Genomic DNA, 54,635 nt, shown 5'->3' with positions numbered 1-54,635 from the left:
TGCCGTGGTCCGGGGCATGTCGGTATCGGAGTGGCACATCAGCGTCGCGGTCATGTAGCGGGCGCTGTTCTCGATATAGAGGCGGCTGGAGATCTCGATCTCCTGCATGTCCTCCCGGGTGGGGATCGCGATCCCGGACAGCTTCTCGACGGCCTTGTCCTCGGCTGCGGTCGGATTGACCAGATCGATCCACACCGCGTGCTCCGGTACCGCCGCGAGGTCATCGACAACGGCCTTCTTCAGGGAGGAGTCGGTCGGAACGAACACAGAAAACATCAACAACTCCAGCGAAGCCCTGCGACAGATTGACGGCGCTTAGCGCGATTCTGACAAGTTCATGATGACAAGCACATTAACGGAGCGTTTGCATTTGTGGCGCCGACGCGGCTCAACCGTGGCACGGAATCGACAATTCGGCATTTCCTGCCCAAAAACCGGCCCAAGGGCGCAAAACTTGCGGCAAAAAAGCCACAGGTTGGGTCTCGCAGCGCGAGAAAAGCCCCTAAACGCTGGAATTGTGGCAGATTTCAACGATAATGAAATCAACGGAGTCGAAGGCCTTGGGTACTACGCTCAGGACCTGCGCGGTATTGTTCGATTGGAACCAAACCATGTCGTCGCTGAGAGTTATGTTGGGAATTTTGGCTGCCGGCTTCATGCTATCGGGCTGCATGCAGGCCACGCATTTCGAAGCCACCAACACGCAGAATTTCAAGCCGAAGGACAAGGAACTCCTCGCCAAGATCCGGTACGAGAATACGCCGGTGGCAGAGCCGTTCCGTCGCGCCATCGTCGACTATCACCGCAAGGAGTCGCCGGGCTCGATCGTGGTCGATTCCGACAACCATTACCTCTATTACGTGATGGATGGCGGCAAGGCGATCCGCTACGGCATCACCGTCGGCGAAGAGGCCATGGCTTGGTCCGGCATCGCCAAGGTCGGCAGCATGACGGAATGGCCGGCCTGGCACCCGACGCCCGGCGAGATCTCGCGCCTTGGCGTACCGACCTTCGTCGCTCCGGGCCCGGACAATCCGATGGGCTCGCGCGCCATGTACCTCTACTCGGGTGGTAAGGACACGCTGTTCCGCATTCACGGCACCAACCAGCCTGAATATATCGGCGCTTCGATCTCGTCGGGCTGTATCCGCCTGACCAACGAGGACGCAATCGACCTCTACAGCCGCGTCAAGATCGGCACCATCGTCGTGGTGCTCGAGCCGAAGCACGGCGACTCGCCGTACAACTCGCGGCTCGCGCTCCAGGGCGGCGGTTATCAGACCAGCAACTAATTGATCTCCGCGTGATCTGAAGGTTTTGAAAAGCGCCAGTTTTACCGGCGCTTTTTCGTTGCCGGCTTGCTCTTGCCGGAGCCGGCTGCCGGCTTGTCCGGCGGCGCGGCAGGTTTCGCGCTCTCCTGATCGTCAGCCTCATCCTTCGCTCCGTCCTTTGCACCATCCTTGGTGGCTGCGACCTCGCGGGGCGGCGCCTCCTCTGGACGCTCGGCGGGCAGCTGGGGCGCGACCTGGGGCAAGGGGTCCCAGACGTTCCACTGGCAGATTCGGTAGTCGTTGCGCCGCTGCGTGAGATCGAGGTGGATGTGGTCCTCGTGGTACCAGTCCGAGCCCGGGCCGAGCACCGTGGAAAAGCGCGAGCAGACCGAATGCAGCACGCGCTCGCGCACGTCGCGCGACAGCGTGCGGTCGGTCAGGCCGATCGACTGGCCGTTGGCAAGCTTGAGCGAGCGCACGTCGAGCGCGTTGGCCTTGCCGTGCTCGGACAGCATAGCGCCGACGATGCGGTTGCGACCGCGGCACTCAAAACTGTCGAAATTGTCGAGGTCGGTGATGGTCGAGCCGAGGCTCGCGGCCAGCGGCACCATGTCGGCGCGGACCCAATCGGCGATCGCTGATGCCATGGTGCAGCGGAGGATTGCCGCCGGCTTGACTGCGACCTTGCGCTTGTCCGGCAGCACGATCGCTTCCAGCCGCACCAGATCCTCGCCGCCGCAGGCGCCGGGGCCATGGATATCGGGAATGGACGGCGCGACCGCGATCTCCTCGGTCAGCGCAATACGGCAGGCCGAGAGCTGCTTCTCGGGCGGCGGCGCGGCCTCGGCCGGTTTGCCCGGTTTATCCGGGGAAGGCTTGCCGTCGGCCTCCGGCGCGGCCTCGTCCGTCGCTTTGGGTGCCTCCGCGGGACGAGGCTTTGGTAGCGGTATCTTGGCGGAATGGACGCTCCGGCGCGGCCGAGGTGTACCAAAACCAAAGATATCGAGCGGCGCAGCATAGTTTCGCGCCTCCGCCCGATCCGCGAGCACAAGCGTTAGCCCGAGCGCGGCGGTAACCATTGCCGCGCGGGCGGACATATTGCCGCGACAAGACCATTTGCGGCGAAAGTCCGGCAGGCTAAAACTCATGACAATTCTTTGGCCCTGCGCTGAGAGCGAAAACGCGCCCAGCGACTTCTCGGAGGAACGCCTGAATGCTCGGCTTGATGCAAGATTGGCCCCTGCTCTGCCACCGGATCATCGAACACGCCGCCAGGATTCATGGCAAGCAGGAGGTCGTAACGCGATCGGTCGAGGGACCGATCCATCGCACCACCTACGCCGAAATCCACAAGCGCGCGCTCAAGGTCTCGCAGGTGCTGGAGCGCGACGGCATCAAGCTCGGCGACCGCGTCGCCACGATCGCCTGGAACACCTGGCGCCACCTCGAGGTCTGGTACGGCATCATGGGCATCGGCGCCATCTGCCATACCGTCAATCCCCGGCTTTTCCCCGAGCAGATCGCCTGGATCATCAACCATGCGCAGGATCGCATCGTGATGGTCGACCTCACCTTTGTGCCGGTCGTCGAGAAGCTCGCCGACAAGCTGCCGAGCGTCGAGCGCTACGTTATCCTCACCGACAAGGCGCATATGCCGCAGACCACGTTGAAGAACGTCGTGGCCTACGAGGACTGGATCGCCGAGGCCGACGGCAAATTCAAATGGAAGGACTTTGACGAGAACACGGCGGCCGCAATGTGTTACACGTCTGGCACGACCGGCGATCCGAAGGGCGTGCTGTATTCGCATCGTTCCAACGTGCTGCACGCGCTGATGGCCAACAATGTCGACGCGCTCGGCACCAGTGCCTCTGAGACGATGCTGCCGGTGGTTCCGCTGTTCCATGCCAACAGCTGGGGCATCGCCTTCTCCGCACCCTCGCAGGGCACCAAGCTGGTGATGCCCGGGCCCAAGCTCGACGGCGCCTCGGTCTACGAGCTGCTCTCCACCGAGAAGGTGACGCACACCGCCGGCGTGCCGACGGTGTGGCTGATGCTGCTCCAGCACATGACCGCCAATAATCTGAAGCTGCCGGACCTGAAGATGGTGATCTGCGGCGGCTCGGCGATGCCGCGCTCGATGATCAAGGCCTTCCTCGACATGGGCTCGAACGTCCGTCACGCCTGGGGCATGACCGAGATGAGCCCGATCGGCAGCGTCTCGGCGCTGAAGCCACCGTTCCACAACGCGATCGGCGATGCGCGGCTCGACGTGCTTCAGATGCAGGGCTATGCGCCCTTCGCGGTCGAAATGAAGATCACCGATGATGCCGGCAAGGAACTGCCTTGGGACGGCAAGACCTTTGGCCGCCTCAAAGTCTCGGGCCCGGCGGTGGCCAAGGCCTACTTCCGTCTCGATGCCAACATCCTCGACGAGGAAGGCTTCTTCGACACCGGCGACGTCGCGACCATCGACGAGGGCGGCTATATGCGGATCACCGACCGTTCCAAGGACGTGATCAAGTCCGGCGGCGAGTGGATCTCCTCGATCGACCTCGAGAACCTCGCGGTCGGCCACCCGGCCGTGGCGGAGGCTGCGGTGATCGGCGTCTTCCACCCCAAATGGGACGAGCGGCCGCTGCTGATCGTGCAGCTCAAGCAGGGCCAGCAGGCCACGCGTGACGACATCCTGAAGTACATGGACGGCAAGATCGCCAAATGGTGGATGCCGGACGACGTCGCGTTCGTCGACGGCATCCCGCATACCGCGACCGGCAAGATCCTGAAGACCGCGCTGCGCGACCAGTTCAAGGACTATCGCTTCCCGAACGCGGCGGCGTAAATCGCGATCACCGTCATGCCCGGGCTTTTCCCCGGGCGTCGACGTCCAGGCGGCAAGAAAGGCGTGGATGGTCGGGTCAAGCCCGGGCACGACCATGCAAGAGCCTGCGGAACTCTTGAATTTGCCACCGGGCCGTGGTCTCAACGGCTCGACGTCGCGCCAAATCGGCCGGCAAGCCCCAAGACCCCGGCAGAGCTCACCCGATGGCCCGCAGGTTTTCCGCTCCCTATCAGTCGGAGCCCGTGTCCAGCCTCGCGAGCTGGGCGCGCAATCTGGCCGTGTTCGCGGTGGTGACGGTGGTGGTGTCGACCATCATCGTCCGTTTCGACTTCCTGGAGATGAAGCCGGCGCTGGCCACGTTCTTCGGCGGCCTCGCGATTGCCGGGCTTTCCATCCTGTTCGGCCTCGCCGGCTTTGCCGCGATCTGGCAGAACGGCTCGCGCGGCATGGCGCGCATCCTGCTCGCCTTCCTGATCGACGGGGCGATCCTCGCCTATCCCGCGTATCAAGCTCTGCTGTACCGCAAGCTGCCGCCGATCCACGACATCACCACCGACCCGATCGACCCGCCGCGCTTCGACGCGCTGTCGCGCCTGCGCACCGGCGACGGCACCAACACCGCCGTTTATGCCGGTCTCTATTCGGCCGAGCAGCAGCGCCAGTTCTATCCCGACATCGAGCCGATCGAGCTCGAGATCCCCGTTGACCGCGCCTATGCGATCGCGCGCCAGCTCGTCATCAAGCGCAAATGGACCGTCATCGACGAACGCGAGCCGCAGCCACCGCGCCGCATGGGCCGCATCGAGGCGGTGGCGCGCACGCCGATCATGGGCTTTCGCGAGGACGTCTCGATCAGGGTCGTGCCTGACGGCGACGATTCACGCGTCGATATCCGCTCCGCCTCGCGCTATTTCGAGAGCGATCTCGGCAGCAACGCCGCGCGCGTGACGAAATTCATCGACGACCTCAACACCGCAGCCGACGCCGACGCGCTGAAGCCGGTGAAGAAGACCCCGGTCGTGCCGCCGAAGGCGCCCGCAAAGACGGTGAAGAAGTGAGATCGGCGAATGGGGAGTAGCGAATAGCGAATGGGACGGCTGCCTATTCGCTACTCGCTATTCGCTATTCGCCCTTAGGCCATCCGATACGTCCCGCCGATCACGGGATCGCCGTCCGTCGCGACAATGCCGCGTGCGACGAGGTCCTCCAGATGCGCCAGCACGGAATAGCCGGCGGCCGTCGTCAGCCGCGGATCGATGCCGATATAGATCGCGCGCACCATGGTCGGGATATCCGTCTCGCCCTTGGCGAGGCGGTGCAGGATCGAGGCCTCGCGCGCCTTGCGGTGGCGGATCAGGAAACGCACGTAGCGCTGGCCCTCCGGGATCTCCGGACCGTGGCCGGAGAAATACAGATCCTCCTCGCGCGCAGCGAGCCGGTCGAGCGACGCCATGTAGTCGATCATCGAGCCGTCGGGCGGCGCCACGATCGAAGTCGACCAGCCCATGACGTGATCGCCGACGAAGTTGAACTTTCGCTCGGGCCAGGCGAAGGCGAGATGGTTGGCCGTATGGCCGGGCGTCGCCACGGCCTCGAGCCGCCAGCCGGCGCCTTCGACGACGTCACCATGGGCGATCCTGATATCGGGGACGAAGTCGCGATCGGAGCCGGATTCCGGATTGTGCTTCTCGCTCTCGAAGCGCGGACGCGAGGCGCGGTGCGGGCCCTCGGCATAAACCGGCGCGCCGGTTGCCTGCTTGACGCGCGGTGTATTGGGCGAGTGGTCGCGGTGGGTGTGGGTGACGAAGATATGGCTCACCGTCTCGCCGCGCACGGCGTCGAGCAGCGCAGCCGCATGAGCCTCATCGTCGGGACCGGGATCAATGATCGCGACGTTGCCGGTGCCTACGATGTAGCTGACGGTACCGGTGAAGGTGAACGGGCTCGGATTGTTACAGAGCACCCGCCGCACGCCGGGGCGGACTTCCTCGACGACACCGGCTTTAAGCGGAAAGTTGCGGTTGAACGGAACATCGTCGTTGTCGGACATGGCATTTCCTGTACGTACCGCCATACTCTCGTCATACCCCGCGAAAGCGGGGTATCCAGTACGCCGCGGCGCCCGAGGCGAAGGCGAGGTCCCTGGGATACTGGATCGTCCGCTTTCGCGAACGATGACAGCGGAGCAAGGCAACCACCACGGAATACAGGGCGCTCAGAAAAACGCCTGAATGCCCGTGATCGCGCGGCCCAGGATCAGGGCGTGCACGTCGTGGGTGCCCTCGTAGGTGTTGACCGTCTCGAGGTTATGGACATGACGCATCACGTGGTATTCGGCCGAGATACCGTTGCCGCCGTGCATGTCGCGGGCGACGCGAGCGATGTCGAGAGCTTTGCCGCAATTGTTGCGCTTCATGATCGAGATCATCTCGGGCGCGAACTTGCCCTCGTCCATCAGGCGACCGACTCGCAACGAGCCCTGGAGGCCGAGCGCGATCTCAGTTTCCATGTCGGCGAGCTTCTTCTGCACCAGCTGGGTCGCGGCGAGCGGCTTGCCGAACTGCTTGCGGTCGAGCGTGTACTGGCGGGCGCGATGCATGCAGTCCTCCGCGGCGCCGAGCGCGCCCCAGGAGATGCCGTAGCGGGCGCGGTTGAGGCAGCCGAACGGACCCTTCAGGCCGGAGACGTTGGGCAGCAGCGCGCTTTCCGGCACCACGACGCCGTCCATCACGACCTCGCCGGTGATGGAAGCGCGCAAGCTGAGCTTGCTTCCGATCTTCGGCGCAGAGAGGCCCTTCATGCCCTTCTCCAGCACGAAGCCACGGATTTGGTTGTCGTGCTCGGCCGATTTGGCCCAGATCACGAACACGTCGGCGATCGGCGCGTTCGAAATCCACATCTTGCTGCCGGTCAGGCGATAGCCGTCGGAGACCTTCTCGGCGCGGGTCTTCATGCCGCCGGGGTCGGAGCCGGCATCGGGCTCGGTCAGGCCGAAGCAGCCGACCCACTCGCCGCTGGCGAGCTTCGGCAGGTACTTCTTGCGCTGGTTCTCGTCGCCATAGGCGTAGATCGGGTACATCACCAGGGAGGACTGCACCGAATTCATCGAACGATAGCCGGAATCGACCCGCTCGATCTCGCGCGCGACGAGGCCATAAGCCACGTAGCTCGCGTTGGCGCAGCCATATTCCTCCGGCAGCGTGATGCCGATCAGGCCGAGCTCGCCCATCTCGTTGAATATCTCGCGGTCGGTCGTCTCTTCCAGATAGGCCTTGGTGATGCGCGGCAGCAGCTTGTCCTGGGCGTAGGCGCGGGCGGTGTCACGCACCATGCGCTCGTCTTCGGTCAGCTGCTCATCGAGCAGGAACGGATCGTCCCACTGGAAGGAAGCCGCAGCCGGCTTGTCCTTGGTCTGAGGGCGCACGCTCATGAAACGTCCTTTCGGTCTGGTTCCGTCTAAAAATTGCCGGACAAACTAGTGCGCCGCGGCAACAAGTGCAATTGCGTTGCAGAAATACGGGTCTGCGTGAATCCCGGGGATGCGTGTCGCGCCTGTCGGAATGACAGCGCTAGCTTTCAAGCTGCTCGTTGGCGATGATCTCGATGCCGAAGCCCGAGAGGCCCTTGTAGTCATGCACCGACGAGGTGAGATGACGGATCGAGGTGACGCCGAGATCGCGCAGGATCTGCGCTCCGACGCCGACTTCGCGCCACTGGCGGTTGCGATCGGCCTCAGTCGCGCTCTCATCGGGTAGCGGGGCCACTGGGACGCCGGCCGCGCCGTCGCGCAGATAAACCAGCACGCCGCGGCCGGACTTCTTGAAGTGCTCGAGCACGGCCGCCATGCGCTTGTGGCCGGTAAAGGTGTCCTTGACGATGTTCGGCTTATGAAAGCGCGTCAGCACGTTCTTGCCATCGCCGACGCCATTGTAGACGAAGGCGACATGGGCGATGGAATCGAACGGCGAGCGGTAGGCATAGCCCTGGAGCGGCCCGATCGGGCTTTCGGTGGTGAAGGTCGAGACCCGTTCGATCAGCTTTTCGCGCGCCTGGCGATAGGCGATCATGTCGGCAATGGTGACGTGCTTCAGCTTGTGCTGGGCGGCGAAGCGGGCGACCTGTTCGCCCTTCATCACGCTGCCGTCGTCGTTCATCAATTCGCTGATGACGCCGACCGGCGGCAGGCCCGAGAGCTTGCAGAGATCGACCGCGGCCTCGGTATGGCCGGAGCGCAGCAGCACGCCACCATCCTTGGCGATCAGCGGGAAGATGTGGCCCGGACGAGCGAAGTCGTTGGCTCCGGCATTGGGATTGGACAGCGCACGACAGCAAGAGGCGCGCTCCTCGGCCGAGATGCCGGTGCCGCCGTCGGGCTTGTAGTCGATCGAGACCGTGAAGGCTGTGGTGTGGGCGGAATCGTTGTGAGCGACCATCGGATCGAGCCGCAGCCGCCGCGCGTCCTCGGTGGTGATTGGCGCGCAGACGATGCCGGAGGTGTGGCGGATGATGAAGGCCATTTTTTCCGCTGTGCAGAACGAGGCGGCGACGATCAGATCGCCCTCGCCCTCACGATCCTCGTCGTCGGTCACGACGACGAGCTCGCCCCGGGCAAAGGCCTGCAAAACTTCCTGAACGGTATCGGGCATGTCCCAATCTCTATCGGTTATGGGCCGGAGGCTTAGCCGGACGCCTTAGCTGGACTTGGGCCCAAGCGCTAGTGTCCTGGATGCAACCGCATATGTCCGGAGGCCAGCCTGCTAACGAGGCTTGCACCGAAGATACCAGGGATATAGGCGCGCCCGGCCCCGACGGAAGACGGGCGGACGCTGTCAGGGTAGCACTTCGCGCCGCTCGCCGAGCCGAGCATCGAGCTCGGCGCGCTTGTCGGCCAACAGGCCGGCCTGGGCCGCCTCGATCACCGTAAACAATTCATGAGCGTCGCTGAGCCGGGTCACGGTGACATAGCTGGCGCCAGCCGCATAGAGCTCGCCGACGTCGGACAGGAGATCGGCGGTGGCGACGATCAGGGCCTTGGGGTTGAGGGTGCGGACGTGGCGAACCAGCTTCTCGTTGCTGGCGCCCTTCAGCAGCGCGTCCGGCACGCTGAGGATAATCATCTCGGACTTGCCGATCCCGGCATGGAGCAGCGTGTCGGCGCTGCTGATGTCGCCATAGATCACGTGCAGGCCGCGCGAAAGCAGGGTCTGGTACACATTGGGGTTGAAGTCGATCACCGTGATCTGCTCCAGCAGCACCGGCGCCTGCCGTTCGATCTCGGCCAGCAGGGCGCTCGCGCTGCGGAAAAAGCCGAGAATGACGATGCGGCGCGCCTCGCCGTGGCCGCCTTCGCCCGCCTCCTCGGCGTGGCCGTTGCCGTGGTCGAGGTCGCGCAAGCCGATCCGCTTGAGCGGGCCGATGGCCCAGCGGGTGATCTCGTCGCTGCGGGTCATGACGAAGGTCGAGAGCACGGCCAGCACCACGAAGGCGAACGAGGCCGCATTCGCCGTCTCGGCTGCGATGTGATTGTCGCCGACGCCAGTCTGGATCACCACCAGCGAGAACTCGGAGATCTGCGCCAGATTGATCGCGGGCAGCAGGCTCGCGCGCAGACCCTGCTTCAGCAGATAGAGCGGCGTGAAGGTGGTGACGAGGCGGCTCACCACCGTGAACGCGGCAATCATCAAGGCCAGCCCGATCACCGAGAGGCCGGGCACGGGAATGGTCATGCCCAGCGCCACGAAGAACAGCGTGATGAAGAAGTCGCGGAGCGTCGTGACCTTGGCCGTGACGTCGAGCGCGTAAGGAAAGGTCGAGAGCGAGACGCCGGCGATCAGCGCGCCCATCTCGCGCGAAAGCGAGAGCTGCTCGGCGGTCTCGGCGACGAGAAAGCACCAGGCCAGGGCCCCGAGCAGGATCAGCTCGGGCCGGCGGGCGATCTGATGGAACAGGCGCGGCAGCACATAGCGGCTGACCAGCAGCGCGGCGGCGACCAGCACTGCGACGCGACCGATCGACAGCAGGATGACGCCGACTTGCAGGTTTGCGAGACTCGGCTGCACCGCCAGGAACAGGATGGCAAAGATATCCTGAAGCACCAGCACGCCAAGCGTGATGCGGCCGGGCAAGGTGTCGAGCTCCCGCTTCTCGTAGAGCACCTTGACGATGATGACGGTTGAGGAGAGCGCGCAGGCAATGCAGAGATAGAGCGCGTCGAAATGTCCGCCGCCGAGCGAGAGCCCGATGCCGGCAAAGAACAGGATGCCGAGCAGGCAGCCGCCGAGAAGCTGGCCGCCGGCCGCGAACAGGATCACCTTGCCCGCCCGCACGATCTTCTTCAGGTCGATCTCGAGCCCGATCATGAACAGCATGAAGATCAGGCCGAGCTCGGAGATGACGCTGATCGATTCCTGCGACTTGACCCAGCCGGCACCGAATGGACCTATGCAGAAGCCGGCGATAAGGTAAGCCAGGATCAGCGGTTGCCGGGAAAAATGGGCGAGCAGGCCCAGCATCCAGGCAAACAGGATACAGAGAGTGATGTCGCGAATGAGCTCGTGCATGCCAGATCGGTCCGTTTTGCCGCACCCTAGAGACCGGCTGCAGCGCGGCAAGCGAGCAATTCGTCACATGCGGGCCAGCCTTGCCACTGCAATGCTGCTATGCCCCCTCGCCTTCGCCGGCCCGGCGGCCGCGCAGCCCAAAGTGAACCTCGAACAGGCCTTCGCCGATTCGTTCACGGCGCTGCCAAAGGAGGAGCTCGCGGTCTCCGGCGGCTTCTACGTGCCGGCCTATTCCAGCGTGGCGATGAGCCAGGGCAAGCTGCGGGTCGATTTTTCGGTGACGCTGAGCGTCCACAACGCCTCCGAGACGCAAGCGCTGGTGGTCCGGCGCATCGCTTATTTCGACACCGCAGGAAAACAGGTCGAGAGCTATCTGAAGGCACCGGTCGCCGTGAAGCCGCTCGCCACCGTCTCGATCTTCATTCCGACCGACGATGTGCGCGGCGGGACCGGGGCCAATTTCATCGTCGACTGGGCCGCCACGGGCGAAATCGCCGAGCCGGTGGTCGAGGCCTTGATGGTTGGCGGCGTCGCCAATGCGCATTACGCTTTCATCAGCCAGGGCCGCCCGACCCGGACCGCCGGCAAGAAGTGAAGCTCGCATCGAGGGCGGCTACGGCCGCCGCTTCGAGTGAGTGCTGCAGATCGAAAAGTTCGAAAACAACCCCATGCACAGTAGCCGGATCTGCAAAATCAAGGGCTTATTGGTCCGCGCGACACATATGCGGATTTTACGAATTTTGTTTGACGCGTCGGGCAAAACACTGGCATGATGACATCATCGAAATCGCGGCGCCCGGTCGGCACCAGGCCAGCCGCCCAATAAAAATAACGAGGAACGCTCCCATGACGTCCAGCTTCGATTTCGCGCCCCTGTTCCCCGCAGGGCTGCCGGCGCCCTCTGCGCGCTGGACGGGCCTCGCCAAATACAGCTTTGTCGGCGGCAACAACGATTCCGAGCAGCTGCCGCTCGACGAGCTGATCGAGGCTGCCAATCAGACCCTGCGACGCGAAGGCCGGTCGCTCGCGACTTACGGGCTGGCGCACGGCCCGCAGGGTTACTTGCCCCTGCGCGAATTCCTGGTGACAAAGCTGAAGCGCGATGCCGGCATCAGCTGCACGGTCGACGATCTCATGATCGTCTCCGGCTCGCTCCAGGCGCTCGACCTCGTCAACAACACACTGCTGGCACGCGGCGACACCGTGATTGTCGAGCAGGAAACGTATCAGGGTGCGCTGAACCGCCTGACGCGGCTGGGCGTCAACACCATCGGCATTCCGCTCGACGACGACGGAATGCGCATGGACGCGCTGGCCTCGACGCTGGCCGACCTCAGGGGTCGCGGCATCCGGCCGAAATACATCTACACCATTCCGACCGTGCAGAATCCGACCGGCAGCATCATGCCGGAGACGCGCCGCATCGAGTTGCTGCGGTTGTCGACCGAATATGGCGTGCCTGTCTTCGAGGACGATTGCTATGCCGACCTGGTCTGGTCGGGCCAACGGCCGCCCGCGATCCACGCCTTGAGCAAAAATGGCGGCGTGATCCATATCGGCTCGTTCTCGAAGTCGATCGCGCCGGCATTGCGCGTCGGCTTCATCGTGGCGCCCTGGGATGTGATGTCGCGGATGCTGGCGCTGAAGACCGACGCCGGCTCCGGCGCGCTGGAGCAGATGGTGCTCGCCACCTATTGCCGACCGCATTTTTCGACCCATGTGCCGGCGCTGACGAAAGCGCTGCGCACCAAGCTCGACACGCTGATGGAAGCGCTCAACGAACAGTTCGGGACAGCCGCCGAATTCGAAGAGCCCAAGGGCGGCATCTTCCTGTGGGTGAAGCTGCCCGACCAGGTCGATACGCTCAAGCTCTCACAGGCTGCGCTTGCCGCCGGTGTCTCGATCAATCCGGGGCCGGAATGGTCGACCAACAAGAGCCACTCAGGCTCACGCCTGCGGCTGTGCTTCGCGAGCCCTTCGCATCAGCAGATCCGCGACGGCGTCGCCGTGCTGGCCGAGGTCTGCCGCAAGGAGTTCGGCGTACCGGCCCGCAGCGCCAATGTGGAGAAGCGCGCCTAAAAGATTCGCTCAGGCCGCCAGGCAAGACTGGCGCGCCGACGCCTCCACAACAGCGCTGCGATTAACGATCGTTCTGATCCTGAATATCCATTCAGAATTCTCTGCGTTCGAAAACCTAGCTTCGAAAACCTCGCCGATAAAACTAATCCCAAGCCGGTGCGAAGCCCGGATTGACGCAACGCCTGTCCTTCGGCAACGCTGCGATCTTCTTGCGGTCGGCATCATCCAGCTTGATCTTCAGCGCGTCCAGATTGGCCTGCTGGCTCTCGCGGCGTGACGCCTTCGGGATCGCGGCGACACCATCCTGGTCGAGCAGCCATTTCAGCGCCACTTGCGCAGCGCTCGCGTTGTGCTTCGCGCCAATCTCGGCGAGCACCGGGTCGGATGCAACGCGCCCCTGCGCGAGCGGGCAATAGGCGACCAGCGGGATCGACCTGGCGTCGAGATAGCACGCGTAGATGGGTTGAGCCCTTGCGAAACCCATCATGCTTCGTCAGCGGCGAACGGATTGACGGGTTTCGGTGGCGCTCTACCCATCCTACGGCTTTGCTGATAGGCTAGAAGCGGAAAGTCAGCGGCACACTTCTGCCGTTAGCCTCATTTTTGGCTGGCAACTGCGAGGTCCAACGTTACTTCTTCCGGACTTTTCAGCCGCATGGCGTTGTTCGAATCTGAAATTGAACGCATTTCCGAGATAGCCCATCAAGTCACTATCGCTGTCCGTGAATTTTGGATCGCGGACGCGCATCTTGTTATCCGCGCTGGACTTGGGGGACGCAGAGATCGCGTAAACCATCCCGCGCGTGCAATTGAATGAGCCGATGCTATCAGACTCGGGACCATCGCGGCAGAATAGGTCCGACTGGATATTCCAGTGCAAAACAGCTATCGACCATTTTCCGTCGCGACAAGCGAAGCGGATGACCTTGCCGTCCGGCGAATAGTACGTTCCCTCCTTCGGGCATGCATTCGCCGCCCGATCTTCCGAGAGATTTGTGACGTCATCGGACAGAAATGTGTTCCCTATCAACAACGAGACCGATCGTGGCCCAGAGATCGGGACTTCTTCGGCACCCGGGCCAACTTCATTGATTTCCTTCTCGAAATGTGCGCGGTCCAATTCGATCGGTTTGCTTCGAATAACATTATCGAATAGCGGGAAATCCGTCCGATTGCCTTTGACAATGTCATAGGCAAAATGATCGAACCAAAGATAGATACCGAGCTTGTCACCCTTTTTTGCGCGACCTAGCGAGAGCGGCGACTTCATAATCTTCGGACGCTCACCGCATGACCCAATTTCAAGGCATACTTGATCGTTTTGGAGGCCCCATGATTTAACATCGCAACCCGCCTCCTTGGCCACCCCACATTCGTACATAGTCTTATCGTTCACGAAGTAGTAAATCTTCTCGTTGATTTCGATGCCATTTCTTTTGTCGATTGGGCCTGAGTTTTGTACCAGCACGGAATTGCCGACCAGAAGATGGACAGCATCCTCACCGAACAACTCGACGTATCCGACCCTCCTCAGTTCTGCACTCCTATTCCAGGAAGATTGCTGCCGAGCGGCTGCTGTGCAGATCACCGTGGTGAGCAACGAAAGCGCCAGCGCCCAGCAACAGAAACAGGCCGCTGCAGCGAGCCAACGACCGATCTTCGTTCTTATGATCGACACCAATAGCACTCCACCAGCCTAGACACGCCTTCTCAAGGACTGTCGTTCTACACCAGATTGAGTAATTCAGGTTTATCAACCAGTCACGTTGAAAATTGCACGAATTTTAGCAATGCAAGAAGGTTTGCTTCGGGTCAAAAGCGATCGATGCAGACCGAGCGGGGCGACTTCCGCTTGGCCTCGGAGACTGACGTTTATGAGTACAAGCCCTAGTCCCAGGCCGGCGCGAAGCCGGGATTGACGCAGCGCTTGTCCTTCAGCAGCGCCGCGATCTTCTTGCGGTCGGCATCGTCGAGGGTGATCGTCAGCGCATCGAGATTGGCTTGCTGGCTCTCGCGGCGCGATGCCTTCGGGATCGCGGCGACACCATCCTGGTCGAGCAGCCATTTCAGCGCCACTTGCGCCGCGCTTGCGTTGTGTTTCGCGCCGATCTCGGCGAGCACCGGATCGGATGCAACGCGCCCCTGCGCGAGCGGGCAATAGGCGATAAGCGGTATCGACTTGGCGTTGAGATAGGCCAGCACCTTCGATTGATCCAGCATCGCGTGATATTCGATCTGGTTGCAGGCGATCGGCGCCTTGACGTCCTCGACCGCGACCTTGAGCAGCGCCGTGGTGAAATTGGCGACACCGATCGCTCGCGTGCGCCCCTCCTCCTTCAGCTTCATCAAGGTCTCGAACACCGCGCCCCAGTTCGCCGATTTCGACGGCCAGTGCACGAGATAGAGATCGACGTGGTCGAGCCTCAGTTTCTTCAGGCTGTCATCGAAGGCGCGGCGGATCGCGTCCGGCGCCAGGTTCTCGTGCCAGACTTTTGTCGTGATGTGCAGCTCGCCGCGCGGCACGGAGGCCGCAGCCAGCGCGGCGCCGATGGCTTCCTCGTTGGCATACATCTCGGCGGTGTCGATGTGGCGATAGCCGATCGACAGCGCGCTCTCGACCGCAGCGCGGCAGGCGTCGCCCTGCATGCGGAAGGTGCCGAGGCCGAGCTTGGGCATGCTGATGCCCTGTGTTTTCAGATTGTCCATTGAACAGGCTCCTGAGCATTTCAGCCCGCCGGATGCGCGCGGCGATGCCGCGTGAGCAGTCTCTTCGGTGATGGAAAAGAGGTGGCGGGAGTGGCCCACTGTAGCGCGCAAGGCGGGCGGCAGCCAATCAAGATCGGGTTAGGTGCTTCCTCACCGTCATGCCCGGGCTTGTCCCGGGCATCCACGTTCTTGACACCACAAGGGGAAGGCGTGGATGGCCGGGTCAAGCCCGGCCATGACGACGGTGAGAATGACCCGTCCCTTTACGAATGCTGCGCAACCATAGCCGGGCGCGCCTGCGGCTGCGGCACGAGGTCGACCGACCAGAGATCGCGGTTGTCGACGTCCTTCAAGGTGACAGTCATCACGCCGCTTGTGCCGTCAATGTCGACGCGGCCGAAGAACTGCAGGCCGAAGCAGGGCGCGAGGTTCTCGCCCTGGGTTTCGCTGCACCCGTTCCGGTACATCGCTACGGGGCCAAACGTGTTGTCGAGCTCGCCGGGGCCCCAGGTGCCTGCATGCAGGGGGCCGGAGACGAACTCCCAGAACGGCTCGAAATCGCTGAACTGGGCCTTGTTCGGATCGTAGTAGTGCGCGGCCGTGTAGTGCATGTCGGCGGTGAGCCAGACGATGTTGCGGACACAAGCGCGCTTGATGAATGCAAGCAGATCGGCGATTTCGTGCTCACGCCGGTCGGGCGGCCCGTCGCCGAGCGCGACGGCATCGAGGCTGATCAGCCCGATCGGCAAATCTGCCGCGATCACCTTCCAGGTCGCGCGCGAGGCAGCGAGCTCCCGCTTCAGCCAGGCGAGCTGCTCGGCGCCAAGAATCCAGCCGCGATGATCGTTGCCCTTGTTCCAGGTCTCGTCGCGATAGCTGCGCATGTCGATCATGAAGACGTCGAGCAGCGGGCCGTAGGCGATCTTGCGATAGACCCGGCCCTGGCGCGCGCCGATGTCCCGGATCGGCATGAAGTCGAAGAAGGCGCGGCGAGCACGCGCGACCAGGCGCGGCGTGCGGTCGTCCTCGTAGCCGGCTTCGTCATAGCTGCCGGTGGGCGACCAGTCGTTGGTGACCTCGTGATCGTCCCATTGCGCGAGCATCGGCACTTGCGCATGGAACGCGCGAAAATGCTCGTCGAGATGGTTGTATTTGTAGTTGCCGCGGAACTGCGCCAGCGTGTGCGCGACTTGCGCTTTGTCCTCGGTCACGACGTTGCGCCAGATCTCGCCATTCGGCAGCTTCTGCTCGGACGAAATCGTGCAGTCGGCATAGATGTGATCGCCGGAGTGGATGAAGAAGTCCGGGCGGTTGTCGAGCATGGTGCGATAGCTGCGATAGCCGCCTCGCGCGATATCGATGCCCCAGCCCTGCCCCGCGACATCGCCTGACCACAGGAACGAGATCGACTGCCCCTCGGCCGGCGCAGTGCGGAAATGGCCAACGCGGCTTTCGCCGGCAATGCCGCTCGCGATGTCGTCGAAGCGCACGCGATAGAAGACGTCCTGCCCGGGCGGCAGATCGTCGAGCTGCAGTTTTGCGGTGAAGTCTGCGTCGGGCAGAGCGTCGCGCGAAGCAGACGCGATGATGGTCTTGAAGCTCTCGACCGTCGAGCATTCCACCTGCATTCGAGCAGGCCGATCCGCGCGCGCCCAGATCACGGCAGAGCCGTCCGAGACGTCGCCGGACTGGATGCCGCCCGCGATCTGCGGGCGATCGGCGGCGCGGCTGATGCTCGGCTTTGCGAGCGAGGCGATGGCGAGGCTGGAGCTGGAGCGGACCAGGAACTGTCGCCGGGTCCATGCGCGTGAAGCGCGGAGCGTTGCCATTCAGGAAACCTTCGTCGAATCGCGACGGAAGGTGCCTGCGCTCCTTGACTCCTACCCTTACGGTTTCTTGACTCTGCGCCTACGATTTTACGACGCGGGGATGACGTTCTCGAACTGGTCAGCGCTTCCAGTTGCAGATGCCGCCGGAACGACACGGCCAGGTCTGGATACGCGTGTCCATCGCCTGTGCGTCCAGCGGATTGCCGTGACGATGCGCGAGCTTCGTGCGGGCTGCGCCGCGCGGCTGCGCGCTCTTCGCGTGCGCCACCTTCGGCTCGGAGACGTGCACGCGCTCCGCCGCAACCTTCTTAGGCACGTCGACCGGCTCGGCGCGAGCCTGCGCCTCGGTGCCACCCTTCGCCTCTAGCGCGACTGGAGCAAAATGCGTCTCGGGTCCGAGCCGCTTCGGTGACAGCACGGCCTTGGAGAGGTCAAGGCCAAGGTATTCATCAGGCTTGTAGTCGTCAGCGCGTGCGATGCTGCCCCATGCAAGCACGAGGGCAACGGCAACAGCGAAAGGAACGCTTTTCAGGACCACGGACGCCTCCTGAAATTGATTATTAAAGGAGTAATCTGCGTCTATCTAGGAGGCGCCGCGTGCAATTCCAGCGGTCAACTGCCGCCGTGGTTAAGAAGTTAGGCGATGTCAGGCGACCTTTCGCGTTGCACCCGTCCCGTCCAGGAACCCCATAAGCCGGCTGCGGATGATTTGTTCCGCGTCGGTCATGATGCGATCGACGAGTTCCTTGCAGGTAGGGATGTCGTGGATAAGGCCTGCGACCATGCCACAGCTCCAGGCGCCGGCATCCATCTGCCCGTCCAGCATGACCTTGGGATAGACACCCGCGACCTGGTCGTGGATGTCGTCGATGGTCAGCTTGGCGCCCTTCTCGCGCTCGACCTCGAGCAGGCGGTCGACATTCGCATTCTTCAGCACGCGCTCGGTGTTGCGCAGGGCCCGCATGATCAGGCGGGTGTCGAGCTCGGTCGCCGCGACCAGCGCGTTCTTCACGTTCTGATGGACAGGTGCTTCCTTGGTCGCGATGAAACGCGTGCCCATGTTCATGCCGGCAGCACCCAACGACAGCGCCGCGACGAGGCTGCGTCCATCGGCCATGCCGCCCGAGGCCACAAACGGGATCTTCAACTCCTCCGCCGCGCGCGGCAGCAGTATCATGTTGGGAATGTCGTCCTCGCCGGGATGGCCGCCGCACTCAAACCCGTCGACGCTGACGGCGTCGCAGCCGATCCGCTCGGCCTTCAGCGAGTGGCGCACCGACGTGCATTTGTGGATCACCTTGATGCCTGCCGCCTTCAGCGCCGGCATGTAGGCCTCCGGGCTGCGGCCCGCGGTCTCCACCGCCTTGACGCCGCCCTCGACGATGGCTGCGATGTATTCCGGATAAGGCGGCGCCGAGAAGGCCGGCAGGAAGGTGAGGTTCACGCCGAATGGCTTGTCGGTCATGTCGCGGCAACGCGCGATCTCCTTGGCGAGCAGCTCCGGTGTTTTCTGCGTGAGGCCGGTGATGATGCCGAGCCCGCCGGCATTGGAGACGGCGGCGGCAAGCTCCGCAAAGCCGACGAAATGCATGCCGCCCTGGATGATGGGGTGCTCGATGCCGAACAGTTCGGTGATCGCCGTCCTCACGTACATATCCTCCCGGAATTTTGCTTCAGCTCTGCTTGGGGACAGTCTAGCCGCACTTCTGCGCCGCGGTCACCATTTCTCTCCGAACGGGCGGATCTCCATCTCGAAGGTCCAGGCACTCTTGGGCTGCTGATAGAGCTGCCAATAGGAACCGGCGACCGCCGACGGCGGCATCAGCAGATCGGGATTATCAAGCGCATTCGGCCCGAGCGCCTCGAGCCGGCGCTGCCGCACCCATTCAGTGTCGACACCGGAATCGATGATGAGATGGGCGACGTGAATGTTCTTCGGCCCGAGCTCTCGCGCCATCGCCTGCGCCACCGCACGCAGTCCGAACTTGGCACTGGCAAACGCCGCAAAGCCGCTGCCGCCGCGCAAGGACGCCGTCGCACCGGTGAAGAAGATCTTGCCGCCGCCGCGCGGCAGCATCAGCCGCGCCGCCTCGCGCCCTGCGAGGAAGCCTGAATAGCAGGCCATCTCCCAGACCTTGCGAAACACGCGCTCGGAGGTGTCGAGGATCGGAAAATTGACGTTGGCGCCGACATTGAAGATGCAGACCTCCAGCGGCGCATGCTTGTCGGCATCGTCGAGGAAGGAGATGACCTCCTCCTCCTTGCGCGCATCCAGCGAGCGCGCGTGGATCTCGCCGCCGGCGGCCTCGATGTCCTTCACCAGCGGCGCGAGCTTGTCGCCGTTGCGGCGGCCCGCATAGATCGAAAAGCCTTCGGCGGCGAATTTCTTGGCAATCTCGGAGCCGATGAAATCGCCGGCCCCGATCACGGCCGCGGTCGCGTTTCGCTTGGGCAAGGTCGCCTCCTCCGGTGACAGCATGTGATTGGGCCGGGAGGCTATAGTTCTAAAATAGAACTGTCAAACTTTGACGTCGGATGCTAAGTTTCTCTAGAAATACCCCTGATCATTCAAGTCAGTTCTTTTTTTAGACTTATGGCGCCAAGGCCGGAGACGGGATCATGAAGTGGGATACGCTGGACGAGGAGCCCTGCTCGCTCTCCCGCACCGTCGCCGTGGTCGGCGACCGCTGGACGCTCTTGATCCTGCGCGAATGCTTCTTGCGCGTACGCCGCTTCGAGGCATTCCAGTCGTCGCTCCAGATCACGCGGCATCTTCTGTCGGAGCGACTGAAGAAGCTGGTCCGCTTCGGCATCCTGCGCCGCGTCCCCTATTCCGAGTCTCCCAAGCGCTACGAATACATCCTCACGCAGAAGGGGCTCGATCTCTATCCGATCATCATGGCGATGGTGCATTGGGGCGACACCCACATGGGTGACGAGCGCGGCCGCCCGCTGCTGCACGAGCACAAGACTTGCGGCAAGCTGTTCGATCCCGTGATGGTGTGCTCGGAATGCGGCGAGGCGCTGCATGCGAAGCAGGTGCACGTTCATGCGGGGCCGGGGCGGCGAGGAGCTGACGCTGCCTAGTGCCCTCGCGCCGGCGAGCGCAAATCGACCGGTCGGATGACCGCGGCAATCGGGATCAACAACGCCGCAATAATGGCAAGCGTCCAGAACACGTCGATATAAGCAAGAAGATCGATCTGCTGCTGGAGGGTCTGGCCGATCCAGGCGATCGCTTGCGAGGCAGCGTCCGTTGCGTTCGAGCCTTGGGCCTGGAAGAAGCGCGTCATTGCGTCGATGGTTTGCTGATAGCCGAGATCGGACGGCGCGGCGTGCTCGATCAGGCGACTCTGATGGAATTGCTGGCGTTGCGCCAAGAGCGTTTGCGCCAGCGCCACGCCCATCGAGCCACCGATGTTGCGGGCGACATTGATCAGGGCGGAGGCCTGGTTGGTCTTCTCGGGTGGCAAGCCGTCATAGGATGCCGTCGTCACCGGAAGGAATAGGAAGGGAAGAGCGACCGCGAGATAGATTCGCGCCAGCGCGGCGTAGCCGTAGCTGATGTCTCCGGTAAGCCCGGTAAGATGCCACATCGAAAGCGCGGCCGTCGCAGCGCCGAACATGATCAGATATTTCGGCTGCACCATCGTGACCAGTCGTCCCGCCACCGGCATCAACATCATCGTCACGACGCCGCTCGGCGACAGCACCAGTCCCGCGAGCATGGCGGTGTAGCCAAGCTCCGTCTGCAAGAGCTGCGGCAATAGCTGCGTCGTTGAGATCAGCACCGCAAATGTGCCAAGCATGACCAGGAAACAGGACCCGAACTGGCGCCTGCCGAGCAGGCGGATGTCGACGATCGGATCATCCCGCATCAACTCCCACGGGATCAATGCGAGCAGGCTGAAGGCGGCAAGCAGTGCAAAGGACAGGATCATGTTCGATCCGAACCAATCATTGCGCTGGCCTTCGTCAAGCACGAATTCGAGTGCACCGAGCCCGATCGCGACCAGCAGGAAGCCGATGTAGTCGACGCGCAGGCCTTTGCTCAGCAGCTCCGCCCTCTCCTCTTCCGCGCCCGACGGCTCCTTGACCAGCGTGCCGACCAGGAACAGCGAGATCAGACCCATCGGCACGTTGATCAGGAACACCCAGTGCCAGGAGTAGGTATCAGTAATCCAACCGCCGAGCGTCGGGCCAATCACTGGGGCGACCACGACTGCGACGCCATAGATCGCAAACGCCTGGCCGCGTTTTTGCGGCGGAAAAGAATCAGCGAGGATCGCCTGCTCGCTGGTCGCCATGCCACCACCGCCCAGCCCCTGCAGAATCCGGAACAACACAAGCGCCTGCAAGCTCCAGGCGAGGCCGCACAACAGCGAGGCCACCGAAAAGGTCGCCACGCAGATCATGTAGAAGCGCTTGCGGCCCATCACGGTCGACAGCCAGCCTGAGATCGACAGCACGATGGCATTGGCGACCAGATAGCTGGTGATGACGTAGGTGCTCTCGTCGATGCCGACCGCGAGCCCGCCTGCGATGTGGCGCAGCGCGACATTGGCGATGGTGGTGTCGAGCACCTCCATGAAAGTCGCGATCGAGACCACGAAAGCGATGAGATATGGATTATGGCCGCCGGCCGCCGAGCGTTCCGGCGACCAGCCGCCGGCAGATGCGCCGTCTTGCGTGGCGTCCGTCATCGCACCCTGGTCCAGGGCACGACCGACATGCCGGGACCAACAGGCAGATCGGCCGGCCAATTGTCGACCACGATTTTCACCGGCACGCGCTGCACCACCTTGACGTAGTTGCCGGTGGCGTTCTCCGCCGGCAGCAGGCTGAAGGCGGTGCCGGAGCCCGGCTGCACGGAATCGACATGGCCGGTCAGCTTCCGCCCGGGATAGGCATCGATGCGGATCTCCACCGGCTGGCCAGGCCGCATGTCGGCGAGCTGGGTCTCCTTGTAGTTGGCGACGATCCAGACATCATCGGGCACGAACATCATCAGGCTCTGGCCTGCGGTCACGAACGTACCCTTGGCGCCGGAGAGCTTGACGACGCGGCCGGACTGCGCGGCGACGACACTGGTATATTGCAGGTTTAGCTTCGCTTGATCGAGCTGAGCCTGGAACTGCTCGAGCTGCGCCTTGGCACCTTCGAGCTGGGCTTGCAGCGTCTTGATCCCGAGTTGCGCGGCTATCACCGCAGTCTTGGCGCGCTCGGTGTTGGCTTGCTGGGCCTGAAGATCGGAGCGGGTCTGCTGCTGGCGCTGTACGGTGCCGGCGCCCTTCTCGACCAGATTCTGGGCGCGCGCAAATTCCTCCTGCGAGAACTGAAGCTGGGCCTGCGCCTGCTCGAGCTGGGCCTGGGCCTGCTTGATCTGCTCCTGCTGGGAATCGATCTGCGCCTCGACATTGGCGATGTTGGCCTTGGAGACCTCGACCTGCGCCGCTGCCTGATCGACGGCGATGCGATAGTCGCGCTCGTCGATCTTGGCGAGGAGATCGCCGGCGTTGACATGCTGGTTGTCCGTGACCGGGATATCAGTCACGTAGCCGCCGACCTTCGAGGCCACGGAAAAGCTGCGCGCGGCGACAAAGGCGTCGTCGGTGGATTCGTAGTGGCGGACCTCGAGCCAATAGAGCAGACCGCCGGCCAGCGCTGCGATCAGCACGACGGCGCCAACGGTCGCGAGCAGCCAGTGCTCGCGGAGCCGCTCGCGCAGCGACGGGGTCTTGGCCGGCTTCCCGGACTGATCCCTGGTCTGGCGCTCGGGGTCCGGCGAATTCTTTGGAGCTTCCACCTTCTGCGGTTGCTCCGCGGACGGCCCGCGCTTCCGGGTTTGAGCATCCACTGCGAACACCTCGATCGAAACTATGCAGCGAACGGCTTTGCCATGCGTGCACACCGGGAGCCTAACCGTAGCCTTAAGGCATGGTTCCGGGTTGCGGGAGCACCGCTCTCATTCGTGAATGCATTGCGCAAAAAAGAAGCGCGGCACCATCTGTACCGCGCCCACAAATTTGCCTGCGCATTTGTTCAATGCGTCTTGTTCAGTGCGTCTTGGTCTCGTGCCATTTCTCCAGGTCCGGCCTTTTCTCGCCGGACCTCTGCTCCTTCTCCGGATTACCCTTCCAGGGCTTGTCCGTCTGGGCGTGCGATCCCCAGTCATTCTGCTGCCGGGGATCGTCGGTGGGCTTTTCCTGGCTCATCTGATCTCCCTCTGTCTCTCCGCCAACCGGTTAGGCGAAGGGAACACCGTAATAGGCGTTGATGCTGCGCGTCGCGGCGTCATCGCTCCAGTTCCAATCGCTGCGCGCGCCATACTTCGGCGCCCCTTCAAGGGCCTTCGCGGTGATTCCGGTGACATAGCCGCCGAGCTCGGTGTCGTATTTCAGCGACTGCCAGGGCAAGGGATAGTGATCGTTGCCGAGGCCCAGAAATCCACCAAAGCCGAGCACAGCGTAGGACACCTTGCCGCTGACCTTGTCGATCATCACGCGTTCGATCGAACCGATCCGGTTGCGATCCGCGCCGTAAACCGACGTTCCCTCGACCTTGTCGCTGCCGATCAGACGGCCCATCTCGGCGCGATCCAGTTCGCCTTGATTCAACATTTGGATCCTCCACTCAGCCAATGTGTGAATCAACTTGCGTGAAGGGGTGATCGTTCCAGAAGGCGCCTGCGGCCAACAGGAACATCGCCGGGAACGCGCTGTTCTTGATGTCAGATCAGGAAACCGGGAGCCGTCCACGATGTCCCAGACCATCTCCGACTTCATCGTCCAGCGTCTGCATCAGTGGGGCGTCCGCCATATCTTCGGTTACCCCGGCGACGGCATCAACGGCGTGTTCGGCGCCATGAACCGGGCCGAGGCCAAGATCGATTTCGTGCAGGCCAGGCACGAGGAGATGGCGGCGTTCATGGCCAGCGCCTATGCGAAATTTTCCGGCGAGCTTGGCGTCTGCATCGCGACATCGGGACCTGGTGCCTCACATCTGATCACGGGGCTCTACGATGCACTGCTGGATCACCAGCCGGTGCTGGCGATCGTCGGCCAGCAGGCGCGAAACGCGCTCGGCGGAAGCTATCAGCAGGAACTCGACCTCGTCTCGATGTTCAAGGACGTCGCCGGCGCGTATGTCGCGCAAGCGTCCTCACCCGCCCAGGTGCGGCACCTGATCGATCGCGCGGTGCGCATCGCGCTCGCACGCCGGGCTCCGACTGCAATCATCCTCCCCAACGATCTCCAGGAAGAGCCCTACGAAGGACCGCCCCGTGCCCACGGCACCCTGCATTCCGGTGTCGGCTACAGTGCCCCATGCGTGATCCCTCGCGAAGCCGAACTCGATCATGCCGCGGAGGTTCTCAACGCCGGCCACAAGGTCGCGATGCTGATCGGTGCCGGCGCGCTGCATGCCACCGACGAAGTGATCGCGGTCGCCGACCGCCTGTCCGCCGGCTGCGCCAAGGCGCTGCTCGGCAAGGCGGCGCTGCCGGACGACCTGCCGTGGGTGACGGGCTCGATCGGCCTGCTCGGCACCGAGCCCAGCTACAACATGATGATGGAATGCGACACGCTGCTGATGGTCGGCTCTGCATTCCCCTACGCAGAATTCCTTCCAAAGGAGGGCGCCGCGCGCGGCGTGCAGATCGACATCGATGCCGGCATGACGTCGATCCGCTTCCCCATGGAAGTCAGCCTCGTCGGCGATGCCGCGGAGACCTTGCGGAGCCTGCTGCCCCGGCTCGCGCCCAAGAGCGACGGCGCCTGGCGGAAGGGCATCGAGAACAACGTCGCCAAATGGTGGAAGACGCTGGACGACCGTGCGCATCAGCCCGCCGCGCCGATCAATCCGCAGCTCGTCGCCTGGAAGCTGTCGTCGCGCCTGCCAGAGCGCGCCATCATCACCAGCGATTCCGGCTCCTGCGCCAACTGGTTTGCGCGCGATCTCAAGATCCGGCGCGGCATGACGGCTTCGCTCTCCGGCGGCCTCGCCTCGATGGGCGCCGCGGTGCCCTACGCGCTCGCCGCGAAATATGCCCATCCGGACCGGCCTGTCATCGCGCTGGTCGGCGATGGCGCGATGCAGATGAACAACATGGCCGAGCTGATCACCGCCGCGAAATACTGGCGATCATGGCGCGATCCGCGCTTCGTCGTTTGCGTCTTCAACAACGAAGACCTCAACCAGGTGACCTGGGAGCAGCGCATCATCAATGGCGACCCCAAATTCGAGGCCTCGCAGCGCATCCCCGACGTGCCCTATTCGCGCTTTGCCGAGATGATCGGCCTCACCGGCATCTTCGTCGACCGCCCGCAACTGCTCGCCTCGGCCTGGGAACAGGCGCTGGCAAGCGAGATGCCCGTCGTGCTGGAGGTGAAGACCGATCCCGAAGTGCCGCCGCTGCCGCCGCACATCACCCTGCAGCAGGCGAAGAATTTCTCGCTCGCCTTGATGAAGGGCGATCCTGACGAGACCGGCGTGATCAAGGGAGCGGCCCGGCAAGTGCTGGAAAAGATCCTGCCCGGAAAGGAATGAGGTGAACCATGAGCGACTTCCGTGACATTCAGCATGGCGTCAACGATCCCGTCGACGGCGTCGACGTGAAGCGCCAGATCAACACCAACCAGACGCCGCATGAGCGGGCCCAGCGCCATGCCGATGTGCGGGCCGAGCCGTCGGCCTCGCCATCCGAGCCGTTCCTGCCGGAACGGCTGCGGCGCAAGCCGACCGACCCGATCAATCCCCGCACCGGCCGCCATCCAACGGATTAGGAACATCGGCCCCGGGGCCGTGTTGGTCGCCGCAAAGATCCGCGCGGCAAAGGCCGCGTGGCCAATCAGAGGGACCGGACCATGAAACGTACCGTCATCGCCTTTGCCTGCGTGCTGCTCGCAGGCCCTGCTCTCGCGCAGTCGCTAGGTGAGAAGACCGGCGTCAACTCGGCGTTGGGCGTCGCACCGACCACCGCCGATTTCGTCAAGGAGGTCGCCGTCAGCGACATGTTCGAGATCGAATCGAGCAAGCTCGCCGAGCAGAAGGGCAACGCGCAGGAGAAGAGCTTCGCGCAGCAGATGGTGACCGACCACACCAAGACCAGCGGCGAGCTGAAGGCCCTCGTCGGCGATGGCAAGGTGCAGGCGACCCTGCCGACTGGACTCGACAGCTCGCACCAGAGCAAGCTGGACAAGCTCAAGAGTGCCTCGGGCAAGGACTTCAGCTCGGACTATGATTCCTATCAGGTCAGCGCCCACGAGGACGCGACCTCGCTGTTCGATCGCTATGCCAAGGGCGGCGACAATGCCGCGCTGAAGGATTGGGCCAACAAGACGCTGCCAGCACTCCGGCATCATCTCGACATGGCCAAGGAGCTTGGCAGGGCGCCGAGCGTCGGACAGTCGAAGTAAGACTTGCGGCTTCGCTGGCATCTTCGAGGGCGAAAGGAAGCACTGATATGGCCGAGCACGACCTGATCGATCCCCTCACCCGCTATCCGAAGCCGCCGTTCAAGAAGCAGTCGCAGCCCTGGCCCGGCCTCGCCGGCAGGATGGAGCCGCGACCTGACCACGGCGAGGCCAGCTACAAGGGCTCCGGGCGGCTCGCCGGACGCAAGGCGCTGATCACCGGCGGCGATTCCGGCATGGGCCGCGCGGCCGCGATCGCGTACGCGCGCGAGGGCGCCGACGTCGCCATCAACTATCTCCCTGCGGAGGAGCCCGACGCGCAGGAGGTGATCGCATTGATCAAGAAGGAAGGCCGCACCGGCCTCGCAATCCCCGGCGACCTCAAGGAGGAAGCCTTCTGCAGGAAGCTGGTCGAGCAGGCCGTGCAGGGCCTCGGCGGGCTCGACATCATCGTCAACAACGCGGCGCGACAGCAAGCGCGCGCCTCCATCCTCGACGTCTCGCCAGAGGATTTTGATGCCACCATGAAGACCAACATCTATGCGCCGTTCTGGATCATCAAGGCGGCGCTGACGCATCTCAAGCCCGGATCCTGCATCGTCGCCACTACATCCGAGCAGGCTTACGATCCCTCGCCGGATCTCTACGATTACGCGCAGACCAAGGCGGCGACCATGAATTACGTGAAGTCATTGGCAAAGCAGCTCGCCTCCAGGGGCATTCGCGTCAACGGCGTTGCGCCGGGGCCGATCTGGACGCCGCTCCAGGTTTCGGGCGGCGCCACCATGGAGAAGCTCGAAAAGTTTGGCGGCATGACGCCACTCGGCCGCCCCGGTCAGCCCGCCGAACTCGCCTCGATCTACGTGCAGCTCGCAGCTGCCGATGCGAGTTATGCAACCGGCCAGGTCTACGGCTCCGCGGGCGGATCGGGACAGCCGTAACGCCTCGGCTCAGGAACAATCGTCGGTGTTCGGCTTTACAAAACTGTCATGGAGAACCTTTCGCCGACCTGGGATCAATGGCGCTCGTAGCAGTCAAACCCACACGGATCGATACCGCGATCGCGAATGAGATCGCAGGTCGCACCAACCCGGAGATCGAGGAGGCTGTCGAAGCGCTGACCTGGGGCGCGGATGAACATGTGCTGCTCGCTCTCGCCGCTGCGGGTTGGCTCTACACCAGGCATCGCTCTGCCGAAGAGCGCAATGCGGCCAACCACATCCTCGCGGTGTCGCTGGTGACGGCGATACTGCCCCACATCCTCAAATCCGCGTTCGATCAGGTCAGGCCGGACCGGCTCACGGTACGAGGCCATCGCCGCGGCATCCCGTTCTCCGGACGGGCGCGCGATGCCTTTCCGTCCGGCCATGCCGTGCATATGGGCGCGCTGGCATCCGCGGCCGGCCTGCTGCCGCCCGCCCGCCGACGTCTCGTGCGCTTCATCGCCGTGGGGCTTTCGCTAACGCGCGTCGCTTTGCTTGCGCATTGGGCCAGCGATGTGGTCGCAGGCTTCACCCTGGGCATCGTCATCGAGCGGATGATGAGGCCATGGACGCTCACGAATCGCAGCACGAAGCCCCCGGATCGGCGGGCCCGATCATGACCGAGTACGTTCTCCGCTTCATCGCCGGCGGCATGATCGTGTCCGCCTTCGCGATCCTCGGCGATATGTTGCGGCCCAAAAGCTTTGGCGGCCTGCTCGGTGCCGCGCCATCGGTGGCACTGGCGACGCTGTGCATCGCTGTCGTCCAACACGGCCCGCAATATGCTGCGGCGGAAAGCTGGACCATGATCTATGGCGCGGCAGCCCTCGCTTGCTACAGCCTCGCCGTCTGCCATCTCCTGATGAGGTTTCGACTAGCGGCGCTACCAGCCACCATCGTCGCTTCCGTCGTATGGCTTGCGGTTGCTTTTGCCCTGCTCGCGGGTTTCGGAGGCGCCGCCTGATGCTGGTCAAACTGTCATCGTCGTCCCTGAAGCAAACGCGCTGGTACGAGTACAGCGTTCGCTTCCTGCTCGGCGGACTGGCGACGGTTTTCGCAGGCGTCGTGAGCACACAGTATGGCGTCGCCGTCGGCGGGCTCTTCCTCGCGCTTCCTGCCATCTTCTGCGCCAGCGCGACGCTGATCGAAAGCCACGAGCGCCGGGCCAAAGAGAAGGCGGGCCTCTCGGGGCGGAGACGCGGGCAGCAGGCTGCAGCTCTCGATGCTGCGGGTGCCGGCCTTGGGAGCCTCGGTCTTGCGGCGTTCGCCGCGACCTTCTACGCCCTGGTTGCGGCTAACGTGACCGGGGCATTCGCAGCCGCCATCCTGGTATGGGCTGCTGTCTCGGTGTCAGCGTGGTGGTTGAGGCGGAAGCTTCGCATCACCACGCAAACCACGCCCGCTGAACGCTAAGGGCGATCAGCGAGAAGCCGCGGCGTCTTCCCGTAGCATCACAAACCCTACTTCCCCGACGGTCTACGCGTCGTCGGTCCTCGGGGGTTGCAGGCCCGGGCTGTTGGCCCAGCGCTCGACTTGCTCAATGACCTTCTGATGGCTCGGCCGCACCGGCTTTGGTGCTTCGGGTTCCTCGGAAAGCTTGCGGGGTAACCTGACCTTGTCCGTCATGGCGCGTCTCCCTTCGTCTTTAAAATGCGCCTGCAGGGAAAACGTTTCAAGACGCAAGCTATTGATTTTATTTGACTATCATTCTCAATTGACGCATTTTCGGACTCCTGCGGAACAGGTCATGCTCTCGCCGGAAGAGCTGTCTGCAGCTGATGATTTCCGATTCAAGCACAACGAAGCCGGAAGGCGACGCCGAGGATTGATTTCCAGCCTCTCACAAGCACGACGACCCCGGCACGGTGGGTGCCAGGGCCGTCCTTGGAGATTACTTCCGGCTCACCGGGGGCATGACAACCGGAAGCAATCAGTCGACTCATCGTGCGGGGATTCGTTCCTCGCTTAATTAGCCGCTCGGCGCAGCGCCAGAATCGTCCGGCGTCATGCCGGAGCCCGGCGTCTTGCTGTTATCGTTGAGCTTGGGATCGCGCGTCGCCTCGCGCGACGGCGAGTCCCTCCGGCCCGTCTTGTGCGCAGTTTGCGCGCGCTGCTTGTCGCGCGGCTGATCCTCCGCGCGCTTGTCCTTGACGATGCCGTGGTCGGAATGTGCCATGATTTCCTCTCGCGTGTTCCGATGCCTCGAAGCGCTTACGCTCCGGTGCGTCGAATGTTCCGAACATGCGAAAGGTGTGCGACGCTAGCTATGCGCCGCATGCACCGCCACGGATGCGTTCTCCTGATGCACCTGCCGGACCGTCGTCGCCGTCGCGAACGCGACCGAAACGCCAAAGGCGAGAATGAGTGAGAAAAGTGCCAGACGCGGAGCCATCGCAAAACCTCCTTCTGGAATCGGAAAAATCAGCGCGATCGACTATTCCCGGATGATGGTTGATTGGTGCCGCTCATTCCGTGAGCGGTCTCACACTGGGACTCACGGATGGGACTCACGGAAACGAGAGCGGTCAGGCACTCTGGCTTTGCAGGATGCTGACCTTAACGGGCGGGACTTCGCCATCGAGCCAGTCCTGCTCTTTTGCCAAGGCCATCCAGGCATCCGCCATGCGCGAATAGCGATTATAAGCGGGTTGCCCTTCCGAGCGCTCGGCCAATTGCAGGCAGTTCTCGGCGTTGTCCCTGAAGATGTCAGACTGTTTCATGGGTAAGACGTGGGCATGGAACCCGCGCCGTGCAACCGCCCTTACATGATCGTAACCTCTGCCGGAACTTCGCACGTTACAAGTCATTGGATCTTCATGCGGATATTTGTCGCGATCGTCCTGGCCTTCATAGGCACCGCAGCTCTTGCCGACAGCACCGGCGAGCAGGTGCGCGGTGATCGCGCGCCTGACGCGACGGACGTCATCAGCGGCCTCTACGCCTTCAGCCGCTTCCAGCAGGGCCTGCTGGAGAGCACCGACCTGAACGGCAATGCGGAGGTGAAGAACCTTGCCGCCTTGCGCGCCGAAGAGGCGGCCAAGCGCGACAAGGCGCTCAAGGAGATTCAGGACGCCATCGGCACCGAGCCGTGCGTGACAAAATCGGCCGGCATCAGTCTCGCCAAGCCCGATGATACGGATGGGCCGGCCTATGTCCGGAGTTTCTATGCCGCGCAGATTCCCGAATACGAATCCACGATCGCCCTGCTCGAGCGCTATCTGAGGACGCCTGATAATCCTGCGCTCGCCGCCTTCGCGCACGAGCACCTGCCGGTGCTGCGCGCACAGTTGAAGGACGCCGAACGCACCATGGCCGACAGGTAGAGCAGCCCTACTTGTCCTCCGGATGATGCTGCTGGCCCATCGGCCGGACGGTGCGGTCGCTGTCGGGCATCTTGTCCCGGCCGGCATCTCCATTGGCATCTTTCCCGCCCGAGGTCGAAGTGCCGCTGCCGCTGGGGTTTGACTTGGGGGCGGCCCCCGTGGTCTGCGAGCCCGCATGCGGGGTGGCGGAGCTTGCGGCGGGATCGCCGGTCACGGCTCCGCGCCCGCTTGGCGCACCGGCCTGCGCCAGCGCCGATCCGGCGGCTAATAATGCGGCGATGAAGACGGCCAATCCGGCTTTCATATGCTCTCTCCCTGGGTCTGCGGGCTAACTTGGGGGCTTGTGCCGGCGTTCCTAACGATGGCGGGCGGCTCCGGAATTTGGAACGCCCACCCTTTGGGTGAGAATTTTGGGTAATCGGATGGAACTCTCAACAGTCTTCGCCGTTGGTTTGGCCGGGCTGAGCACGGCAGGTTCCAATTCCTCGCGTCGCAACCTTGGCGCTTGATTTCGAATTTGGCTAACGCTCTATTTGACAGTTGCGTCACGCCTAAGATTCGGCCGACGCCCGCGGGGGAAATAGCATGAGCGACCTCGATCCCGGAACGGCATCACGCTCCGGTCGTCGCGTCCCAAAACCAAAACCCAACGGTATGTCGGAGCAGGATTCCCGGCCGGAATTGCTGCTTGCGCTCCAGGCCATGCGCAGCGGCGATTTTTCGGTGCGGATGAGCGGCGACTACCTCGGCATCGACGGCAAGATTGCCGACACCTTTAACGAAATCATCGCCGCCAACCAGCGCATGGCGCAGCAGCTCGAGCTGGTCGGCCAGGTGGTGGGACGCGAAGGCAAGACCCGCCAGCGCGTGAAATTCGGCCTCGCCTCCGGCTCCTGGGCCGACATGGAAGGCTCCGTCAACACGCTGATTGACGACCTGCTGTGGCCGACGCGCGAGGTGACCCGCGCGGTCGCAGCCGTGGCGCAGGGCGACCTGCTGCAAACCGTCAAGCTCGACGTCGAGGGCCGCCCGCTGGGCGGCGAATTCCTGCAATCGGCGACCATCGTCAACACGATGATCAAGCAGCTCGGCGTGTTCACCTCGGAAGTGACGCGTGTCGCGCGCGAGGTCGGCACCGAAGGCAAGCTCGGCGGCCAGGCCCAGGTGCCGGAGGTGACCGGCGTCTGGAAGGATCTGACCGAGAGCGTCAACTCGATGGCGAACAACCTGACCAACCAGGTTCGCAACATCGCCGAGGTGACGATCGCGGTGGCCAACGGCGACTTGTCCAAGAAGATCACCGTCGACGTCCGCGGCGAGATCCTTCAGCTCAAGGAAGCCATCAACACGATGGTGGACCAGCTGCGCTCCTTCGCCTCCGAAGTGACGCGCGTCGCCCGCGAGGTCGGCACCGACGGCAAGCTCGGCGGCCAGGCCATCGTGCCCGGCGTCGCCGGCACCTGGAAGGATTTGACCGACTCCGTGAACGCGATGTGCGGCAACCTCACCGCGCAAGTCCGCAACATCGCCAACGTAACCACCGCCGTGGCGCGCGGTGACTTGTCCCGCAAGATCACTGTGGACGTGCGCGGCGAAATTCTGGAGCTGAAGGACACCATCAACACCATGGTGGACCAGCTGAACTCCTTCGCCTCCGAAGTGACGCGCGTCGCGCGCGAGGTCGGCACCGAAGGCAAGCTCGGCGGCCAGGCCCAGGTGCCCGGCGTGGCCGGCACCTGGAAGGACCTCACCGACAATGTCAACTTCATGGCGTCGAACCTGACCGCGCAGGTCCGCAACATCGCCGACGTCGCCACTGCGATCGCAGGCGGCGACCTCTCCAAGAAAATTACGGTGAACGTCTCGGGCGAGATCCTTCAGCTGAAGGAAACGCTCAACACCATGGTCGACCAGCTCAATGCCTTCGCCGGCGAAGTGACGCGCGTCGCGCGCGAGGTCGGTACCGAAGGCCGGCTCGGCGGCCAGGCCAACGTGCTCGGCGTCGCCGGCACCTGGAAGGACCTCACGGAAAGCGTCAACTCGATGGCGTCGAACCTGACCGCGCAGGTTCGCAACATCGCCGAAGTGACGACGGCGGTCGCCGGCGGCGACCTATCGAAGAAGATCACGGTGGACGTCCGCGGCGAAATCCTTGAGCTGAAGGACACCATCAACACCATGGTGGACCAGCTCAACGCCTTCGCCGGCGAAGTCACCCGCGTCGCGCGCGAGGTCGGCACCGAGGGCAAGCTCGGCGGCCAGGCCCAGGTGCGCGGCGTGGCCGGCACCTGGAAGGATTTGACGGACAGCGTCAACTCGATGGCCTCGAACCTGACCGGTCAGGTCCGCAATATCGCCGAGGTCGCGACCGCGGTGGCCAAGGGCGACCTGTCCAAGAAGATCACGGTGAACGTCTCGGGCGAAATCCTTCAGCTGAAGGAAACGCTCAACACCATGGTCGACCAGCTCAACGCCTTCGCCGGCGAAGTCACGCGCGTGGCGCGCGAGGTCGGCACCGAGGGCAAGCTTGGTGGTCAGGCCCAGGTGACGGGCGTCGCCGGCACCTGGAAAGATCTCACCGACAACGTGAACTCGATGGCGGGTAACCTCACGGCCCAGGTCCGCAACATCGCCGAGGTCGCAACCGCCATCGCCGGTGGCGACCTGTCACGCAAGATTACGGTGGACGTCCGCGGCGAGATCCTTCAGCTCAAGGACACGCTGAACACGATGGTCGACCAGCTCAACCGCTTCGCGGGCGAGGTGACGCGCGTCGCGCGCGAGGTCGGCACCGAAGGACGCCTCGGCGGTCAGGCCAACGTGCCCGGCGTCGCCGGCACCTGGAAGGACTTGACGGACTCTGTGAACTCGATGGCGGGCAACCTCACGGCCCAGGTCCGCAACATCGCCGAAGTGACCACCGCAGTGGCGCGCGGCGACTTGTCACGCAAGATCACAGTGGACGTGAAGGGCGAAATCCTCGAGCTCAAAAACACCATCAACACCATGGTGGACCAGCTCAACGGTTTCGCAGGCGAAGTGACGCGCGTGGCGCGCGAGGTCGGCACCGAAGGCAAGCTCGGAGGCCAGGCTGAAGTGCCCGGTGTTGCCGGCACCTGGAAGGACCTCACCGACAACGTCAACTTCATGGCCTCGAACCTGACGGCCCAGGTCCGCAACATCGCCGAGGTCGCGACCGCGATCGCCGGCGGCGATTTGTCGAAGAAGATCACCGTGGACGTGCGCGGCGAAATCCTGCTGCTCAAGGATACCCTGAACACGATGGTCGAGCAGCTCCGCTCCTTCGCGGCGGAAGTGACGCGCGTGGCGCGCGAGGTCGGCACCGAAGGCCGGCTCGGCGGTCAGGCCGTCGTGCCCGGCGTCGGCGGCACCTGGAAGGACCTCACTGACAACGTAAACCTGCTCGCCGCGAACCTCACCACGCAGGTCCGCAACATCGCCGAAGTCACAACGGCCGTGGCGCGCGGCGACCTCTCGCGCAAGATCACCGTGGACGTGAAGGGCGAAATCCTCGAGCTCAAGAACACCATCAACACCATGGTGGACCAGCTCAACGCGTTTGCCGGCGAAGTCACCCGCGTTGCGCGCGAGGTCGGCACCGAAGGCGAGCTCGGCGGTCAGGCCCAGGTGCCCGGTGTGGCCGGCACCTGGAAGGATCTCACCGACACCGTCAACTTCATGGCGGCGAACCTGACAGAGCAGGTCCGCGGCATCGTCAAGGTGGTGACCGCGGTCGCCAACGGCGACCTCAAGCAGAACCTCACCGTGAAATCGAAGGGCGAGGTTGCAGCACTTGCCGACACCATCAACAACATGACGGAGACACTCGCGACGTTCGCCGACCAGGTGACGTCGGTGGCGCGCGAGGTCGGCGTCGAAGGCCGCCTGGGCGGTCAGGCCGACGTGCCCGGTGCTGCTGGCACCTGGAAGGACCTCACGGGCAACGTCAACCTGCTGGCGGCCAACCTCACCTCGCAGGTGCGCGCGATCGCCGAGGTGGCGACCGCCGTGACCAAGGGCGATTTGACGCGGTCGATTCAGGTCGATGCCCGCGGCGAAGTGGCCGAGCTGAAAGACAACATCAACACGATGATCACGAATCTCCGTCTGACGACGGACGTGAACACCGAACAGGACTGGCTTAAGACCAACCTCGCCAAGTTCACCAACATGCTTCAGGGCCAGCGCGATCTCACGACCGTCGGCCGGTTGCTGCTGACCGAGCTGTCGCCGCTGGTCAACGCGCATACCGGCGTGATCTACCAGGTGGAGAACGAGGACAATCCGCAGCTCCTGCTGCTGGCCTCCTATGCCGGCGACGGCGTCTATCCCTATCAGCGCGTGCTTCCGTTCGGCGACGGCCTGATCGGCCAGTGCGCGCTCGACAGGCGCCCGCGCATGGTCTCCGACATTCCCGCCGACGTGGTGCCGATCAACTCGGCGCTGCTCCGCGTCGCGCCGAAGAACCTCGTGGTGCTGCCGGTGCTGTTCGAGGGGCAGGTCAAGGCGGTGATCGAGCTCGCCTCGCTCACCTCGTTCACGACCTCGCAGATGACATTCCTGGAGCAGCTCACCGACTCCATCGGCATCGTGCTCAATTCGATCGAAGCGACGATGCAGACCGAAGGCCTGCTGAAGCAGTCACAACAGCTCGCCGGCGAGCTCCAGACCCAGCAGCGCGAGTTGCAGCAGACCAACGACCAGCTCGAGCAGAAGGCGCAGCAGCTCGCCGAGCGCAACGTCGAGGTCGAGCGCAAGAACCAGGAGATCGAGCAGGCCCGCCGCGCGCTCGAGGAAAAGGCGACCGAGCTCGCGCTGACCTCGAAGTACAAGTCCGAATTCCTGGCCAATATGAGCCACGAGCTGCGCACGCCGCTGAACTCGATCCTGATCCTCGGACAGCAGCTCACCGACAATCCGGACGGCAACCTCTCCGCCAAGCAGGTCGAATTCGCCCGCACCATCCACGGCGCCGGCACCGACCTCCTGAACCTCATCAGCGACATTCTCGATCTCTCCAAGATCGAGTCCGGCACGGTGACGGTTGACGCAGAGGAAATCCTCACCGCCAACCTGCTCGAGACGGTCGGACGGCCGTTCCGGCATGAGGCGGAGAACCGCAATCTGTCGTTCAAGATCGACGTCGATCCGAACCTCGCGCGCAGCATCGTCACTGACTCCAAGCGCCTGCAGCAGGTGCTGAAGAACCTGCTCTCCAACGCCTTCAAGTTCACTGGCGAGGGCGAAGTACGGCTGAAGGTCGCCGGCGCGCTCGGCGGTTGGGGCACGGATCATCCCGTGCTGAACTCCGCGCCGGCCGTGATCGCCTTCGAGGTCTCCGATACCGGTATCGGGATTCCCCTGGAGAAGCAGAAGCTGATCTTCGAGGCGTTCCAGCAGGCGGACGCCGGCACCAGCCGTAAATACGGCGGCACCGGCCTTGGCCTCGCCATCAGCCGCGAGCTCGCGAGCCTGCTCGGCGGCGAAATCCACCTGCGCAGCGCCCCGGGCAAGGGCTCGACCTTCACGCTGTATCTGCCGCTAAAATATTCCGGCCCGACGCTGGCGCCGCGCGCAGCACCAGCGCCGCAACAATACAACCAGCCGCCGGCACTCCAGGCCGCCGCACCGGAACAGCAACGCGTCATCGAGCAACTGCCCGACGACCGCCTCAATCTCGAGCCTGGTGACAGCATCCTTTTGATCGTCGAGGACGATCCGCATTATGCCCGCATCCTGGTCGACCTCGCACGCGACAAGGATTTCAAGGTCCTGGTCGCCGCACGCGGCGCCGAAGCGCTCGAACTCGCAAAGCAGTATCAGCCGCGCGCCGTTTCGCTCGATGTGTTCCTGCCCGACATGCTCGGCTGGACGGTGCTGAGCCAGCTCAAGCATAACCCGCTGACGCGCCACATCCCCGTGCAGATCATCACGCTCGACGAGGACCGCCAGCATGCGCTGGCCCGCGGCGCCTTCTCTTTCGTCAACAAGCCGACGACGACCGAAGGCGTTGCCGCCGCGCTGACGCAGATCAAGGAATACGCGCGACCGCGGCGCAAGCGGCTGCTGATCGTCGAGGACAACGAGGCCGAGCAGTTGTCGATCCGGGAGCTGCTGCATCACGACGACATCGAGATCGTGACCACCGACACTGGCGCCGGTGCCCTGTCGACACTGCGCGGGGCGCCCTGCGATTGCGTCGTGCTCGACCTCAGGCTGCCCGACATGAGCGGCTTCGAGGTGCTGGAGCAGATCCGTCGCGACGACACGCTGTCGAACGTTCCCGTGGTGGTGTTCACTGGCCGCGAGCTCTCCGCGGAAGAGGATGCGGAACTTCACACCATGGCGCGCAGCATCGTGGTCAAGGGCGTGGAATCGCCCGAACGCCTGCTCGACGAAACCGCCCTGTTCCTGCATCGCGTGATCACGGAGCTGCCGGTCGAGAAGCAGCGCATGCTGGAGAAGCTCAACAGTTCCGATGAGGATTTGATCGGCAAGACCGCGCTGCTCGTCGACGACGATGCGCGCAACATCTTCGCGCTGTCGAGCGTACTGGAACGACGCGGCATGAAGGTGCTGACAGCGACCACCGGCCGCGAAGCGGTGACGCTGGTCGAATCAAACCCGGAAATCGCCATCGTGCTGATGGACATCATGATGCCGCAGATGGATGGCTATCAGACCATCGGCGTGATCCGCGAGAATCCGGCCTTCCTGCGCCTGCCGATCATCGCGCTGACGGCGAAGGCGATGAAGGGCGATCGCGAAAAATGCCTGGAAGCCGGCGCGTCCGACTACCTCGCCAAACCCGTCAACACTGATCAATTGCTGCTTGCGATCCGCATGTGGCTGCATCGCTGAGTTGGATCCGAGAATGGACCACGAAAAGGTCAATATCCTCCTCGTCGACGACCAGCCGGCCAAGCTGCTCGCTTACGAGGTGATCCTAAAGGAACTCGGCGAGAACCTCGTGATCGCCTCGTCCGGCCGCGAGGCGCTGGAGGTCCTGCTCAAGACCGAGATCGCGGTGATCCTGGTCGATGTCTGCATGCCCGAGCTCGACGGCTTCGAGCTCGCGGCAATGATCCGCGAGCATCCGCGCTTCCAGAAGACCGCGATGATCTTCATTTCGGCGATCCAGGTCAGCGACATCGACCGGCTGCGCGGCTACGAGATGGGCGCCGTCGACTACGTGCCAGTTCCTGTCGTGCCGGAGGTGCTGCGAGCCAAGGTCAAGGTGTTTGCCGAGCTCTATCGCAAGACGCGCGAGCTCGAACGGCTGAATCAGGATCTCGAGGATCGTGTCCGTGCCCGCACCGCCGAGCTCGAGAACTCCACCGCAAAACTGCGCGAAAGCGAAGAGCGGCGCAGCATGGCAATCGCCGCCGGCAAGATGGGATCCTGGGACTGGGACTGGGTCAACGGCGACTGGATGTGGGACGAAGGCCAGTACCGCATCTTTGGCGTGACACCGGAGACGTTCAACGTCACCTCGGCCAACATCCAGGCGCTGCTGCACCCGGATGACGTGGACCAGTTCGGCCAGGCGATTGCCGCGTTCGATACCGGCGCGCACGCCTATGAAGGAGAGTTCCGCGTCTGCCGGCCCGATGGTGATGTGCGCTGGTGCGTCGGCACGGCCGCCGCGACTATGGATCCGGGCGGTCGAGTCGTGCGGGTGAGCGGCGTCACAGTCGATATCACCGAACGCAAGCGCGCCGAGGAACGGCAGAACCTGCTGGCGCGCGAAGTCGATCACCGCGCCAAGAATGCGCTGGCTCTGGCACAGTCGATCGTGCGCCTCACCCGCGCCGACGAGGTCAAGGCTTACGTCAATGCCGTCGAGGGGCGCATCAATGCGCTCGCGCGCGTGCACACCATCCTGTCGCTGTCGAGCTGGCAGGGCGCCGAGCTCTCCAAGCTCATCGAGGAAGAGCTTGCGCCCTATTCGCTCGGCGGACAGATCAAGCTCGGGGGTCCCGAGGTGCAGTTGCTGCCGGCGACCGCCCAGACACTGGCGCTGGCGCTGCACGAGCTCTTCACCAATTCGGCCAAGTATGGCGCGCTCTCGACCCGGTCGGGGCGGCTCGCGATCGGCTGGCAGGCCGAGAACGATCTCCTCACCTTGACGTGGGACGAGACCGGAGGGCCGTTGGTCAGGACGCCGAAGTCGCGTGGCTTTGGCACAAGAAGCCTGCTGGCCAGTGTCGAATCCCAGCTCGGCGGACAGGCGCAGTTCGACTGGCGTCCAGAGGGCTTGTTGTGCCGCCTTGATGTGCCATTGACGCGCAAGAGCGCGGCAACATCGGCGGTGCAGGACAAGTTCGAGCCCAGCACCTCTCCCGAACTTCAGCGCGCGTCGGGTTAGCGCGACGCAGCGACCTTCAGCCGTAACATCGGCTGCGGTTCATCGGCGACACGCCCTTCGAGCCAGGCTTCCGTTCGCGCGAGATCGCGCAACGCCGTCGCGTAGCGGCGGGCGGCGCTGCGCTCCGCACCGCGCGGCAGCTTGCGTGCTTTGCGCAACATGTCGGCCGCCGCGTTACGGTAGGCCAGCGAGCGATAGAGAAAGACCACCTTGCCCATATCGAATGTTCCCGTGTTGATGGCGTTCATCTTCGCAAAGTCGGCATGAACGTCGGATGAAGCGGCAGATGACAATTCCTTCATGCGCATTGGAACCCGCGATTGCGGCACGCGTTTGCATGACAGATCGATCGGCAGTTCCATGCGCGCAAAAAAGTCGCCAAATAGGTCGCCAAGCCTGATCTCTCCCACCGGCGTCATCAAATTAATGACGCATGCGATGATGGGCGCTGCACTCGGTCTGGCCTTCACGCTCGCGCTCATTCTGGTCAATCCTGCGGTCGCAGAATTGCTGAACCACGGCGGCCGTGCGGCAGCCTTGGTCTTTGTCGGCACGATGGTGACGACGTTTGCCATCGGTGCCGCCCTGACGGGCGTCGTGCTCATCCTCAACGAGGACAAGGAATCTTGAAGCGCGCGTGAGGCGCAATGCGACGTATTGTTCGGAACTCCCGCGGCAAATAGCGGTTGGGTGCCTGCGTCAATTCAACTCAGGGAGTTCCCGCGCATGAACACGACCAAGCTCGCTCTCGCCGTGATGTTGGCAACCGGCCTCGCCGCCGCGCCCTTCGCCGTACAGGCCAAGTCACACAAGGCCAAGCATGAATCATCGACCTCGTCCTCGCAAACGACAGGCGCCAACACGAAGTCCAAGGGCAGCGACACCTCCGGTCAGGGCGGCTCTGACCAGGGCGGCACCATGACGAACAACAAGAGCGCCCCGGGCAACACCAAGTAAGCTCGCCAGAGAACAGGCTTCGCGAGAGCGGGGCCTGTTCTTGGATGATCGAACATCCTCTCAGGGCCACATGGTCGGTGCGCGGGTCAAAGCATCCCGGCCGGCCCGCCTCAAATCAACACCTTGCCACCGCCAGCGGCCTTCCATTCGCCGATCAACAGATTGATTTTCCGGCGCAAATCCATCTGTGCCTGGGCCCGTTCGGTGCAGTCGCGATCGCGATTGACGAGATCGCGTACGGCCGCCTCGACATCGGCCATCTCCAGCCTCAAGGCACTGATTTTGCGTCGAATTTCATTAATTCTGTTGTCCATGACTTGTTAGAGGCTTGTTAGAACAAAATAAGAACATATAATCAAGCTACGGATTCAGAATGGAGAGCGGACATGCAGCTTCAGCGCAAATACGACGCCAAGGTTTTCCTCATGGAGCAGATGACCCGGGCGCAGGGGCTGCGACTGAAGCGGCTGAGTGAAGAGGCCTACCAACCCGCGCAATACGATCGCAGTCTGTCCTCTACCGAAGCGGCGCACCGCATCCAGGTGCTGGAAGCGGAGATCGAACTCGCGAACTCCTTCTAAGGCTCGCGGCCGGCGCCTTTGGAACGTTGGGTCAGCACTCCTGTTCTCTTCCGAGGCCAAGGGGAGGCCAAGGGAGAGAGTTGATGGCACGCAAGGCAAAGAAGCGCAGCTACTCACGCAGCGCCAGCAGTGATGTCGAGCGCCAGACGCGGCGTTACAAGAAGGGGACTGCGAAGAGCGGTCGCGGCGGACGCGTGAAGAGCCGCAAGCAGGCGATCGCGATCGGCCTCTCGGAAGCGCGCAAGAAGGGCAAGAAGGTCCCGAAGAAGGCTTCGAAACGGAAGACGTCCAAGAAGAAAAGCGCGAAGAAGAGTTCGAAGCGCAAATCCGCCAAGAGCAAATCCGCGAAGCGATGACGCCGATCGGCGTCAGATCATGGTGCCGGGCATGAAGCAGCGGATCGAAACGCCGAACGCCGTCTTGACCGGCCAGACCATGGTGCGGCCGGCGCGGTTCGGCTCGGTGATCACGGCTTCGTCGGGGACCTCGACCCATTCCCCATCAAGCCGGACTCGGTAGTGCCCATTGTGCGAGTCCCAGTCAGGATCGGCCACGGCAACGCCGTCCGCGTCCGAACAGCACGGACCGAGATGGCTGCGCAGGCTGTCGAACCAGGGTTTTAGCGGCGAATCGGTGAAGCGGCCATCATCGCGCCCCATGGCACTTCCGGTCGACAGCAATAGAGGCGCCGCGAGCAGCGCAAGCTTCAGCGAGAGCTTCAATCGATCCATGTCGGCACCGATCAAATGCGAACCACCGGCCGGTTCCACAAAGCGGCCGGAGGTCCGAAGTTCCACTCCTGCAATTTGCCTCGGCGCCGTCATTGCCGCCAAAGCACAACACGCGATCTCAAAGTCTGACGAGTGAACGCGGCTTTTTCGGACGAACCCGTCATCATTGCTGCCGTTAACGAGAATGTTATCGGCGGCCTGTGGGTATCTCGGAAGGCGCGCACGAAAAAGGCGGCCCGCAGGCCGCCTTTTGAATTTGCCGTCGAGACCAAGAGGCGTGATCAGATCAGGCGAGCGGCACCGCGATGAACCGGGTCGCCTCCGCATTCTTCACCTGCAGCAGCACGCTGTTCTTGCCGGACGATTTGGCCTGCGCCAGCTCCGAGCGGACGTCGCCGACAGTGGCGACTGCCTTGCCGCCGACATTGAGGATGACGTCGCCGGTCTGGATGCCGCGCTGCGCCGCCGGTCCCTGCGGGTCGACCTCCGTGACCACGACGCCCTTCTGACCTGCGCCCTGGACGTCGCCGGCGGGCGCCAGGCTGAGGCCGAGGCGCGGCGTGCCGGGGGCCTGCTGCGTCTTGCCGTCGTCAGCGTTGCCGCTTCCTTGGGCCTGCCGCTCGGTAGGCAGTTCGCCGAGCGCCAGCGTCACCGTCTTGGTGTCGCCCTTGTGGACGACATCGAGCTTCACGGACGTGCCCGGCGCCAGCGTGGCGATGGTGCGGGCGAGATCGCGGGAGTCCTTGATCGCGGTGCCGTTGACAGCGGTGATGACATCGCCCGCCTCGATGCCGGCCTTCGCCGCCGGGCTGCCATCCTGCGGGTTATCGACGATTGCGCCGCGCGCCGCCTTCAGGCCGAGGCTATCGGCGATCTCCGCGGTCACCGGCTGCACCTGCACACCGAGCCAGCCGCGGGTGACAGCACCCTTGTCCTTCAACTGCGCGACCACGAGCTTTGCAGTCGAGGACGGAATATCGAAGCCGATGCCGACTGAGCCGCCCGAGGGCGAGAAGATCGCGGTGTTCACGCCGATCACGTTGCCGTTCATGTCGAAGGCCGGACCGCCCGAGTTGCCCTTGTTGATGGGTGCATCGATCTGGATGAAGTCGTCATAGGGACCGTTGCCGATGTCGCGGCCGCTGGCCGAGACGATGCCGGCCGTCACGGTGCCGCCGAGGCCGAAGGGATTGCCAACAGCAACCACCCAGTCGCCGATCCGCGGCTTCTGGTCGGAGAATTTCACGAACGGAAAGTCCTTTTTGCCCTCGACCTTGATCAGCGCGAGATCGGTCTTCGGATCGGTGCCGACCACTTTCGCGGTGTAGATCGTGCCGTCGTCCGTCGTCACCTGCACCGACTGTGCATGGTCGACGACGTGGTTGTTGGTCACGGCATAGCCGTCGGCCGAGATGAAGAAGCCTGAGCCCTCGCCCGTGACCACCTGGTGACGTTGGCGCGGCATGCCGTTCATGCCGCCCGGAAAGCCGAACTGCCGCGAGAACTGGTCGAACGGAGAATCCTCATCCGAATCCATCCGGTTCTGTTGCAGCATCGCGCTCTTGTCGTTGTCCTGGTCGATCTTCACGCGCACCGAGATGACGGCGGGCTTGACCTTGCTGACGAGGTCGCCGAAGCCCGGCGGCGTCGCGGCGCTTTCAGCTGCCTGCGCAGGCGCAATCAGGGAGTTCACGCCGAACGGCGTCGAAGCGGGAGACGCAGCCAGCACGGCCACGCCAAGCGCGGCCACGGTGCCAAGCAGCGCAAGCCGGCGCGGCTTCAGAATTGTGCGGCTCTTGGTGGTGTCGGAATTGACGCGATCGATCATGTTGAAATGTCCATGTTGGGTAAGTCGCCTTGCACCCAACATGGACATCGCCACCTTACGGCGTCCCGTCCACGCGATTAAATCTTGGCAAAGAAAGTGCGGCCGGCGGCCGCAAGCCAGATTCTCGAAACGGACGTTGCGCTGCGCAATGAAAGCCCGGCGAGCAGTCCGTTGAGGAATTGCAGTTAGACCGCTCTAAGCCGCGGCGGGGCGCTCCCATGCCGCAGCTGCGATGGCGTCGTCTTCGCGTTGCGCATTGCACGCGTCGAAATGCGCCTTCAGCGCGATCTCGGCAAGATATTCGAAATGTTCGGCCTGGCCGAGCAGCTGCCAGTTCTGGAGCGGCCGATAGGCCGCCTGCTGGCGACAGAGGGACGCCAGCGCGCGGTAGCGACGTACGTTCTCCATGAGACCCTCCCTCGCATTCACACAGGCTTATTACCCTGATTTGCGTCAGGCCGATGGCGGTTATGCAAAACATTTCTTGCGCCCACGGCCCGCTTAACCTGGGTTAATTTTCAGAAAACCTGCAGACGCCCATTGGTTCCTATCGGGCGAACCGAGCCTGGAAGCTGCGATGGGTTCAAGGCGTAGCGGCGGCGTTCGACGTTGATGCCGATCAGATCGCAATACTGTTCGATCGGTTCGGGCCGCCCGATGAGATAGCCCTGCATCTCCCCGCAGCCCTCGTGTTCCAGGAAGGCACGCTGCGCCTCCGTCTCCACCCCTTCCGCGACCACCGGCGCGACACAGCGCGGAGGCGGCATTGGCGAGCAGCTTCCGCGGCGAGCCTCCGCAAAACCCCGGGAAAACGTCGCGGTTGCGCGCAGCGCCTCCGTAATCTACCGGATGCGCCCGCCTTCTCCTGCACGCATCGGCAGCGCGGAATGATCCTGCAGTTTCGGAACCCGGGCGGCTTCCGCGGCAACGCGAATGGCGGCGATATTGGCGGCATAATCGGCACTGCTCTTGCCGCGGAAAACCGCGGAACCCGCCACGAGCGTATCCGCGCCGGCCTCGGCAACCGCAGCGGCATTGTCCCGCGTGACGCCACCATCAACCTCGAGACGGATCGGCCGCTCGCCGATCATGCTTCGAATGCGCCTGATCTTCTCGAGCTGGGATTCGAGGAAAGACTGGCCGCCGAAGCCAGGGTTGACCGTCATCACCAGCACAAGATCTAGACGATCGAGCACATATTCGATCGCGCTCTCGGGCGTCGCCGGGCACAGGCTGACGCCTGCCTTCTTGCCGAGTGCGCGGATCGCCTGGAGCGAACGGTCGAGATGCGGGCCCGCCTCGGCATGGACGGTGATGACATCGGCCCCCGCCTTCGCGAACGCCTCCAGATAGGGATCGACAGGCGCGATCATCAGATGCACGTCAAAGACCTTCTTCGTCGCCGGACGGATCGCCTTGATGACATCTGCGCCAAAGCTGATATTCGGCACGAAGTGGCCGTCCATGATGTCGCAGTGGATCCAGTCGGCGCCGGCCGCATCGATCGCTGCGATCTCCTCGCCGAGGCGCGCGAAATCCGCCGCAAGGATCGAGGGGGCGATAATGATCTCCCTGGTCATGTCTTTGCACTCCGCGCATCTGCCCCGCCGCTGAAGACACGGCTCGCCAGGACGTCGATGGGATCGATCGTCTCGAGAGCGGCAACGTCGAGCATGCGGTCGAGATCCGACACCAGGCGATCGGCCTGCCGCAGACGAATGCGATCGACGGCGTTGCGGATCGAGCGCGCATTGGAGAAGAACGGCTGGGTCCGGCGCAACGCGATGTACTTCTCGAAGGCCTCGCGCGCAGCCACCGAGAGGCGGTAGCCGCGCTCCCTCAGCATCAGCTCGGCGATGACCAGCAGCTCGGCTTCCGCATAATCCGGAAATTCGATGTGATGGGCGATGCGCGAGCGGAAGCCGGGATTGGAGGCGAAGAAGCTCGTCATGCGCTCGCCGTAGCCGGCGAGGATCACCACGAGGTCTTCGCGCTGGTTCTCCATCACCTGGAGCAAGATCTCGATCGCCTCCTGGCCGTAGTCGCGTTCGTTGTCGGGCCGGTGCAAGTAATAGGCCTCGTCGATGAAGAGCACGCCGCCCATCGCCTTCTTCAGGATCTCCTTCGTCTTCGGCGCGGTGTGGCCGATATATTGCCCGACAAGATCGTCGCGCGTCACCGAGATCACCTGCCCGCGCCGCACGAAGCCGAGCCCGTGCAGGATCTTTGCCATGCGCAACGCCACTGTGGTCTTGCCGGTACCGGGATTGCCGGTGAACGACATGTGCAGTGTCGGTGGTGCCGATGCGAGGCCCGCACGCTGGCGGATCCGCTCGATCAGCAGCAGCGAGGCGATCTGGCGCACCCGGTTCTTGACCGGGCGGAGGCCGATCAGCTCCTGATCGAGCTGTTGCAGCGTGTCGGTGATCCCGGCCGCTTCGGCCTCCTTGCGGAGATCGAATTGGGTCTCACCGCCATCGGCGGCCGTTGCATGGGGAACGTCGAGCATGGGCACCTCGAAGAAAAGAGCTTCGCCGCGAGGGGAGCGGCGAAGCAGTGGTCCGCCAAGGATACGGAGCAGGGAGTGGTCCGCGCGGAAGGGAGTGGCTATTGCGAGGCGTGGGCAGCCGGCTTGCGTATGGTGCTGTACCGGATCGCGCGGCCGCCAACCTCCTGCCGCACCAGCTCGAATTCAGCCTCCTGCGGCGGGCGGTTGACCAGGAAAGATATGCGCACCGACTCCCATCCATGGCTGGAGTCAAAGCCACTGATGCGGATGTAACGGTCGCCATAGACCCTGCGGCACTCGGCGAGCTCCATCATCACACCGGCGGCGTCCTGGAGATCGAACATCGGCAGGCCCCACATCTCCCAATAGGTGTTGCGGGGATGCGGGTCGTCGGTGAACTCGATGTTCACCGCCCAGCCATTGGCGAGGCAGTACTGCACCTGCTTGGTGATCTGATCGTCGGTAAGATCGGGCAGGAATGAGAAGCAGCCCTGGGTGAGTTTCATGTTGCGTCTCCTCAAGCCGTTTCGAGCGCGGTCGGCACGAAGTCCGGCGTGTCTGTGGATTGATAGTTGAAGGTGACGTCCTTCCAGACCTCGAGTGCGGCCTTCAGCGGCGTACACGTCTCGGCGGCTCTGGCCAGGATCTCCGGACCTTCATGGACATAGTCGCGGCCCTCGTTGCGGGCGAGGATCATCGCCTCCAGCGCCACGCGGTTGGCGATCGCGCCCGCCGCAATGCCCATGGGATGGCCGATGGTGCCGCCGCCGAATTGCAGCACGACGTCCTCGCCGAGCAGATCGAGCAGCTGGTGCATCTGGCCGGCATGGATGCCGCCGGAGGCCACCGGCATCATCTTGTTCAGGCTCGCCCAGGACTGGTCGAAGAACAGGCCATGCTCGAGCCTGGTCGGGTTAAAATCCTCGCGGCAGACGTCGTAATAGCCGCGCGTGGTGTTGGGATCGCCTTCGAGCTTGCCGACCACGGTGCCGGCATGGATGTGGTCGACGCCGGCCAGCCGCATCCATTTGGCGATGACGCGGAACGACACGCCGTGGTTTTTCTGCCGCGTATAGGTCGAGTGACCGGCGCGGTGCAGATGCAGGATCATGTCGTTGCGGCGCGCCCATTTCGCCATGGACTGGATCGCGGTGTAGCCGATCACGAGGTCGATCATGACGATGCACGACCCGAGCTCCTTCGCGAACTCCGCGCGCTCGTACATGTCCTCCATCGTCCCGGCAGTGATGTTCAGATACGTGCCCTTGACCTCGCCGGAGGCCGCCTGCGCGCGGTTCACCGCCTCCATGCAATAGAGAAAACGGTCGCGCCAGTGCATGAAGGGCTGCGAGTTGATGTTCTCGTCGTCCTTGGTGAAGTCGAGCCCGCCTTTCAGCGCCTCGTAGACGACGCGGCCGTAGTTGCGGCCGGAGAGTCCGAGCTTCGGTTTGATTGTTGCGCCCAGCAGCGGTCGGCCGAACTTGTCGAGCCGCTCGCGCTCGACCACGATGCCGGTCGCCGGTCCCTGGAATGTCTTCACATAGGCGACCGGGAAGCGCATGTCCTCCAGGCGTAGCGCCTTGAGCGGCTTGAAGCCGAACACGTTGCCGATGATCGATGCCGACAGGTTGGCGATCGAACCCGGCTCGAACAGGTCGAGGTCATAGGCGATGTAGGCGAAATACGAGCCAGGCGTGCCGGGCACCGGATCGACGCGATAGCACTTTGCGCGATACTTCTCGGCAGCGGTCAGGCGGTCGGTCCACACCACCGTCCAGGTCGCGGTGGAGGATTCACCGGCAACGGCCGCCGAGGCCTCGATCGGGTCGACGCCGTCTTGCGGCGTGACGCGGAACAGCGCGATGACATCGGTGTCCTTTGGCACATAGTCGGGCTCCCAATAGCCCATGCGCGCGTATTCCATCGTGCCCGAGCGATAGCGCTCTTTGCCGCGGACGGTTCCTGCGTGTGCATTCATGGCTCTCTCCTGCTCTTCTCTCTGCATGATTAGGCTGCGACTGGCTCGCGGGCGCCGGCACTGGGGTCGAGCTCGCCGGTACGGTAGCGCCGCGCCATCTCGCTCAAGGGAACGACCTTGATCTTGCTGGCATGCCCCGCGGTGCCGAACTGCTCAAAACGATCGCGGCAAAGCTCGCGCATCGCATCCATCGCGGGTTTCAAGAATTTGCGCGGATCGAACTCGTTGCGATTCTGTGTGGCGACCTTGCGGAACACGGCGGTCATGGCGAGCCGGCAATCCGTGTCGATATTGACCTTGCGCACGCCGCTCTTGATGCCCCGGACAATCTCCTCGACCGGCACGCCCCAGGTCTGCGGCATCTCGCCGCCGAACTGGTTGAACATGTCCTGGAGCGGCTGCGGCACCGACGAGGAACCGTGCATCACGAGGTGCGTATTCGGCAGCCGGCGATGAATCTCCTCGACCACCCGCATCGCCAGAATGTCGCCATCCGGCTTGCGGCTGAACTTGTAGGCGCCGTGCGAAGTACCCATTGCAATGGCGAGCGCATCGACCTTGGTGGCACGAACAAAGTCGACGGCCTGGTCGGGATCGGTCAGCAGTTGGTCGTGGCTGATCTTGCCCTCGACGCCGTGGCCATCCTCCTGCTCACCACCACCATGCTCGAGCGAGCCGAGCACACCGAGCTCGCCTTCGACGGAGGCGCCGACCCAGTGCGCGAGATCGACGACGCGGCGGGTGATCGCGACGTTGTAGTCGTAGTCGGCCGCCGTCTTCGCGTCGGCCTTGAGCGAACCGTCCATCATCACCGAGGTGAAGCCATGTGCGATGGCGCTGGCACAGGTGGCCTCGTCGTTGCCGTGGTCCTGGTGCATGCAGAGCGGAATGTCCGGATAGGTTCGCTCCAGCGCGTCGATCATGTGCGAAAGCATGAGATCGCCGGCATAGCTACGGGCACCGCGCGAGGCCTGGATGATGACGGGCGCATCGACCTCGGCCGCCGCCTGCATGATCGCGATGCCCTGCTCCATGTTGTTGATGTTGAATGCCGGCACCGCGTAGCCGTGGCTGGCGGCATGATCGAGTAATTGGCGAAGGGTGATACGGGCCACGAAGGGTCCTCCTGTTATTGCTTGCGAGCGCGGGCGATCGCCCGCCGGGCAGCTTCGGCGACGCTTTGCGGCGTGATGCCGAATTCGCGGTAGAGCACTGGAGCCGGTGCCGAGGCACCGAAGCCGCGCATGCCGACGAACTCGCCCTCAGCGCCGATCCAGCGATGCCAATCGCCGGCGACGGCCGCCTCGATGCCGACACGCGGCGCCGTGCCAAGAACCGCGGCGCGATAATCGTCCGGTTGCTCCTCGAACAGGGCGAAGCACGGCGCCGACACGACGGCGGCGCGGACATGCTCGGTCGCGAGCAGGCGAGCCGCTTCCAGCGCGATCGGGACTTCCGAGCCGGTCGCCACCAGTGTCACGTCGCGTCCGCCATCGGGCGAGACAATCACATAGGCGCCGCGCGCGACCCGGTTCCTGCCGCGGACATCGCTGCGGAAGGTCGGCAACGCTTGGCGCGACAGGCACAGCACGGACGGACGATCCTCCGATTCGAGCGCGCAGTCCCAGGCTTCCAGCGTCTCCACCGCATCGGCGGGACGGAACACGAGCAGGTTCGGAATGACGCGGAGAGCGGCGAGATGCTCGACCGGCTGATGCGTCGGACCATCCTCGCCGAGGCCGATGGAGTCGTGCGTCATCACATGGATGACACGCAGCCGCATCAAGGCCGCAAGGCGGATCGCCGGCCGGCTGTAGTCGGAGAAGGCGAGAAACGTGCCGCCATAGGGAATGAAGCCGCCATGGACCGCGAGCCCGTTCATGGCAGCCGCCATGCCGTGCTCGCGAATGCCGTAATGGATGTAATCGCCGGCGAACGCGTCACGTCGGACAGGCGCCTGCACCTTGGCCTGCGTCAGGTTCGAATGTGTCAGGTCCGCGGAGCCGCCGACTAATCCGGGGATCGTTCCCGCGATGCCGTCGAGCACCTGTTGCGAGGCCTGCCGCGTCGCAAGCTTGGGACGCTCGGTGGCAAAGCGCTCGCGCAATTTCGCCGAGGCCTGGGCATAGGCGATCGGCAGGGCAACCGACTTGCCCTCGATGAACAGGTCACGCTGCTCGGGCGTCGCGCGTTCGTAACGATCGAGCCAAGCGAGGCGATCCACTTGCCCACGCTGCCCAATCATCCGCCACGCCTTCAGGATCAGGATCGGCACCACGAACGGCTGATAGTCCCAGCCAAGCGTCCGCCGCGCCGCCGCGGTCTGCTCGGTGCCGAGCGGCGCGCCATGCGCCTTCTCAGTACCTTGTCGGTCCGGCGCGCCATAACCGATGATGGTGCGGCAGGCGATCAGCGACGGTCTTGCGCTCTCACGTTCCTCTGCGATCGCCTGAGCAACAGCCTCGGGATCGTGCCCATCGACGCGGCGCACCGACCAGCCGGATGCAGCGAAGCGCGCCAGCTGGTCGTCCGAGGTCGCAAGCGATGTCGGTCCGTCGATCGAGATGCCGTTGTCGTCGAACAGCACGATCAGGCGGCCAAGCTGGAGGTGACCTGCAAGCGAGATCGCCTCCTGGCTGATCCCTTCCATCAGGCACCCATCGCCTGATATCACATAGGTGAAGTGATCGACGAGGCCGTCGCCATGCCGCGCATTGGCCATACGCTCGGCGAGCGCCATACCCACGGCCGTCGCGATGCCCTGCCCCAGCGGCCCGGTCGTAGTCTCGACGCCCGGGGTGTGACCATATTCGGGATGGCCCGGCGTCTTCGAGCCCCATTGCCGGAACGCCTTGATGTCGTCGAGGCTAACATCGCCACCGGTCAGATGCAGCAGCGCATAGAGCAGCATCGAGCCGTGCCCGGCCGAGAGCACGAAGCGGTCTCGATCCGGCCAATTGGGATGGGCCGAGTCGAACTTCAGGAAGCGCGAGAACAGCACCGTCGCAACATCGGCCATGCCCATCGGCAGGCCGGGATGGCCCGACTGCGAGGCCTCGATGGCGTCGACCGCGAGGAAGCGGACGGCATTGGCGAGATCGGAGTGCGCGACCGCGGTGAGGTCGGCGTCGGCGTGGACGGAGATGTTCATTGGATCCTCCCCTGGTTTACTTCAGGTTTCGCTTGCGCTCGATGAGCTGCATGATCAGCGGCGTCAGGATCAGCTGCATCGCCAGGTCCAACTTCGCCCCCGGACACACAATCGAATTCGCGCGCGACATAAAGCTGTGCGGCAGCATCGAGAGCAGATAGGGAAAGTCGATGCCGCGCGGATTCTTGAAGCGGATCACGACCATCGATTCATCAGGCGTCGGGATCCAGCGCGCGATGAACGGATTGGACGTGTCCACCGTCGGCACGCGCTGGAAGTTGATGTCGGTGTCGGTGAATTGCGGACAGATGTAGTGGATGTAATCCGGCATCCGCCGCAGAATCGTGTCGGTGACGGCCTCGGTCGAATAGCCGCGCGCGCTGCGGTCACGGTGCAGCTTCTGGATCCACTCGAGATTGATCACGGGCACGACGCCGATCTTGAGGTCGGCATAGCGCGCGACATTGACCTTGTCGGTAACCACGGCGCCGTGCAGGCCCTCGTAGAACAGCAGGTCCGAGTTCTCCGGCAGCCGCGCCCATTCGGTGAAAGTACCGGGCGCGACGCCGTGCAGCGCGGATTCCTCGGCGTCGTGCACGTAGTGCCGCGTCACCGCGGTGCCGGTCTCGCCATAGTCGCGGAACGCGCGCTCCAGCTCCTCGAACAGATTGGTCTCCGGGCTGAAATGGCTGAAATGCTTGTTGCCGCGCTCGGCCTCCGTGGCCATCTGCGTGCGCATCTCGGTGCGGTCGTAGCGATGGAAGGCGTCGCCTTCGATGTAGACGGCGTTGACCTTCTCGCGGAAGAAGATCTGCTCAAAGGTCTTCTTGACCGAGGTCGTTCCTGCGCCAGACGAGCCGGTGATGGAGATGATCGGATGCTTCCTGGACATTCGTTGCCTCCCATCACAACCGGAAGAAGCCGCGCCGCGCGAACAGCGGCGCCGAGACGCTGGCAACGAGCAGCGGATCGCAGTGAAGCTCGGCGACGCGCCGCACCTCGTTACTCGACCCCATGACCAGCGGCACGCGCTGGTGCAGGCTGTCCGCCGCGAGGTCGAGGACGCGCTCGCGCCCGGTCGAAGCGGAGCCGCCGGCCTGCTCGATAATCATCGCCATCGGATGGGCTTCGTAGGTCAAACGCAGGCGGCCGTCGCCATAGCCGGGACGCGCGTCAGAGGGATAGAGGAAGATGCCGCCGCGGGTGAGGATGCGATAGGCCTCCGCGACCAGCGAGCCGATCCAGCGCATATTGAAATTATGGTTGGCGGGTCCGTCGACACCGGCGAGGCATTCGTCGATGAAGGCACGCATCGGCGGGTCCCAATGCCGGCGGTTGGACGCATTGATCGCGAACTCGTCGCACGCCTCGGAGATCTGCACGCTGCTGCGCGCGAGCCGGAAACAGCCGGCCTTGCGGTCGAGGGTGAATATGTCGACACCGTCGCCGAGCGTCAGCACCAGCGAAGTCTGCGGGCCGTAGGTCACGAAGCCCGCGGCGAGCTGCGCCGAGCCGCGCTGATGGAAAGCGAGCGATAGGTCGTCCGTCGCGGGCAGAATCGAGAAGATCGTGCCGACGGTCATGTTGAGATCGATGTTGGAGGAGCCGTCGAGCGGATCGATTGCGACGCAGATCTTTGCTTCGCGGTCTCCGATCTGCGGCTCGCGCATCTCCTCCGATGCGAGCGCCGCGACCGGCACCTTGCCGAGGCAGCGGCGCAGGATCGCATCCGCCTGGATGTCGAGATCGCGCTGGAGATCGCCGTCGCTGTTGCGGCCCGTGGTCAGGCCCGAGGCGTCCGCGAGATCGCCGGTGCTGATGAGGTCGGCGATCTCGGTCGCGGCCGCCGCGATGGCATCGACTGCGGCCGCCACTGCCAGCGCGTGCGGTGCCGTCTCGGAATACCGTTGAAGGTGGTCGTCCAGCCTGAGTTGCCCGGTCATGCGTCCATCCCTTCTGGGCGCCGCATCCAGTTCCCTCCCCGGCGGAGGTCGGTGCGGTCGGTCCCGGCATAAGGAGATTGACAGGGGCAGCTTAATAAGGAAAATTTCTAATTATAATGAGCGCCAAAGAATTTTCTTATAGTGGTCCCGGCCATGCAGCGGCCCAGCTCCGGCATCTGACGATCCGGCAGTTGCGCTCGCTTGCGGCGCTTTCAGCCAAGGGCAGCGTCACCGCGGCCTCGACCCAACTCGGGCTGACCCAGCCGGCCGTAACCCAGCAGCTGAGGCAGCTTCAGGACCTCGCCGGCCTGCCGCTGGTGCAGCGGACCGGCGACGGCATGCTGCTGACGGAGGCAGGCCGCGAGGTTCTGGCGCTCGCCGAGCGCGTCGAGGCCGCGATCACGGACTGTCAGGGCGCGCTCGACCTGCTCGCCGGAAGAACCGCCGGCACGGTGCATCTCGGCGCGGTCTCGACCGCGAAATATTTCGTGCCGCACGCAATCGCGGCATTCTCCAAGCGCTCACCGAAGATCGAGATCAAGCTGACTATCGGCAACCGCGAGGAGATCCGCGAGGCCATCCACGGCTACGAGCTCGATTTCGCGGTGATGGGTCGGCCACCGGCCGACGTCAGCGTCGACGTACGCCAACTCGGGCGCAATCCGCACATCATCGTCGCGCGCAAGGGGCATTGGCTGGAGAAGGATTCGGGCCTCAGCCTGACCGATCTCGTGCACGAGACCTTCCTCACCCGCGAGCCGGGATCGGGCACACGCACGCTGATGGAGGGAATGTTCCAGAAGTCCGATCTCGAACCGATCATCGGCATGGAGATGAGCAGCAACGAGACCATCAAGCAGGCGGTGATCGCCGGACTCGGCATCGCCTTCATCTCGGCGCATACGGTGGCGCATGAGCTCGCCGAAGGCCGACTGATCGTGCTCGACGTCGCGGGCCTGCCGATTGTCCGGCAATGGTACGTGATCCGCCGCAGCGACAAGGTGCTGTTGCCGCCGGCGCAGGCGATGTTCGATTTTTTGGGATCGGAAGGCGCGAATTATCTGCCCGAGGTGCCCGATTTCGGCGGGCGATAGCGCCGCCCGCGCTTACCCATCAGCTTCATTGCGATCGTCGCCGCCAGAATGACGATGATCTGGAGGAGGCCCTTCGCTGACGTTCGCGTCGGATGGTTACAATCAGGCAGCGAGCGGCGTGGCGTAATCGGCGCGCGCGGCGAAATAGGCTTCCAGCTCCGACAGCGCGCGGGCTTCCCACTCGCTGGCCTGCTCCAGCAGCGACCAGCGCTGGCCCGGCCGAAACGCCGCGGTCTGGCGATAGAGCGATGCGATGCCGCGGTAGCGGCGCACGTTCTCGAAAATGGCGTGTCCGTTGATTTGGCCGTTCATGTCGAAAAAACTCCCTCGTATTCCCACGGAGGAAATTGCGGCCAAATCTTTTTCGAAAAGTTAGAGCGTTAGCCCATCTGACTGAATCGTTGGGGATTCACAAATCAGCGTTTTGGTGATTCAAGCTACCCGCCGGGACGGGAGGCCGGCGGGCAT

Annotated in this window: 56 protein-coding genes and 2 pseudogenes (1 of these 58 running past the window's edge); 21 read left to right on the top strand and 37 right to left on the bottom strand. The window is 63.7% G+C overall.

Annotation, left to right across the window (positions count from 1 at the left end; all coding sequences use genetic code 11):
- On the bottom strand, positions 1-276 hold the start of the coding sequence (locus ABIC09_RS11740; RefSeq protein WP_148752597.1) for a magnesium transporter CorA family protein. The gene continues 702 nt to the left of window position 1, outside the view; the window shows 276 of its 978 coding nt (coding positions 1-276); the start codon lies at positions 274-276; its stop codon lies beyond the left edge, outside the window.
- A 335-nt stretch (positions 277-611) separates the two neighbouring features.
- On the opposite strand from ABIC09_RS11740, the gene ABIC09_RS11735 reads away from it, so the two are divergent.
- Positions 612-1,292, top strand: a complete 681-nt coding sequence (locus ABIC09_RS11735) for a L,D-transpeptidase (protein ID WP_148752598.1) — start codon at positions 612-614, stop codon at positions 1,290-1,292.
- 41 nt (positions 1,293-1,333) lie between these two features.
- On the opposite strand, the gene ABIC09_RS11730 is transcribed toward ABIC09_RS11735, so the two are convergent.
- The gene (locus ABIC09_RS11730; RefSeq protein WP_354109349.1) at positions 1,334-2,419 is read right to left on the bottom strand and encodes an extensin family protein; all 1,086 of its coding nucleotides are present in this window, start codon (positions 2,417-2,419) and stop codon (positions 1,334-1,336) included.
- A 65-nt stretch (positions 2,420-2,484) separates the two neighbouring features.
- On the opposite strand from ABIC09_RS11730, the gene ABIC09_RS11725 reads away from it, so the two are divergent.
- Together ABIC09_RS11725 and ABIC09_RS11720 are read left to right on the top strand one after the other, a co-directional pair.
- A complete protein-coding gene (locus tag ABIC09_RS11725; RefSeq protein WP_148752600.1) occupies positions 2,485-4,113 on the top strand; it encodes a fatty-acid--CoA ligase in 1,629 nt (542 codons plus the stop codon).
- Between the two features lie 203 nt (positions 4,114-4,316).
- A complete protein-coding gene (locus tag ABIC09_RS11720) occupies positions 4,317-5,171 on the top strand; it encodes a DUF1499 domain-containing protein (protein WP_354109348.1) in 855 nt (284 codons plus the stop codon).
- Between the two features lie 74 nt (positions 5,172-5,245).
- Here the strand turns inward: ABIC09_RS11720 and ABIC09_RS11715 are convergent, their stop codons facing one another.
- The 4 genes from ABIC09_RS11715 to ABIC09_RS11700 form a co-directional block, all read right to left on the bottom strand.
- On the bottom strand, positions 5,246-6,163 hold the full coding sequence (locus ABIC09_RS11715; protein ID WP_354086238.1) for an MBL fold metallo-hydrolase: 918 nt from the start codon (positions 6,161-6,163) through the stop codon (positions 5,246-5,248).
- A gap of 165 nt (positions 6,164-6,328) precedes the next feature.
- Positions 6,329-7,543 carry an acyl-CoA dehydrogenase gene (locus ABIC09_RS11710; RefSeq protein WP_148752603.1) on the bottom strand — a complete coding sequence of 405 codons (1,215 nt, stop codon included), beginning with the start codon at positions 7,541-7,543 and terminating at the stop codon, positions 6,329-6,331.
- A gap of 139 nt (positions 7,544-7,682) precedes the next feature.
- Positions 7,683-8,759, bottom strand: a complete 1,077-nt coding sequence (gene ribB, locus ABIC09_RS11705) for a 3,4-dihydroxy-2-butanone-4-phosphate synthase (protein WP_354109347.1) — start codon at positions 8,757-8,759, stop codon at positions 7,683-7,685.
- A gap of 183 nt (positions 8,760-8,942) precedes the next feature.
- On the bottom strand, positions 8,943-10,673 hold the full coding sequence (locus tag ABIC09_RS11700) for a cation:proton antiporter domain-containing protein (protein WP_354109346.1): 1,731 nt from the start codon (positions 10,671-10,673) through the stop codon (positions 8,943-8,945).
- 67 nt (positions 10,674-10,740) lie between these two features.
- Here ABIC09_RS11700 and ABIC09_RS11695 point away from each other — a divergent pair, with 67 nt between their 5' ends.
- Complete coding sequence (locus tag ABIC09_RS11695) at positions 10,741-11,268, top strand: DUF3124 domain-containing protein (protein WP_354109345.1); 528 nt, start codon at positions 10,741-10,743, stop codon at positions 11,266-11,268.
- A gap of 251 nt (positions 11,269-11,519) precedes the next feature.
- Positions 11,520-12,752, top strand: coding sequence for an aminotransferase-like domain-containing protein (locus ABIC09_RS11690; protein WP_354109344.1), 1,233 nt, complete (start codon positions 11,520-11,522; stop codon positions 12,750-12,752).
- Between the two features lie 142 nt (positions 12,753-12,894).
- On the opposite strand, the pseudogene ABIC09_RS11685 reads toward ABIC09_RS11690, so the two are convergent.
- The 7 genes and pseudogenes from ABIC09_RS11685 to ABIC09_RS11655 form a co-directional block, all read right to left on the bottom strand.
- Positions 12,895-13,200, bottom strand: a pseudogene (locus ABIC09_RS11685) (aldo/keto reductase); the annotation flags it as partial.
- 123 nt (positions 13,201-13,323) lie between these two features.
- Positions 13,324-14,430 carry a hypothetical protein gene (locus tag ABIC09_RS11680; RefSeq protein WP_148752608.1) on the bottom strand — a complete coding sequence of 369 codons (1,107 nt, stop codon included), beginning with the start codon at positions 14,428-14,430 and terminating at the stop codon, positions 13,324-13,326.
- Positions 14,431-14,639: 209 nt separating this feature from the next.
- Entirely contained in the window at positions 14,640-15,458 is an 819-nt protein-coding gene (locus ABIC09_RS11675) for an aldo/keto reductase (protein WP_354109343.1), read from the bottom strand.
- 263 nt (positions 15,459-15,721) lie between these two features.
- Complete coding sequence (locus tag ABIC09_RS11670; RefSeq protein ID WP_354109342.1) at positions 15,722-17,287, bottom strand: alkaline phosphatase D family protein; 1,566 nt, start codon at positions 17,285-17,287, stop codon at positions 15,722-15,724.
- Positions 17,288-17,405: 118 nt separating this feature from the next.
- Positions 17,406-17,825: a hypothetical protein gene (locus ABIC09_RS11665; protein WP_148754567.1), complete on the bottom strand. Its 420-nt coding sequence runs from the start codon at positions 17,823-17,825 to the stop codon at positions 17,406-17,408.
- Positions 17,826-17,933: 108 nt separating this feature from the next.
- Positions 17,934-18,935 (bottom strand): NAD(P)H-dependent flavin oxidoreductase, encoded by a 1,002-nt coding sequence (locus ABIC09_RS11660; protein ID WP_354109341.1) that lies wholly within the window; start codon positions 18,933-18,935, stop codon positions 17,934-17,936.
- A 69-nt stretch (positions 18,936-19,004) separates the two neighbouring features.
- Positions 19,005-19,742 (bottom strand): SDR family oxidoreductase, encoded by a 738-nt coding sequence (locus ABIC09_RS11655; protein ID WP_354109340.1) that lies wholly within the window; start codon positions 19,740-19,742, stop codon positions 19,005-19,007.
- A gap of 164 nt (positions 19,743-19,906) precedes the next feature.
- Between ABIC09_RS11655 and ABIC09_RS11650 the strand changes: the two genes are divergently transcribed.
- The gene (locus ABIC09_RS11650) at positions 19,907-20,374 is read left to right on the top strand and encodes a winged helix-turn-helix transcriptional regulator (protein ID WP_354109339.1); all 468 of its coding nucleotides are present in this window, start codon (positions 19,907-19,909) and stop codon (positions 20,372-20,374) included.
- On the opposite strand, the gene ABIC09_RS11645 is transcribed toward ABIC09_RS11650, so the two are convergent.
- The 4 genes from ABIC09_RS11645 to ABIC09_RS11630 all read right to left on the bottom strand — a co-directional run bounded on the left by ABIC09_RS11645 (position 20,371) and on the right by ABIC09_RS11630 (position 23,907).
- Positions 20,371-21,990, bottom strand: a complete 1,620-nt coding sequence (locus tag ABIC09_RS11645; protein WP_354086223.1) for a DHA2 family efflux MFS transporter permease subunit — start codon at positions 21,988-21,990, stop codon at positions 20,371-20,373. The two genes, ABIC09_RS11650 and ABIC09_RS11645, sit on opposite strands and share 4 nt — an antisense overlap.
- Positions 21,987-23,144 (bottom strand): HlyD family secretion protein, encoded by a 1,158-nt coding sequence (locus tag ABIC09_RS11640; RefSeq protein WP_354109338.1) that lies wholly within the window; start codon positions 23,142-23,144, stop codon positions 21,987-21,989. Before ABIC09_RS11640 ends, ABIC09_RS11645 begins: the two co-directional genes overlap by 4 nt.
- 199 nt (positions 23,145-23,343) lie before the next feature.
- On the bottom strand, positions 23,344-23,502 hold the full coding sequence (locus ABIC09_RS11635; protein WP_187435241.1) for a hypothetical protein: 159 nt from the start codon (positions 23,500-23,502) through the stop codon (positions 23,344-23,346).
- 30 nt (positions 23,503-23,532) lie between these two features.
- Positions 23,533-23,907, bottom strand: coding sequence for a PRC-barrel domain-containing protein (locus ABIC09_RS11630; RefSeq protein ID WP_354109337.1), 375 nt, complete (start codon positions 23,905-23,907; stop codon positions 23,533-23,535).
- Positions 23,908-24,046: 139 nt separating this feature from the next.
- Between ABIC09_RS11630 and ABIC09_RS11625 the strand changes: the two genes are divergently transcribed.
- From ABIC09_RS11625 to ABIC09_RS11595, 7 genes are all read left to right on the top strand, one after another.
- Entirely contained in the window at positions 24,047-25,834 is a 1,788-nt protein-coding gene (locus ABIC09_RS11625; RefSeq protein WP_354109336.1) for a thiamine pyrophosphate-requiring protein, read from the top strand.
- An 8-nt stretch (positions 25,835-25,842) separates the two neighbouring features.
- Positions 25,843-26,070 (top strand): hypothetical protein, encoded by a 228-nt coding sequence (locus ABIC09_RS11620; protein ID WP_128953211.1) that lies wholly within the window; start codon positions 25,843-25,845, stop codon positions 26,068-26,070.
- Positions 26,071-26,151: 81 nt separating this feature from the next.
- A complete protein-coding gene (locus ABIC09_RS11615; protein WP_354109335.1) occupies positions 26,152-26,703 on the top strand; it encodes a DUF4142 domain-containing protein in 552 nt (183 codons plus the stop codon).
- Positions 26,704-26,750: 47 nt separating this feature from the next.
- Complete coding sequence (locus ABIC09_RS11610; RefSeq protein ID WP_354035127.1) at positions 26,751-27,641, top strand: SDR family oxidoreductase; 891 nt, start codon at positions 26,751-26,753, stop codon at positions 27,639-27,641.
- A 77-nt stretch (positions 27,642-27,718) separates the two neighbouring features.
- A complete protein-coding gene (locus tag ABIC09_RS11605; protein WP_148754577.1) occupies positions 27,719-28,303 on the top strand; it encodes a phosphatase PAP2 family protein in 585 nt (194 codons plus the stop codon).
- Complete coding sequence (locus ABIC09_RS11600) at positions 28,300-28,647, top strand: DUF3147 family protein (RefSeq protein ID WP_354109334.1); 348 nt, start codon at positions 28,300-28,302, stop codon at positions 28,645-28,647. Before ABIC09_RS11605 ends, ABIC09_RS11600 begins: the two co-directional genes overlap by 4 nt.
- Positions 28,647-29,096, top strand: a complete 450-nt coding sequence (locus ABIC09_RS11595) for a DUF3147 family protein (RefSeq protein WP_354086218.1) — start codon at positions 28,647-28,649, stop codon at positions 29,094-29,096. Before ABIC09_RS11600 ends, ABIC09_RS11595 begins: the two co-directional genes overlap by 1 nt.
- Positions 29,097-29,159: 63 nt before the next feature.
- Here the strand turns inward: ABIC09_RS11595 and ABIC09_RS11590 are convergent, their stop codons facing one another.
- The 4 genes from ABIC09_RS11590 to ABIC09_RS11575 all read right to left on the bottom strand — a co-directional run bounded on the left by ABIC09_RS11590 (position 29,160) and on the right by ABIC09_RS11575 (position 30,403).
- Positions 29,160-29,309: a hypothetical protein gene (locus ABIC09_RS11590; RefSeq protein WP_187435242.1), complete on the bottom strand. Its 150-nt coding sequence runs from the start codon at positions 29,307-29,309 to the stop codon at positions 29,160-29,162.
- Between the two features lie 343 nt (positions 29,310-29,652).
- Positions 29,653-29,859, bottom strand: a complete 207-nt coding sequence (locus tag ABIC09_RS11585) for a hypothetical protein (RefSeq protein ID WP_148754580.1) — start codon at positions 29,857-29,859, stop codon at positions 29,653-29,655.
- 84 nt (positions 29,860-29,943) lie between these two features.
- The gene (locus ABIC09_RS11580; RefSeq protein ID WP_283812778.1) at positions 29,944-30,075 is read right to left on the bottom strand and encodes a hypothetical protein; all 132 of its coding nucleotides are present in this window, start codon (positions 30,073-30,075) and stop codon (positions 29,944-29,946) included.
- A 133-nt stretch (positions 30,076-30,208) separates the two neighbouring features.
- On the bottom strand, positions 30,209-30,403 hold the full coding sequence (locus tag ABIC09_RS11575) for a hypothetical protein (RefSeq protein WP_148754581.1): 195 nt from the start codon (positions 30,401-30,403) through the stop codon (positions 30,209-30,211).
- A gap of 96 nt (positions 30,404-30,499) precedes the next feature.
- Between ABIC09_RS11575 and ABIC09_RS11570 the strand changes: the two genes are divergently transcribed.
- Complete coding sequence (locus ABIC09_RS11570) at positions 30,500-31,006, top strand: DUF4142 domain-containing protein (protein WP_148754582.1); 507 nt, start codon at positions 30,500-30,502, stop codon at positions 31,004-31,006.
- Between the two features lie 7 nt (positions 31,007-31,013).
- Here the strand turns inward: ABIC09_RS11570 and ABIC09_RS11565 are convergent, their stop codons facing one another.
- A complete protein-coding gene (locus ABIC09_RS11565; protein ID WP_354035133.1) occupies positions 31,014-31,310 on the bottom strand; it encodes a hypothetical protein in 297 nt (98 codons plus the stop codon).
- Positions 31,311-31,591: 281 nt separating this feature from the next.
- Here ABIC09_RS11565 and ABIC09_RS11560 point away from each other — a divergent pair, with 281 nt between their 5' ends.
- Both ABIC09_RS11560 and ABIC09_RS11555 read left to right on the top strand, forming a co-directional pair.
- A complete protein-coding gene (locus tag ABIC09_RS11560; RefSeq protein ID WP_354035134.1) occupies positions 31,592-37,888 on the top strand; it encodes a HAMP domain-containing protein in 6,297 nt (2,098 codons plus the stop codon).
- A 13-nt stretch (positions 37,889-37,901) separates the two neighbouring features.
- Complete coding sequence (locus tag ABIC09_RS11555) at positions 37,902-39,395, top strand: sensor histidine kinase (protein WP_354035135.1); 1,494 nt, start codon at positions 37,902-37,904, stop codon at positions 39,393-39,395.
- Here ABIC09_RS11555 and ABIC09_RS11550 read toward each other — a convergent pair.
- Positions 39,392-39,757 carry a hypothetical protein gene (locus tag ABIC09_RS11550; RefSeq protein WP_354109333.1) on the bottom strand — a complete coding sequence of 122 codons (366 nt, stop codon included), beginning with the start codon at positions 39,755-39,757 and terminating at the stop codon, positions 39,392-39,394. The two genes, ABIC09_RS11555 and ABIC09_RS11550, sit on opposite strands and share 4 nt — an antisense overlap.
- On the opposite strand from ABIC09_RS11550, the gene ABIC09_RS11545 reads away from it, so the two are divergent.
- Positions 39,756-40,025: a hypothetical protein gene (locus ABIC09_RS11545; RefSeq protein ID WP_148754640.1), complete on the top strand. Its 270-nt coding sequence runs from the start codon at positions 39,756-39,758 to the stop codon at positions 40,023-40,025. The genes ABIC09_RS11550 and ABIC09_RS11545 overlap by 2 nt on opposite strands.
- Positions 40,026-40,121: 96 nt before the next feature.
- Complete coding sequence (locus ABIC09_RS11540; protein ID WP_354109332.1) at positions 40,122-40,352, top strand: hypothetical protein; 231 nt, start codon at positions 40,122-40,124, stop codon at positions 40,350-40,352.
- Between the two features lie 110 nt (positions 40,353-40,462).
- Here ABIC09_RS11540 and ABIC09_RS11535 read toward each other — a convergent pair whose 3' ends face one another.
- Positions 40,463-40,612 carry a hypothetical protein gene (locus ABIC09_RS11535; protein ID WP_354109507.1) on the bottom strand — a complete coding sequence of 50 codons (150 nt, stop codon included), beginning with the start codon at positions 40,610-40,612 and terminating at the stop codon, positions 40,463-40,465.
- 126 nt (positions 40,613-40,738) lie between these two features.
- On the opposite strand from ABIC09_RS11535, the gene ABIC09_RS11530 reads away from it, so the two are divergent.
- Both ABIC09_RS11530 and ABIC09_RS11525 read left to right on the top strand, forming a co-directional pair.
- Positions 40,739-40,933 (top strand): DUF3072 domain-containing protein, encoded by a 195-nt coding sequence (locus tag ABIC09_RS11530; protein ID WP_354109331.1) that lies wholly within the window; start codon positions 40,739-40,741, stop codon positions 40,931-40,933.
- An 83-nt stretch (positions 40,934-41,016) separates the two neighbouring features.
- Positions 41,017-41,289, top strand: a complete 273-nt coding sequence (locus ABIC09_RS11525) for a DUF6496 domain-containing protein (RefSeq protein ID WP_354109330.1) — start codon at positions 41,017-41,019, stop codon at positions 41,287-41,289.
- Positions 41,290-41,301: 12 nt separating this feature from the next.
- Here ABIC09_RS11525 and ABIC09_RS11520 read toward each other — a convergent pair whose 3' ends face one another.
- The 12 genes and pseudogenes from ABIC09_RS11520 to ABIC09_RS11465 form a co-directional block, all read right to left on the bottom strand.
- Positions 41,302-41,664 (bottom strand): hypothetical protein, encoded by a 363-nt coding sequence (locus tag ABIC09_RS11520; RefSeq protein ID WP_148754589.1) that lies wholly within the window; start codon positions 41,662-41,664, stop codon positions 41,302-41,304.
- A 286-nt stretch (positions 41,665-41,950) separates the two neighbouring features.
- Positions 41,951-43,492, bottom strand: a complete 1,542-nt coding sequence (locus ABIC09_RS11515) for a Do family serine endopeptidase (RefSeq protein WP_187435243.1) — start codon at positions 43,490-43,492, stop codon at positions 41,951-41,953.
- A gap of 195 nt (positions 43,493-43,687) precedes the next feature.
- On the bottom strand, positions 43,688-43,900 hold the full coding sequence (locus ABIC09_RS11510) for a hypothetical protein (protein WP_254129531.1): 213 nt from the start codon (positions 43,898-43,900) through the stop codon (positions 43,688-43,690).
- Between the two features lie 110 nt (positions 43,901-44,010).
- Positions 44,011-44,235 (bottom strand): annotated as a pseudogene (locus ABIC09_RS11505) (hypothetical protein); the annotation flags it as partial.
- Between the two features lie 99 nt (positions 44,236-44,334).
- Positions 44,335-45,072, bottom strand: coding sequence for a ribulose-phosphate 3-epimerase (gene rpe / locus ABIC09_RS11500; RefSeq protein WP_354109329.1), 738 nt, complete (start codon positions 45,070-45,072; stop codon positions 44,335-44,337).
- Positions 45,069-46,001: a CbbX protein gene (cbbX, locus tag ABIC09_RS11495; protein WP_354109328.1), complete on the bottom strand. Its 933-nt coding sequence runs from the start codon at positions 45,999-46,001 to the stop codon at positions 45,069-45,071. Before cbbX ends, rpe begins: the two co-directional genes overlap by 4 nt.
- 98 nt (positions 46,002-46,099) lie before the next feature.
- Positions 46,100-46,507, bottom strand: coding sequence for a ribulose bisphosphate carboxylase small subunit (locus ABIC09_RS11490; RefSeq protein ID WP_148754595.1), 408 nt, complete (start codon positions 46,505-46,507; stop codon positions 46,100-46,102).
- An 11-nt stretch (positions 46,508-46,518) separates the two neighbouring features.
- Positions 46,519-47,979: a form I ribulose bisphosphate carboxylase large subunit gene (locus ABIC09_RS11485; protein ID WP_148754596.1), complete on the bottom strand. Its 1,461-nt coding sequence runs from the start codon at positions 47,977-47,979 to the stop codon at positions 46,519-46,521.
- Between the two features lie 29 nt (positions 47,980-48,008).
- On the bottom strand, positions 48,009-49,094 hold the full coding sequence (gene fba, locus ABIC09_RS11480) for a class II fructose-bisphosphate aldolase (RefSeq protein ID WP_354109327.1): 1,086 nt from the start codon (positions 49,092-49,094) through the stop codon (positions 48,009-48,011).
- Positions 49,095-49,108: 14 nt separating this feature from the next.
- Positions 49,109-51,130, bottom strand: coding sequence for a transketolase (tkt, locus tag ABIC09_RS11475; protein ID WP_354109326.1), 2,022 nt, complete (start codon positions 51,128-51,130; stop codon positions 49,109-49,111).
- Positions 51,131-51,146: 16 nt separating this feature from the next.
- Positions 51,147-52,022, bottom strand: a complete 876-nt coding sequence (locus ABIC09_RS11470) for a phosphoribulokinase (RefSeq protein ID WP_354035149.1) — start codon at positions 52,020-52,022, stop codon at positions 51,147-51,149.
- Between the two features lie 13 nt (positions 52,023-52,035).
- Positions 52,036-53,073, bottom strand: coding sequence for a class 1 fructose-bisphosphatase (locus ABIC09_RS11465; RefSeq protein ID WP_354109325.1), 1,038 nt, complete (start codon positions 53,071-53,073; stop codon positions 52,036-52,038).
- A 116-nt stretch (positions 53,074-53,189) separates the two neighbouring features.
- On the opposite strand from ABIC09_RS11465, the gene ABIC09_RS11460 reads away from it, so the two are divergent.
- Complete coding sequence (locus ABIC09_RS11460; protein WP_148754601.1) at positions 53,190-54,167, top strand: LysR family transcriptional regulator; 978 nt, start codon at positions 53,190-53,192, stop codon at positions 54,165-54,167.
- Positions 54,168-54,269: 102 nt separating this feature from the next.
- On the opposite strand, the gene ABIC09_RS11455 is transcribed toward ABIC09_RS11460, so the two are convergent.
- A complete protein-coding gene (locus ABIC09_RS11455; protein WP_354109324.1) occupies positions 54,270-54,479 on the bottom strand; it encodes a hypothetical protein in 210 nt (69 codons plus the stop codon).
- Positions 54,480-54,635: the final 156 nt, after the last annotated feature.

Origin of the sequence: Bradyrhizobium sp. S3.12.5, from assembly GCF_040548225.1 — a bacterium.
Lineage (GTDB): Bacteria > Pseudomonadota > Alphaproteobacteria > Rhizobiales > Xanthobacteraceae > Bradyrhizobium > Bradyrhizobium cytisi.
The sequence above is the reverse complement of the archived record's forward strand: the minus strand, read 5'-3'. Positions and strand labels throughout refer to the sequence as shown.

What these genes read in the sequence shown, in the direction of transcription:
- ABIC09_RS11735 (WP_148752598.1), top strand. Translation starts at nt 612, where the DNA reads ATGTCGTCGCTGAGAGTTATGTTGGGAATTTTGGCTGCCGGCTTCATG.
- ABIC09_RS11730 (WP_354109349.1), bottom strand. Translation starts at nt 2,419, where the DNA reads ATGAGTTTTAGCCTGCCGGACTTTCGCCGCAAATGGTCTTGTCGCGGC.
- ABIC09_RS11725 (WP_148752600.1), top strand. Translation starts at nt 2,485, where the DNA reads ATGCTCGGCTTGATGCAAGATTGGCCCCTGCTCTGCCACCGGATCATC.
- ABIC09_RS11720 (WP_354109348.1), top strand. Translation starts at nt 4,317, where the DNA reads ATGGCCCGCAGGTTTTCCGCTCCCTATCAGTCGGAGCCCGTGTCCAGC.
- ABIC09_RS11715 (WP_354086238.1), bottom strand. Translation starts at nt 6,163, where the DNA reads ATGTCCGACAACGACGATGTTCCGTTCAACCGCAACTTTCCGCTTAAA.
- ABIC09_RS11710 (WP_148752603.1), bottom strand. Translation starts at nt 7,543, where the DNA reads ATGAGCGTGCGCCCTCAGACCAAGGACAAGCCGGCTGCGGCTTCCTTC.
- ribB (WP_354109347.1), bottom strand. Translation starts at nt 8,759, where the DNA reads ATGCCCGATACCGTTCAGGAAGTTTTGCAGGCCTTTGCCCGGGGCGAG.
- ABIC09_RS11700 (WP_354109346.1), bottom strand. Translation starts at nt 10,673, where the DNA reads ATGCACGAGCTCATTCGCGACATCACTCTCTGTATCCTGTTTGCCTGG.
- ABIC09_RS11695 (WP_354109345.1), top strand. Translation starts at nt 10,741, where the DNA reads ATGCGGGCCAGCCTTGCCACTGCAATGCTGCTATGCCCCCTCGCCTTC.
- ABIC09_RS11690 (WP_354109344.1), top strand. Translation starts at nt 11,520, where the DNA reads ATGACGTCCAGCTTCGATTTCGCGCCCCTGTTCCCCGCAGGGCTGCCG.
- ABIC09_RS11675 (WP_354109343.1), bottom strand. Translation starts at nt 15,458, where the DNA reads ATGGACAATCTGAAAACACAGGGCATCAGCATGCCCAAGCTCGGCCTC.
- ABIC09_RS11670 (WP_354109342.1), bottom strand. Translation starts at nt 17,287, where the DNA reads ATGGCAACGCTCCGCGCTTCACGCGCATGGACCCGGCGACAGTTCCTG.
- ABIC09_RS11650 (WP_354109339.1), top strand. Translation starts at nt 19,907, where the DNA reads ATGAAGTGGGATACGCTGGACGAGGAGCCCTGCTCGCTCTCCCGCACC.
- ABIC09_RS11645 (WP_354086223.1), bottom strand. Translation starts at nt 21,990, where the DNA reads ATGACGGACGCCACGCAAGACGGCGCATCTGCCGGCGGCTGGTCGCCG.
- ABIC09_RS11635 (WP_187435241.1), bottom strand. Translation starts at nt 23,502, where the DNA reads ATGAGCCAGGAAAAGCCCACCGACGATCCCCGGCAGCAGAATGACTGG.
- ABIC09_RS11630 (WP_354109337.1), bottom strand. Translation starts at nt 23,907, where the DNA reads ATGTTGAATCAAGGCGAACTGGATCGCGCCGAGATGGGCCGTCTGATC.
- ABIC09_RS11625 (WP_354109336.1), top strand. Translation starts at nt 24,047, where the DNA reads ATGTCCCAGACCATCTCCGACTTCATCGTCCAGCGTCTGCATCAGTGG.
- ABIC09_RS11620 (WP_128953211.1), top strand. Translation starts at nt 25,843, where the DNA reads ATGAGCGACTTCCGTGACATTCAGCATGGCGTCAACGATCCCGTCGAC.
- ABIC09_RS11615 (WP_354109335.1), top strand. Translation starts at nt 26,152, where the DNA reads ATGAAACGTACCGTCATCGCCTTTGCCTGCGTGCTGCTCGCAGGCCCT.
- ABIC09_RS11610 (WP_354035127.1), top strand. Translation starts at nt 26,751, where the DNA reads ATGGCCGAGCACGACCTGATCGATCCCCTCACCCGCTATCCGAAGCCG.
- ABIC09_RS11605 (WP_148754577.1), top strand. Translation starts at nt 27,719, where the DNA reads ATGGCGCTCGTAGCAGTCAAACCCACACGGATCGATACCGCGATCGCG.
- ABIC09_RS11600 (WP_354109334.1), top strand. Translation starts at nt 28,300, where the DNA reads ATGACCGAGTACGTTCTCCGCTTCATCGCCGGCGGCATGATCGTGTCC.
- ABIC09_RS11595 (WP_354086218.1), top strand. Translation starts at nt 28,647, where the DNA reads ATGCTGGTCAAACTGTCATCGTCGTCCCTGAAGCAAACGCGCTGGTAC.
- ABIC09_RS11590 (WP_187435242.1), bottom strand. Translation starts at nt 29,309, where the DNA reads ATGACGGACAAGGTCAGGTTACCCCGCAAGCTTTCCGAGGAACCCGAA.
- ABIC09_RS11585 (WP_148754580.1), bottom strand. Translation starts at nt 29,859, where the DNA reads ATGGCACATTCCGACCACGGCATCGTCAAGGACAAGCGCGCGGAGGAT.
- ABIC09_RS11580 (WP_283812778.1), bottom strand. Translation starts at nt 30,075, where the DNA reads ATGGCTCCGCGTCTGGCACTTTTCTCACTCATTCTCGCCTTTGGCGTT.
- ABIC09_RS11575 (WP_148754581.1), bottom strand. Translation starts at nt 30,403, where the DNA reads ATGAAACAGTCTGACATCTTCAGGGACAACGCCGAGAACTGCCTGCAA.
- ABIC09_RS11570 (WP_148754582.1), top strand. Translation starts at nt 30,500, where the DNA reads ATGCGGATATTTGTCGCGATCGTCCTGGCCTTCATAGGCACCGCAGCT.
- ABIC09_RS11565 (WP_354035133.1), bottom strand. Translation starts at nt 31,310, where the DNA reads ATGAAAGCCGGATTGGCCGTCTTCATCGCCGCATTATTAGCCGCCGGA.
- ABIC09_RS11560 (WP_354035134.1), top strand. Translation starts at nt 31,592, where the DNA reads ATGAGCGACCTCGATCCCGGAACGGCATCACGCTCCGGTCGTCGCGTC.
- ABIC09_RS11555 (WP_354035135.1), top strand. Translation starts at nt 37,902, where the DNA reads ATGGACCACGAAAAGGTCAATATCCTCCTCGTCGACGACCAGCCGGCC.
- ABIC09_RS11545 (WP_148754640.1), top strand. Translation starts at nt 39,756, where the DNA reads ATGCGCGCAAAAAAGTCGCCAAATAGGTCGCCAAGCCTGATCTCTCCC.
- ABIC09_RS11550 (WP_354109333.1), bottom strand. Translation starts at nt 39,757, where the DNA reads ATGGAACTGCCGATCGATCTGTCATGCAAACGCGTGCCGCAATCGCGG.
- ABIC09_RS11540 (WP_354109332.1), top strand. Translation starts at nt 40,122, where the DNA reads ATGAACACGACCAAGCTCGCTCTCGCCGTGATGTTGGCAACCGGCCTC.
- ABIC09_RS11535 (WP_354109507.1), bottom strand. Translation starts at nt 40,612, where the DNA reads ATGGCCGATGTCGAGGCGGCCGTACGCGATCTCGTCAATCGCGATCGC.
- ABIC09_RS11530 (WP_354109331.1), top strand. Translation starts at nt 40,739, where the DNA reads ATGCAGCTTCAGCGCAAATACGACGCCAAGGTTTTCCTCATGGAGCAG.
- ABIC09_RS11525 (WP_354109330.1), top strand. Translation starts at nt 41,017, where the DNA reads ATGGCACGCAAGGCAAAGAAGCGCAGCTACTCACGCAGCGCCAGCAGT.
- ABIC09_RS11520 (WP_148754589.1), bottom strand. Translation starts at nt 41,664, where the DNA reads ATGGATCGATTGAAGCTCTCGCTGAAGCTTGCGCTGCTCGCGGCGCCT.
- ABIC09_RS11515 (WP_187435243.1), bottom strand. Translation starts at nt 43,492, where the DNA reads ATGATCGATCGCGTCAATTCCGACACCACCAAGAGCCGCACAATTCTG.
- ABIC09_RS11510 (WP_254129531.1), bottom strand. Translation starts at nt 43,900, where the DNA reads ATGGAGAACGTACGTCGCTACCGCGCGCTGGCGTCCCTCTGTCGCCAG.
- rpe (WP_354109329.1), bottom strand. Translation starts at nt 45,072, where the DNA reads ATGACCAGGGAGATCATTATCGCCCCCTCGATCCTTGCGGCGGATTTC.
- cbbX (WP_354109328.1), bottom strand. Translation starts at nt 46,001, where the DNA reads ATGCTCGACGTTCCCCATGCAACGGCCGCCGATGGCGGTGAGACCCAA.
- ABIC09_RS11490 (WP_148754595.1), bottom strand. Translation starts at nt 46,507, where the DNA reads ATGAAACTCACCCAGGGCTGCTTCTCATTCCTGCCCGATCTTACCGAC.
- ABIC09_RS11485 (WP_148754596.1), bottom strand. Translation starts at nt 47,979, where the DNA reads ATGAATGCACACGCAGGAACCGTCCGCGGCAAAGAGCGCTATCGCTCG.
- tkt (WP_354109326.1), bottom strand. Translation starts at nt 51,130, where the DNA reads ATGAACATCTCCGTCCACGCCGACGCCGACCTCACCGCGGTCGCGCAC.
- ABIC09_RS11470 (WP_354035149.1), bottom strand. Translation starts at nt 52,022, where the DNA reads ATGTCCAGGAAGCATCCGATCATCTCCATCACCGGCTCGTCTGGCGCA.
- ABIC09_RS11465 (WP_354109325.1), bottom strand. Translation starts at nt 53,073, where the DNA reads ATGACCGGGCAACTCAGGCTGGACGACCACCTTCAACGGTATTCCGAG.
- ABIC09_RS11460 (WP_148754601.1), top strand. Translation starts at nt 53,190, where the DNA reads ATGAGCGCCAAAGAATTTTCTTATAGTGGTCCCGGCCATGCAGCGGCC.
- ABIC09_RS11455 (WP_354109324.1), bottom strand. Translation starts at nt 54,479, where the DNA reads ATGAACGGCCAAATCAACGGACACGCCATTTTCGAGAACGTGCGCCGC.